The 48,105-nt window shown below is 31.5% G+C and carries 37 protein-coding genes and 1 other annotated feature; of the genes, 6 read left to right on the top strand and 31 right to left on the bottom strand.

Annotated features, from left to right (window positions below):
* Positions 1–31: 31 nt before the first annotated feature.
* The 21 genes from surE to KM800_RS07580 form a co-directional block, all read right to left on the bottom strand.
* Positions 32–787: a 5'/3'-nucleotidase SurE gene (surE, locus tag KM800_RS07480; protein WP_217812528.1), complete on the bottom strand. Its 756-nt coding sequence runs from the start codon at positions 785–787 to the stop codon at positions 32–34.
* Between the two features lie 22 nt (positions 788–809).
* Complete coding sequence (locus tag KM800_RS07485) at positions 810–1,469, bottom strand: MgtC/SapB family protein (RefSeq protein ID WP_217812529.1); 660 nt, start codon at positions 1,467–1,469, stop codon at positions 810–812.
* Between the two features lie 28 nt (positions 1,470–1,497).
* The gene (gene addB / locus KM800_RS07490; RefSeq protein WP_217812530.1) at positions 1,498–4,938 is read right to left on the bottom strand and encodes a helicase-exonuclease AddAB subunit AddB; all 3,441 of its coding nucleotides are present in this window, start codon (positions 4,936–4,938) and stop codon (positions 1,498–1,500) included.
* Positions 4,939–5,069: 131 nt separating this feature from the next.
* The gene (locus tag KM800_RS07495; protein ID WP_217812531.1) at positions 5,070–5,924 is read right to left on the bottom strand and encodes a polysaccharide deacetylase family protein; all 855 of its coding nucleotides are present in this window, start codon (positions 5,922–5,924) and stop codon (positions 5,070–5,072) included.
* Positions 5,925–6,047: 123 nt separating this feature from the next.
* The gene (locus KM800_RS07500; protein WP_017750430.1) at positions 6,048–6,416 is read right to left on the bottom strand and encodes a P-II family nitrogen regulator; all 369 of its coding nucleotides are present in this window, start codon (positions 6,414–6,416) and stop codon (positions 6,048–6,050) included.
* Positions 6,417–6,499: 83 nt separating this feature from the next.
* Entirely contained in the window at positions 6,500–7,729 is a 1,230-nt protein-coding gene (locus KM800_RS07505) for an ammonium transporter (protein WP_254906490.1), read from the bottom strand.
* A gap of 218 nt (positions 7,730–7,947) precedes the next feature.
* Entirely contained in the window at positions 7,948–9,381 is a 1,434-nt protein-coding gene (locus tag KM800_RS07510) for a hypothetical protein (RefSeq protein ID WP_419195461.1), read from the bottom strand.
* Positions 9,382–9,403: 22 nt separating this feature from the next.
* Positions 9,404–10,801, bottom strand: coding sequence for a sensor histidine kinase (locus tag KM800_RS07515; protein ID WP_217812533.1), 1,398 nt, complete (start codon positions 10,799–10,801; stop codon positions 9,404–9,406).
* Position 10,802: 1 nt separating this feature from the next.
* Entirely contained in the window at positions 10,803–11,489 is a 687-nt protein-coding gene (locus KM800_RS07520) for a response regulator transcription factor (protein WP_217812534.1), read from the bottom strand.
* A gap of 202 nt (positions 11,490–11,691) precedes the next feature.
* Entirely contained in the window at positions 11,692–13,521 is a 1,830-nt protein-coding gene (locus KM800_RS07525) for an ABC transporter ATP-binding protein (protein WP_217812535.1), read from the bottom strand.
* On the bottom strand, positions 13,518–15,743 hold the full coding sequence (locus tag KM800_RS07530; protein ID WP_217812536.1) for an ABC transporter ATP-binding protein: 2,226 nt from the start codon (positions 15,741–15,743) through the stop codon (positions 13,518–13,520). Before KM800_RS07530 ends, KM800_RS07525 begins: the two co-directional genes overlap by 4 nt.
* A gap of 8 nt (positions 15,744–15,751) precedes the next feature.
* Positions 15,752–16,207 carry a MarR family winged helix-turn-helix transcriptional regulator gene (locus KM800_RS07535; RefSeq protein ID WP_217812537.1) on the bottom strand — a complete coding sequence of 152 codons (456 nt, stop codon included), beginning with the start codon at positions 16,205–16,207 and terminating at the stop codon, positions 15,752–15,754.
* Between the two features lie 179 nt (positions 16,208–16,386).
* The gene (locus tag KM800_RS07540; RefSeq protein WP_217812538.1) at positions 16,387–17,352 is read right to left on the bottom strand and encodes an SPFH domain-containing protein; all 966 of its coding nucleotides are present in this window, start codon (positions 17,350–17,352) and stop codon (positions 16,387–16,389) included.
* A 12-nt stretch (positions 17,353–17,364) separates the two neighbouring features.
* Entirely contained in the window at positions 17,365–17,796 is a 432-nt protein-coding gene (locus tag KM800_RS07545; protein WP_217812539.1) for an NfeD family protein, read from the bottom strand.
* A 101-nt stretch (positions 17,797–17,897) separates the two neighbouring features.
* Positions 17,898–19,058, bottom strand: coding sequence for a cation:proton antiporter (locus KM800_RS07550; RefSeq protein ID WP_217812540.1), 1,161 nt, complete (start codon positions 19,056–19,058; stop codon positions 17,898–17,900).
* Positions 19,059–19,106: 48 nt separating this feature from the next.
* Positions 19,107–19,165 (bottom strand) — a sequence feature (sodium ion sensor (DUF1646 type); this cis-regulatory element may regulate processes involved in with the transportation of sodium ions).
* Positions 19,166–19,228: 63 nt separating this feature from the next.
* Positions 19,229–21,151: an NAD(+) synthase gene (locus KM800_RS07555; protein WP_217812541.1), complete on the bottom strand. Its 1,923-nt coding sequence runs from the start codon at positions 21,149–21,151 to the stop codon at positions 19,229–19,231.
* A gap of 81 nt (positions 21,152–21,232) precedes the next feature.
* Entirely contained in the window at positions 21,233–21,400 is a 168-nt protein-coding gene (locus tag KM800_RS07560) for a hypothetical protein (protein WP_217812542.1), read from the bottom strand.
* Positions 21,397–22,665: a Ger(x)C family spore germination protein gene (locus KM800_RS07565; RefSeq protein WP_217812543.1), complete on the bottom strand. Its 1,269-nt coding sequence runs from the start codon at positions 22,663–22,665 to the stop codon at positions 21,397–21,399. Before KM800_RS07565 ends, KM800_RS07560 begins: the two co-directional genes overlap by 4 nt.
* Positions 22,658–23,758, bottom strand: a complete 1,101-nt coding sequence (locus KM800_RS07570) for a GerAB/ArcD/ProY family transporter (RefSeq protein WP_217812544.1) — start codon at positions 23,756–23,758, stop codon at positions 22,658–22,660. Before KM800_RS07570 ends, KM800_RS07565 begins: the two co-directional genes overlap by 8 nt.
* Positions 23,759–23,772: 14 nt before the next feature.
* Positions 23,773–25,521 carry a spore germination protein gene (locus tag KM800_RS07575; RefSeq protein ID WP_217812545.1) on the bottom strand — a complete coding sequence of 583 codons (1,749 nt, stop codon included), beginning with the start codon at positions 25,519–25,521 and terminating at the stop codon, positions 23,773–23,775.
* A 66-nt stretch (positions 25,522–25,587) separates the two neighbouring features.
* The gene (locus tag KM800_RS07580) at positions 25,588–26,679 is read right to left on the bottom strand and encodes an endospore germination permease (protein ID WP_217812546.1); all 1,092 of its coding nucleotides are present in this window, start codon (positions 26,677–26,679) and stop codon (positions 25,588–25,590) included.
* 105 nt (positions 26,680–26,784) lie between these two features.
* Between KM800_RS07580 and KM800_RS07585 the strand changes: the two genes are divergently transcribed.
* From KM800_RS07585 to KM800_RS07600, 4 genes are all read left to right on the top strand, one after another.
* The gene (locus KM800_RS07585) at positions 26,785–28,188 is read left to right on the top strand and encodes a spore germination protein (protein ID WP_217812547.1); all 1,404 of its coding nucleotides are present in this window, start codon (positions 26,785–26,787) and stop codon (positions 28,186–28,188) included.
* On the top strand, positions 28,185–29,297 hold the full coding sequence (locus KM800_RS07590; RefSeq protein WP_217812548.1) for a Ger(x)C family spore germination protein: 1,113 nt from the start codon (positions 28,185–28,187) through the stop codon (positions 29,295–29,297). The genes KM800_RS07585 and KM800_RS07590 overlap by 4 nt, the downstream gene beginning before the upstream one ends.
* 78 nt (positions 29,298–29,375) lie before the next feature.
* Positions 29,376–30,245 (top strand): S1 RNA-binding domain-containing protein, encoded by an 870-nt coding sequence (locus KM800_RS07595; RefSeq protein WP_217812549.1) that lies wholly within the window; start codon positions 29,376–29,378, stop codon positions 30,243–30,245.
* Positions 30,246–30,320: 75 nt separating this feature from the next.
* Positions 30,321–31,169 carry a ComEC/Rec2 family competence protein gene (locus KM800_RS07600; RefSeq protein ID WP_017750408.1) on the top strand — a complete coding sequence of 283 codons (849 nt, stop codon included), beginning with the start codon at positions 30,321–30,323 and terminating at the stop codon, positions 31,167–31,169.
* On the opposite strand, the gene KM800_RS07605 is transcribed toward KM800_RS07600, so the two are convergent.
* Positions 31,156–33,783, bottom strand: a complete 2,628-nt coding sequence (locus KM800_RS07605) for a calcium-translocating P-type ATPase, PMCA-type (RefSeq protein ID WP_217812550.1) — start codon at positions 33,781–33,783, stop codon at positions 31,156–31,158. The two genes, KM800_RS07600 and KM800_RS07605, sit on opposite strands and share 14 nt — an antisense overlap.
* Positions 33,784–34,082: 299 nt before the next feature.
* Between KM800_RS07605 and KM800_RS07610 the strand changes: the two genes are divergently transcribed.
* The gene (locus KM800_RS07610) at positions 34,083–34,505 is read left to right on the top strand and encodes a YaaR family protein (RefSeq protein ID WP_217812551.1); all 423 of its coding nucleotides are present in this window, start codon (positions 34,083–34,085) and stop codon (positions 34,503–34,505) included.
* 58 nt (positions 34,506–34,563) lie between these two features.
* On the opposite strand, the gene KM800_RS07615 is transcribed toward KM800_RS07610, so the two are convergent.
* The 9 genes from KM800_RS07615 to KM800_RS07655 all read right to left on the bottom strand — a co-directional run bounded on the left by KM800_RS07615 (position 34,564) and on the right by KM800_RS07655 (position 44,662).
* Positions 34,564–35,835, bottom strand: coding sequence for a M14 family metallopeptidase (locus KM800_RS07615; protein WP_217812552.1), 1,272 nt, complete (start codon positions 35,833–35,835; stop codon positions 34,564–34,566).
* 65 nt (positions 35,836–35,900) lie between these two features.
* Positions 35,901–36,338, bottom strand: coding sequence for a Fur family transcriptional regulator (locus KM800_RS07620; RefSeq protein ID WP_017895956.1), 438 nt, complete (start codon positions 36,336–36,338; stop codon positions 35,901–35,903).
* Positions 36,339–36,357: 19 nt separating this feature from the next.
* The gene (locus KM800_RS07625) at positions 36,358–36,876 is read right to left on the bottom strand and encodes a gamma carbonic anhydrase family protein (protein WP_217812553.1); all 519 of its coding nucleotides are present in this window, start codon (positions 36,874–36,876) and stop codon (positions 36,358–36,360) included.
* Positions 36,877–37,008: 132 nt separating this feature from the next.
* Complete coding sequence (locus KM800_RS07630; protein WP_217812554.1) at positions 37,009–38,148, bottom strand: acyl-CoA dehydrogenase family protein; 1,140 nt, start codon at positions 38,146–38,148, stop codon at positions 37,009–37,011.
* 229 nt (positions 38,149–38,377) lie between these two features.
* A complete protein-coding gene (locus KM800_RS07635) occupies positions 38,378–39,508 on the bottom strand; it encodes a 2-hydroxyacyl-CoA dehydratase subunit D (RefSeq protein WP_254906491.1) in 1,131 nt (376 codons plus the stop codon).
* Positions 39,501–40,724, bottom strand: coding sequence for a 2-hydroxyacyl-CoA dehydratase subunit D (locus KM800_RS07640; protein WP_217812555.1), 1,224 nt, complete (start codon positions 40,722–40,724; stop codon positions 39,501–39,503). The genes KM800_RS07635 and KM800_RS07640 overlap by 8 nt, the downstream gene beginning before the upstream one ends.
* A 28-nt stretch (positions 40,725–40,752) precedes the next feature.
* Positions 40,753–41,523 carry an acyl-CoA dehydratase activase gene (locus tag KM800_RS07645; RefSeq protein ID WP_217812556.1) on the bottom strand — a complete coding sequence of 257 codons (771 nt, stop codon included), beginning with the start codon at positions 41,521–41,523 and terminating at the stop codon, positions 40,753–40,755.
* Positions 41,524–41,557: 34 nt separating this feature from the next.
* Positions 41,558–42,781, bottom strand: coding sequence for a CaiB/BaiF CoA transferase family protein (locus KM800_RS07650; RefSeq protein WP_217812557.1), 1,224 nt, complete (start codon positions 42,779–42,781; stop codon positions 41,558–41,560).
* A 252-nt stretch (positions 42,782–43,033) separates the two neighbouring features.
* On the bottom strand, positions 43,034–44,662 hold the full coding sequence (locus KM800_RS07655; RefSeq protein WP_217812558.1) for a sigma-54 interaction domain-containing protein: 1,629 nt from the start codon (positions 44,660–44,662) through the stop codon (positions 43,034–43,036).
* Between the two features lie 356 nt (positions 44,663–45,018).
* Between KM800_RS07655 and KM800_RS07660 the strand changes: the two genes are divergently transcribed.
* On the top strand, positions 45,019–48,060 hold the full coding sequence (locus tag KM800_RS07660) for a vitamin B12-dependent ribonucleotide reductase (protein ID WP_217812559.1): 3,042 nt from the start codon (positions 45,019–45,021) through the stop codon (positions 48,058–48,060).
* Positions 48,061–48,105 lie beyond the last annotated feature (45 nt).

Consider the following 48,105-nt stretch of genomic DNA (forward strand, 5'->3'; position numbering starts at 1 on the left):
TAATTTTTTAGTGCGACAGCCCCCCACTTTTTTATTCAAATATATTTTTCACTTTATTTAATATTTCATAGTTGGTTAAATCATAATGAAGTGGAGTTAAAGTTACAAATCCTCTTTTTACGTAGTATAGATCAGTTCCTTCTATATCATAACCAGTAAGTTTCCCTTTCTGATAAAAACCTTTATTATTATTTTCATCCTCTTTTTCTATAAAAAAGTCATCGTACATTTTAAAACCAGTTCTACATACTTTCATACCTTTGATTTCTTCTCTTTTTACATTTGGTATGTTTAAATTCAACACAACATCATCTTTCAAATACTTCTGTCCAGCTATATTCAAAACCTTGTTTGCATAATCTGCAGCGATGCTATAATCATAATCCTGATTCCTGGTATCCATTGAAACTGCCATAGATGGTATTTTACATATTGCAGCTTCAATTGCAGCAGATACTGTGCCAGAATAGACTACATCTATACCTATATTATATCCCTCATTTATACCGGATATAACCATATCCACTTTTCCATCCACAAGTTTATCTACTGCAATTCTCACACAATCTGCAGGTGTACCATCTATACTATAGGCTTTAGACTTCAGCCCATCTATCTTTTGTTCCTTAACTTCAATTCCTCTTCTGACTGTGATAGAATGACTGCTTGCACTTCTTTGTTCACTAGGTGCTGCAATTATTATTTCATTATCAGCTTCAAGGTGTCTAGCCAACGTATGGATGCCTTCAGCATTTATTCCATCGTCATTAGTTAATAATAATTTCATATTTTACCTCCGATGCTATCAATTATTCAATATTTACATTTCTAACATGCTCTGTTCTTAAAAGATTTACCATTATCTGCTTTACCTCGTCCTGTTCTCTAGTATATAATCTGAATATAATTCTAACTTCTGAGACATTATTGACTTTATGATTTCTATTTACTTGTATGTTTGACACCCTTACTTTTGAATTTTTAAGTACATCAAGTACAGGATTGATACCATCAACTGATACATCCGCTATACCTGTTGAGTACATAACGGACTTCTGCATTTTATTGAATATTTCAAGTCCTATAAGTATCAATGCAGTAGCACTTACTCCCGGTATATACATTCCTGCACCGATTGCAATACCTATTCCTGCCGTAGCCCACAATCCTGCAGCAGTAGTAAGCCCTCTGACATTTTGATGTTCTACTATTATTGTACCTGCTCCAAGAAAACCTATTCCACTTACTACCTGTGCTGCAACCCTGCTTGGATCCAATGAAACAGATTTGGTATTTATTAAATCCATGAATCCATATTTTGAAACTATCATAATAAGAGCGCTTCCAAGTGCAACTACAAAGTGAGTTCTTAATCCAGCTTCTTTATAATGGCTTCTTCTTTCAAAGCCTATTAAAGATCCTAATATTCCTGAAATCAGCAACCTTAGCATCAATTCCCATTGATCCATTATATCTCCCCCTTTGGTCAATTAACAGTTAACACTTATCAACTGATTGTTCTATTTCCTTCCATATTTCCACTGCACTTTTTTTCTCAAAATTATTATATCTACTTCCCTTGATTAAAGTATCAAATTGACATATTGATGAATAGAGACAGAAATCACATCCTTTTCTCACATTGTCTTTATAAGGACATACTTCTATATCACCTTCAAGTATTCTTTCACACAGTTCTGACATAAGCTTTCTAACATATTTTCTAAGCATGCTAAATTGGTTCATAGTCGCAACAGAGGATTTACCGGAAGAAATATTTCCATCCTTTTTTAAAGAGGCAGGTATTATATTGGATGGTCCACTTATCTCATTATCCATATCTTTTATTATATCCGAATCATCTAAAAGCAATCCATTCATCCTGAGACTCTTCATTATGTTCTTTTCTATTTCATTATAGGTAATATTGCCTTTTCCATTTACTATAGGATCATCCAGTTTAAAGTATAATATGCCGCCTGGAATAGCTGCCTTATTCATTTTAGGTTCAAGTTCTTCCAGTATTACATCCAAATATACCAGAAGTTGTATTTGAAGTCCATAGTATAAATCCGAAATATTGAATTCTTTTACCCCTGATTTATAATCTATTACCCTAAGATAGTTTATTCCATCCTTTTCCATCATGTCTATTCTATCAACTCTTCCTACAAGTTCAATATCTTCTCCTGAATGCAGCTGTACAGAAATCGGAGGAAAATCTCCAGAATTTCCAAACGATACTTCATAACCTGCAGGATTAAATTTACTCTTCTTTATATGTTCTGTTATAAGCCATACTGCTCTTGTAATCACCCTATTTATTCTTCTTGTAACATGTCTGTATCTACTTGAACTATTTAATATGGATTCGCTTCTGTTATCCAAAGTAGTCTTGATAATTTCAGATACTTTTTCGCTGCACCATTTTTTATCTATATCCCTCCAGGTTAAATTTTCTTCCCTCAATTTCTTGGAAAATATCTCAATCATGCTGTGCATAAAACTTCCAAGATCAGGAGGACTCAGGTTATATATTTTTCTCTGTTTGGCCTTCAATCCATATTGTACAAAATATGCAAAAGGACACTGTACAAACTGCTCAAGTTTTGACACACTCATGTTCATATGTCTTCCATAGAGTTTTCTAACCTTTGATGTATCTGCAATTTCAACTTCATTTGTATAATAAAATCCCTGCAATACATTATTTAATTTTTCATGCCAATTTTCATTAGTGCTGTACCACCTGTATACATCCATCCAAATAGAATTTTCTAATTTTTCGCTTGAAGTATGTTTGGTAATGCTTTCTATAAGTCCGTTAAAGGTGGCATCTGGCACACTTATATTGTTTATGTCATTAAATATTTCCTGATCCATTACATCGCTTTGTTCTATTAGATATGGAAATAATTTTTTTATTCTGGAAATTATAATAGAAGGTCTTTTGGTCTTTCCATTATCATCACCCATGGAATAACTAAGCCTAAGATATCTATCCATTATAGTTAAAGTTGTATACAGCAAAAATTGTTCTTCAAAAGCTTTAGTCCTTGCGTTTTCAGCAATCTCTATACCTCTCTCTTTTAATTCTTCTCTGTCTGCATCTGTAATTACCCCATTTGATGGTATTGGAGATGGAAAAACTCCATCATTAACACCTATTATATAAAGTGCTCTAACATCATGACTTCTAATTCTTGTTACATTTCCAACCAAAACTTGGTCAAGTGCAGGTGGTATTACACCTATTTCATACTCTTTAAATCCTGAAGTCAAGACCTGTGCAAATGTATTCAAACTAAAGCTGTCCTTCCCTATTGTATCTACTATTTGATCAAGTGTATCCACAACTATATCCCATATCTGGCTGTATTCATTTGCTGTATCAAGTTTGGATTCCTGCTGAAATTTTCCTATAATATTTTCAACTTTTTCCGGTATTTTAATATCACATAAAAATTCATAGAGCCCTCTGCACTTATCCTCTCCATTTTTTCTTCCCTTGATTGACTGTGACAGTCTTATAATGGGTTCTCTTACCCTATCTCTTATTGAATTTATTTTTTCCATAAACTCTTCCATGGAAGAATTCTCTTTATCTTCATTTATACTATATATGGTTTTGAATTGCCATGGCTCCTCCCTAAGCCACACAGAGCCCTTTATTCCATTTTGGAGAATATAGTTTTCAAGTATATCTATATCCGACAGTTCTATATCAATAAGCCCGGTTTTCAAGTATCTAAACACAGATTCATAAGACCAGTTTTTTGATATTATTTCTACAACAGAAATTATTAGAACTATAATTGGATTACTGTCAATACTTCTTCTCTTATCTATAAAGTAGGGTATGTTGTACTGATTAAATACCGCCTTTACTATACTTTCATATCCATCAAGATCGCCAGTTACTACTGCAACATCCTTAAATCTAAACTTTTTGTCCCTGCATATTCTAATTATATCACTGGCAGTGTTGCTTACTTCCGTATACTTGTTCAATGCCTTAAGTATATTTATATTATTGGTATTATATTTATATTCAACATAAGGATAAGAAAATAAATAATGCTCTAAATGTTGAAGTTCTTTGTTGTCTTTGAATTTATAACATGGACTGCTATTTAGCACAACTGGTTTTTCATAAGATATATTATTTTTTTCACACAATTCAAGAAGCTTTTTTTCTGTAAGTTCGGTAGGAAGGAAAAGATCTGTGCCTGCAATCTCATTGAAATCCATACACAATGTGAAATTGACTTTACTGGACTTTCTCATAATCTTTTCTAAGATTCTATACTCTTGGGGTGTAAAACTTGAGAATTCATCTACCCATACTTCTGCTCCAGAAAACATTTTGGATTCATCCAATTTTTCAGCAAGCATGCTCAACATATCCTCTTCATCTATATATGCACTGCTCAATCTATCCTGAAATTCTGAAAGTATTACTATTATATCTTCCATTTTACTTCTTAAACTAACATTTTCTATTCCATCTAAACTTTCTCTCAATATATCCGCAGTTATATTATATTTTTTCAGTTCCTTTATAGTATTGGACATATTTGATACCAAGCCCTGATTTCGAGAAGTTTTTTTGAATACCTTAAGATTCTCTTTATTTTCTTCTATTATCTTATATATGAGAATATTCTTTCCTGAATCATTTATATGTCTGTTTATACCTCCGCCTACTTCATCTAGAACATGATCTGCCATTCTTCTGAAACTCAATACTTGTGCCTTAAGTATTGAGCTCCCACCTGCAAATTCTATTAAATTTTTTTCTGATTGAAATGAAAACTGCTCTGGTACCAAAAGTATAAGAGAATTAGTAGAATTATATTCGATCCTTTTCTTTATACTTTGAAGACAATAATGGCTTTTTCCACTTCCCGATTTGCCATATATGAATTTTATACTCATGGAAACACCACCTCTATTCAATTCAAAATTATTCGATATACAGATTGCAATTACTAATTTTACATTATATATACATATATTAAATAAAGCCCTGCAAATATGCAAGGCTTTATTTAATATATGTTAAAATTTTAATTATTAAATAATTTTTTCATTACTTCATAATCATCTGTAGTTATAGGTCTAAATTGATATCCCTGATTCTTTAATATCTTAATTACTATAGGAAGTGCTTCCACTGTAGCCTGTTTAGTTGATGCATCATGCATCAGTATAACCATTCTTTTTTGTCCCACATCATATTTTTTAAAATTATTTACTAAGACATCTACCTGTGGATGCTGATATTCACCATCACCAGTTTCTTCATTCCAATCTATATATTTATATCCTGAATTTTCTGCTGCCTTCTGATAAGATAATCTATTAAAAGATCCACCTGGAAATCTTATAAGCTTTTTATCATGGTCTCCTATTACCGAAGCTATTATATTTTCATTTTTCTTTAAATCATTTAAAAAATTATCCTGGCTTGAATACAAATATCCATAATCATGGGAATAAGTATGATTTCCAATAGTATGTCCTTCTGCTTTTTCACGCTTTAACATTTCAGGATTTTGTTTAACCATACTTCCTATTACAAAAAAAGTAGCTTTAATATTATTCTCCTTCAATATATCCAATATTTTTGGAGTATTATTGGCACTCGGTCCATCATCAAAAGTTAAATATGCTATTTTAGCATCTGGTGATAATTTTGGTAAATCAGTCTTCTTTACAACATTACTTTGTCCACTTTTGTTATTGTTATGTTTCCCCTGAGCTTTATCAGGAGCATCCTTACTTGCCGCTATCTCTTTATTATCCGCAGTATTATTGTATTCCGCCAGTTTAACTCCTGCAAAAGATGACATACAAAACAATACAACAAATAACAAACCAATAGTAAATATAAAGCTATGCTTTCTTCTTTTTTTCTTCATAATATATGTTTGTTCCCCCTTGTGCTTGTACATTATATATCCATTTTATCACAATAAACTCTATCAAAATGTACAAACCTACAACAAAGGGTTACAATTTAGTTACAATTTAGTTACACTTTTTTAAGATTCTTTTTTGTATTGGAGAGCTGCCTTGCCTTCGTCACCACTGCTTATTCTTATAATGTTCTCCACATTATATATAAATATTTTACCATCTCCCATATTCCCTGAATACAATATCTTCTTAGCTGTTTCTACAACAGTTTCTACAGGTATTTCACAAACTACAACTTCAACTTTAACTTTAGGGAGTAAGTTTATATCCATAGTCACTCCACGATAATATTCCTTGTGACCTTTTTGCATTCCGCAGCCTAATACATTTGTTACAGTCATACCTGTTATTCCAATATCACCTAGAGCATTTTTCAATTCCTCAAATTTACCCTGTGAAGTAATAATGTCTATCTTAGTAAACTTTTCAGCCATTTGATTTTCCTCCTCAAATAAACATATTCAATATATAATATATTATGCAGTTATATAAAATTTAATCCAAGTAAAAAATATTTTTAGCCGTTCATTCCTCCGTAAGCTTCTTCACTATGCTGAGTAACATCCAAACCTGTCTGTTCATCAATTTCTGATACTCTTATACCACTTACTGCTTTAATTATCTTGATTATTATAAATGTAACTACTGCAGAATATGCAATCGTTGCTAAAATAGCTGCTATCTGAATTAAAACCAATTTAGGATTTCCATGTATTAATCCATTTGCACCTCCTGAATTTATAGCCTTCCATGCAAATATTCCTGTAGCAATTCCTCCCCAGATTCCTCCAACGCCATGGCATCCAAAGGCATCTAGTGCATCATCGTATCCTAACTTTGCTTTCATAAATGTAACTGATGAATAACATATAATTCCACCTATAAATCCAATAAGTATTGAAGCCAATGGGCTTACAAATCCTGCTCCCGGTGTTATAGCTACAAGCCCTGCAACTATTCCACTTGCAACTCCAAGTGAAGTTATTTTCTTTCTATATATATATTCACTTGCACTCCAAGCTATAGCTGAAGCAGCCGCTGCTGTATTGGTAGTTATAAATGCATTTACAGCTATATCATTTACCCCAAGTGCACTTCCTGCATTAAATCCATACCATCCAAACCATAGTAATGCAGCTCCTAAACAAGTTAATGGAAGATTGCTAGGCTTGCCTATATTTTTTCGTTTTCCAAGTACAAGTGCTACAACAAGTGCAGATACACCGGAACTTATGTGAACTACATCTCCACCTGCAAAGTCAAGTGCTCCAAGATTTTTAATCCAACCACCTGCTCCCCATACCCAGTGAGCAAGAGGATCATAAACAAAAGTTGTCCAAAGTATAATGAAAACTATCCATGGGATAAACTTCATTCTCTCTGCAATAGCTCCTGATATAAGTGCTGGTGTTATTATTGCAAACATCATTTGAAACAGCATAAATACTTGCTGAGGTATAGTAGCTGAATAATCTCCATTTGGTAAAAATCCTACACCTTTTAGTCCTGCAAAATTAAATCCCCCAATAAATCCTCCAATATCTGTTCCAAAACTCAACGTATATCCTATGAGTATCCATTGGATAGATATTATTGCTAATGCTGAATAGCTGTGAAGAGTAGTGTTTAATGTATTTTTTCCCCTGACCATTCCTGAATAAAATAATGCCAATCCTGGTGTCATTATCATTACTAGTGCTGCACAAATAATTACAAATACTGTATCTACTCCGCTTATTGCGCTCATTAAAAATACCTCCCTTATAAAAATGTAAATATAAACTAATGCGTTTTCTAAAGTTTTGTTTATTTAAGTGTTTTTTTGTTTACTTTAGAAAACTTATTTATATAATACACATTTTTGAGGAATTTATCAATAGTTTTATGAAAACTATATCATTTTTTTAATTTTTGAATGTTTTTATTTGTAATTTAATGTTGTTGACTTTCATAATTCTTTTTGCTCTACTTTTTATTTTTAAATAGCTTATCCCAGTTATCTATATAATTTCCCATAGCCCACTGTGCCATAACTGAAGTTTCTCCATTTTTCAGTTTAAAAACAGTCTGAAGTTTTCCAATACCTCTATTATTTAAAGAAAATACTTTTATATTATTCTCAGTTAATATTACAATAAAGTCCCTATTTGGAGATGTATAAGCATCCAATACATCTGGAACCTTATTTTTTATAACATCAAAACCTGGGTATAAATCATCATAGGTTGCAATTTCTTTATTAGGTTCAGCATATACAATATCAAAATCCCCACAGCTTATCCTGCCTCTAAGTATCCATCTACCGCTTCTCCTGGCCACACCCCAATTAGTTCCAATATTATTCAAAGTAATATTTCTTCCTGATTTTCCAATTCTTTTAATGTATACTTCGGCACTTAACTTTAGCATCTCCCCGGATCTTTTATCAAATGCCTTGGAAAAATCAACTTTGTTTCCATCTAAGTTGTCTATTGGAAGAACACTAAAATATCTATTTTTCACTTCTGAATTATCCAATGAAATATATTCATTTCCTACAAACATTATTTCACTGCTTGTATTCTCAATATCCCTCACTACAACATTTGACTTATTCGATTTAGAATTGTCCTTAATAAGGGGTGAACCCCAGATTATATCTCTCTCATCATTTTCATCATACTTTTTATTTACACCAATTTCCCAAAAGCCACTTTTCCTTGGAACAATTATGTTTTTTCTCTGTTCAATATGATGTATTTGATTATAAGAACTACTTATCCAGAGAGTTCTATAATCATACCCTCCTGTATATAAATTTTTGCTTTTAAGCCCCAGCAATAATCCAGATTTGGAGGTAATATCTCTTTGGTTTTTCGGCACCTCTACTCTAAAATCCTTGCCTCTTATGTTATTCAGTACCGTTTTATTATTTGAACTGCCATCCCTTGTAAAGAAAAGCGCTAGTCCATCACTGAACTTCATAATTACATCGTTATTAATCTGTATGAAATCGTCAAAAAAATTATTATGTGAAGATACAGTAATTACTTTTACTTGTTTTTCATCTATGCCCAATAGATCAGGCTCAACTTTAAAATTTTTTTTAAAATACTTTTCACTGTCTACCACTTTTACTTTAAATTCAGGATCTTTACAAATTAAATTATAGTATTTAACTTCATTTCCATTAAAGCTTATCTTTTTATTTATACTTTTACTTATTTCATCTTGAGACACATCTGAATCCCCTATAACTAAATACCTGCTTGCAGTCCAAGTTCCTTTAATAGGTAGATCTATAGTTTTTCTAAGTGCTATATGAGGATTTAATGAAGAATTTATATTTTTATAAACTACTAGAATCAAAATTACTACCAAAATTGCCACTAAGATATTTATCTTTTTCAATAAGACCACCTTTTCCATTCTCTCTTATATATTAATCCTCATCTATAGGTATAGAAACTTTTACCTGTGTACCTTTTTTATATTCACTGTCTACATAAAGCTTTCCATTATGTAGTTCAACTATTTCCCTGCATATAGAAAGTCCTATTCCATTACTGGATTTATCAGTTTTTCCCTTGAAAAATTTTTCAGTGACTCTTGGAAGTTCATCTTTGGGTATACCAATGCCATTGTCTTTTACAATTATAATAAGGTTATTGTATTCCGTTTTAACTGACAATTCCACAATTCCATCTTGAGGTGTGAATTTAAAAGAATTATCAAGAAGGTTTGTCAAAACTTGTTTTATTCTGTTTTCATCTAACAGAATAGGAGGTATACTATGCTGAACTTTTACTTTAAAATTAAGTTTTTGACGTTTTGCTCTAAGTGATAGCTGTTTATACATATATTTTATAGTGCTTTTTATATCTATATAGTCCCTGTTCAAAGTTATCTTTCCAGATATGAATTTTGAAAAGTCCAAAAGTTCCTCCACCATCTTAGTCAACCTGTCACTTTCTTTTTCTATTATTTCAAGACCATCCATTATTTCCTCTTTATCATCCAGATTTCCTGTGCGCATAGTGGTTGCCCAGCCTTTTATAGATGTTAAAGGTGTTCTAAGTTCATGTGATACGGATGCTATAAACTCATTTTTCAATTTTTCATTCTGCAGTATTTTATCTGCCATAAAATTCAATGTATCTAAAAGAGTTCCTATCTCATCATCTCTTTCTTTTTTCACTCTCTCATTGAATCTTCCTTTTGCTATCTTGTTTGCCATATCTGTTAACTGCCTTATAGGTTTGGTTATAGTATTGGATATGGCAATACTTATAATACCAGTTATCAATATTACAATAAATCCTATAAGTATCAACATAACTGCTATCTTCTTTATTATATGATTTACACCTGACAGAGAAGTTACAAATCTTATAATACCTTCTGTATTTCCGGATGTTTTAAGAGGGCTGGATACACATAGTAATTTTTCTCCAGTATTTTTATCTGTTTCTATTGAAGAGCCCACATCTCCCTTTAATGCCTCATCTATGTCATCACCCTCCATTGTTCCAGGTATATAATTTCCTATGGAATCCATAAGCATTTTTCCAGACGGACTTATTATCTGAACTTCTGCAGAAGTATTTTTCCAGAATATATCTGCATTATCCATTATGTTCTTTTTTAAACTGGATGATGATAAATAACTATTATAAAAATCTACAGAGACTTTGATTTGATTTTTTACCATATTTTCCATATTTATATAATAATACCTGCTTATAGACATTATTAAAAATGTCTCAAGCACAAATACAGTCATGACAATTATAATAAGATAACTTCCTATCATTCTCTGTTTTATACCATTATTCAACATATTAATTCTTTCTCCATCTATATCCTACACCCCATACAGTTTCAATAGTTTTAGGATGTGACGACTCCTCCTCTACTTTCTCTCGAAGCCGTCTTATATTTACGTCCACTATTTTAGTATCCCCAATATAATCATAACCCCATACTAAATTCAAAAGTTCATTACGACTAAGGGCTTTTCCAGGATTATTCATAAATATTTTCATAAGCATGTACTCTTTTGGTGTCAAATCTATTTCCGCATCATCTTTGTAGGCTTTCATGGCTCTATCATCTATTTTATAATTTCCCAATACAATTAAATCACTTCTATTTTCCTGACTGCCTATCCTTCTCAAAAGGGAATTTACTCTAGCTATTAATTCCAGTGGATTAAATGGTTTTATCATATAATCGTCGGCACCAAATTCCAATCCCATTATTTTATCCATATCCTGACTTCTCGCCGTCAATATTATTATGCCCATTTGGGGAAATTCACGCCGTAAAATCTCACAGGTTTTAAAACCATCTATTCCTGGAAGCATTATATCCAGAATAGTTATTATAGGTTTATCTACCCTGGCCTTTTCTATGGCTCTCTCTCCAGATTCTGCTTCAATGACAATAAAGTTGTTTCTCTTAAAATTTATTTTCAGGAATCCTCTAATAGATCCTTCATCTTCTACTATAAGAACTTTCTTCTTCATAATTAATACTCTCCTTATTCCTGTTATAAACAATCGAATTTCTTTCATTGCTAATAATTATAACATTTTTTAATATTCAATTCATATACTCATATTTATACAAATATATGTTTATAGTAACTCTATAATGGCAATATCTTATAAAAACACATTAAAAAAGAACCAGATTAACTAAAAGTTATTTCTGATTCTTTATTATTAACTATGCAACTTCAAATTGGCTGTTATAAAGATTTGCATATATTCCATTTTTCTTGAGCAGTTCTTCATGATTTCCCTGTTCAACAATATCACCATGATCCATAACAAGTATCAAGTCGGCATCACGAATAGTAGATAAACGATGTGCTATTATAAAGCTTGTTCTGTCCTTCATAAGATTGTTCATAGCTTTCTGAATTTTTAACTCTGTACGAGTATCTACTGAACTTGTTGCTTCATCAAGAATAAGTATTTTAGGATTTGCAAGTATAGCCCTCGCAATAGTTAACAGTTGTTTTTGTCCTTGAGACACATTGGATGCTTCTTCGTTCAATATCATGTTGTATCCAGCAGGAAGTGTACGAACAAATCCATCTACATGTGCCGCTTTTGCAGCTTGAACTACTTCCTCATCAGCCGCATCAAGTCGTCCATATCTTATATTTTCCTTTATGCTTCCATTATAAAGCCATGTATCCTGAAGAACCATTCCAAATATAGAACGCAAATCTCCTCTAGTAAAATCTCTTATATCATGACCATCTATAAGTATTGATCCATCATTTATATCATAAAAACGCATAAGTAGTTTAATTATAGTTGTCTTGCCTGCTCCAGTTGGTCCAACAATTGCAATTCTCTGTCCTGGTTTAATAGATGCCGAAAAATCATTTATTATGATTTTATCTGTATTATATCCAAAATGAACATTTTTAAACTCCACACTTCCATTTACATTTTGAAGCTTTACAGGATTGCTGACTTCTGGAATTTCCTCTTCTTCTTCCAAAAATTCAAATATACGTTCCGCTGAAGCCGCAGTCTGTTGAAGTATGTTTGAAATATTGGCTATTTGTGAAATAGGCTGCGTAAATGAACGAACATATTGTATAAATGCCTGAATGTCACCAACTTCAATAGTTCGCTTTACTGCAAGCCATCCTCCAAGTATACATATTCCTACATAGCCAAGATTACCTACAAAATTTATCATAGGCATCATTATTCCTGATAAAAATTGTGATTTCCAGGCCGAACCAAACAACTGTCCATTCATTTTATTAAATTTATGAACACTTTTTTCTTCACCATTGAAAGCCTTCATTACAATATGACCGCCATACATTTCCTCAACATGTCCATTTAAATGTCCCAAATAATCCTGCTGCTGTTTGAAGTACTTTTGAGAGTACTTGACAATAACAGTTATAAGGCCTATGGATACGGGGATTACGCAAAGTGCCACAAGTGTCATCTGCCAACTTATACTAAACATCATAGCAAGTACACCTATAACCATTGTAACTGATGTAATAATCTGACCTAAGCTCTGATTTAGGGTTTGACTTAAAGTATCAACATCATTTGTAACACGTGACAATACTTCTCCATGATTTGTTCTATCAAAATATCCTAAAGGCATACGGTTAATTTTCTCAGAAATATCTTTTCTAAACTTATAGGTTACCTTCATGGATATTCCAGACATAATCCATCCCTGAATATATCCAAACAATGCACTTATTACATACAACACAACAAGTAATAAAATTATCTTTCCTATATAATTAAAATCTATATTTCCAGTTCCTGATATTTTTGCCATTACACCTTTAAACAACTTTGTAGTAGCATGGCCAAGTATTTTAGGCCCTACTATAGAAAATATGGTACTTACAACAGCAAATATCAATACAATAACAAGTGATAATTTATAATCACTTAGATAAGAAATAAGCTTTTTCATAGTAGGTTTGAAATTACGAGCTTTTTTACCTACATTTCCTACAGCTGCAGAAGATCCTACTTTACTTTTTCTATTTTCACTCACGCCAATTCCTCCTCAGACATCTGTGATAATGCAATTTCTCTATAAGTTGGACATATTTCCATAAGTTCTTCATGGTTTCCCATCCCAACCACTCTGCCTTCATCGAGTACTATTATTTGTTCCGCATTTTTAATAGTGGAGATACGCTGCCCAACTATAAAAATAGTACTTGATTGTATTTCAGAACTAAGTGCCTTTCTAAGTTTTGAATCTGTTTTAAAATCAAGAGCAGAAAAACTATCATCAAAAATATATATTTTCGCCTTTTTTACTAAAGCACGAGCAATTGATAATCTCTGTTTCTGTCCTCCTGAAACATTTGATCCTCCTTGAGAAATTTCACTTTCAAGCCTGTCTGGCTTTTCATTAATAAATTCTTCAGCCTGTGCAATTTTTATTGCCCTTTCCATATCTTCCTTATTTATATTTTCATCTGCATATTTTAAATTTGATTCAATAGTACCTTGAAAAAGTGATCCTTTTTGTGGTACATAACCTATTAGATTTCTGAGATCATGCTGGGTAATATCTCTTATATCCATTCCATCTATAAGTATTTGTCCATCAGTTACATCATAAAAACGTGGAATTAAATTAATAAGAGCAGACTTACCTGAACCCGTTGAGCCAATAAAGGCTGTTGTCTGGCCTGGAAGTGCTTTGAAATCTATATCTTTTAATGCATATTCCTCTGCTCCATCATACTTAAAAGAGACATTCCTAAATTCCACTAAACCTTTTACATCACCATCAAGTTTCTTAGGTTTTTTAGGATCTAAAATAGATAATTTAGTTTTCAACACTTCATCAATTCTCTGTGCTGATGCAGATGCTCTAGGTATCATGATAAACATAAACGACATCATGAGGAATGCAAACATAATCTGCATTGCATATTGCATAAATGCCATCATATCTCCAACCTGCATATTTGAATTTGCAATCTGATGGGATCCTACCCAAACTATCAACACTGTAATTCCATTCATTATAAACATCATAGCTGGAAACATAATTGACATTACACGATTTACAAAAAGGTTGGTATCTGTTAACTCTTTATTGGCATTATCAAATCTCTTCTCCTCAAATTTCTGTGTATTAAATGCTCTTATTACCATCATTCCTGAAAGATTTTCACGTGTAATAAGGTTTAACTTATCCAGCATCTTCTGAATGAGTTTAAATTTAGGAAATGCAATTGCAAACACGGTTATAATAAACCCTAAAAGCACTATGACTCCCAATGCTATAATCCATGTCATGGATGGACTTTTGCCAACAGCTTTTATAACTCCTCCAATTCCTAAAATAGGAGCATATATAATAAGCCTTATGGAAAGAAATAGGACTTGTTGTATCTGAGTTATATCATTGGTAGTTCGAGTTATCAATGAAGCTGTTGAAAATTCATCAAATTCTTTACTTGAAAAGCTTTCAACTTTCGTAAATATATTTCTACGCAGATTCCGTGATACACCAGCAGCAACTCTTGCAGCAATAAATCCCACTATTATTGTACAGGCTGCACTGAGCAAAGATATGAGAAGCATAATTATACCTGTATGGATAATATACTTATTTTGTATTTTATCCGTATTCATACCCAAAGAAGCATATTCAGATTTGACTGAACTTGCAGCTGCCTGAACAATCATACTATCTCCCATAGAAGTAAATTTTTCACTCATATATGAACTTATTTTTGCACGCTCAGGTTCTGGTAATTTTGAAAACATTGCAAATAAATCAGTATTTGCAGGTATCTTTTGCCCATTAAAATTAATGAATCCATTTTTCGCAGTACTTTTCAGGTTATCAACGCCAGACACTGAAAGAAAGGCCTTTCCAATTATAGGGTTTATTTTGTCAGTTTCAGATTTGTCAATATTTTTTAAAGCATATATAGGCTCATCTTTTAATTTAGGATACTTTTTAACATATTCATTATAATCTGAAGATGATTTATCTATCAATTTATAGTTTTTCATAATTTCAACTTTGTCATTTTTATTTACAAACAGTGTAAGTTTATTCATTTCACTTGATCTAATTGCCTGTGGAACTGAGTTTTCAATGCCACCCTGCTGTATTCCAACATTAACTATGTTAGACACGTAATCAGGTAGTGCCAAATCACTTCCTGCCTGTACAAAAAGTAAAATTATTGCACATATGATTGATGCAATAAATGGTTTAAGATGCTTTATCAATTTAAGCATTATGTCATTCACTCCTTATTTTTTCTATCTATTACCTTTTCAAGTGTTAGCAATCCTTTTTTTATTACATCCATTTCTTCAGGAGTTGCACTGCTAATTATAAATTGAACGGACTTCTCGATTCTATCTCTTTTGGCTTTGCCAACTTTCTTTAATTTAGAAGTTACTTCAACATAAACAACTCTTCTATCATCCTTACTTCTAATTCTCTGTACATAATCCTGTTTTTCCAACCTATCAACAATTCCGGACACAGTACTATTAGATAAACTCATTTTGGAACTTAAATCACTTATTTTCATCTTTCCATTATGAAATAAAATCATAATCAGCATTATCTGTGGTCCAGTTAAATTAAATTCTTTAAAATGTTCTTCCATATTCTTATGAATATTATCCATAACTTTTTTAAACACTCTAAATAAAGACAATGTGTCTTTCACCCGATTTATATTTGCATCCATTTCACCTCTCCTTTCCTATGAAAACATTTTACATGCTAATATTTCATACGCATATATTTCGTATGCAAAATATATTTTAATCCTTCACTACTTTTTAGTCAAGTATTTTTTTATTAAATAAATATGAATAAAAAATAAATAAGGAATGCCTCATGAAGACATTCCTTATTTATTGTATTCTATTTTTTAGGAACTCCTTTGGAAGACTTATCCTGCTGGAGTATATCTGCAATAGCAGCCATATTTCCAAGAGATGATATGGACTCATTTGGAAGTATGAGTTTGTTGGCAGGATTCTTTGCCATTTCTTTAAGTGCTTCTATCTGCTTTAATGCAATTACCTTTTCATCTGTTCCAGAATCAATTATAGACCTGTTGACAAGGTTTATAGCCTTTGCATCTGCTTTTGCAACCTCTTCAATTGCAACAGCTTTACCTTCTGCTTCTAAGACTTGAGATTGTCTAAGACCTTCCGCTCTTCTTATATTAGCTTCCTTTTCAGCTTCAGCTTGAAGTATTTTTGCCTGTTTCATACCCTCTGCTTTTGCTATTTCACTCTGCTTCTGGCCTTCAGCCTGAAGTATGACAGCTCTCTTGTCTCTCTCGGCTCTCATCTGCTTCTCCATTGCCTGTTGTATTTCAGCTGGAGGAATTATATTCTTGATTTCAACAGACAATATTTTTATACCATAAGCATCTGTTATATCATCTACTACTTTTAAAAGTTCTCCGTTTATCTTGTCTCTTCCAGACAATACCTCATCCAAACTCATATCTCCTACTATATTTCTCATATTGGTTATAGTTGAAAATATTATACCTGCCCTATAATCCTCTATATTGTATATAGCTTCCTTGGAATTCAATATTTTATAGAAAATTACATTGTCTATGGATATCCTTACATTATCCTTTGTTATAACTGATTGAGGTTCAATATCAAGAATTTGCTGCTTTGTAGAAACTTTTCTTCTTAAAAAATCAATAAATGGAATTATAAAATGCCATCCAGGCTGAAGTGTTCTATGATATTGTCCAAACCTTTCTATTAAACTTACATATCCTGTATTAACAACTTTTATAGAAGATACAACAGCAATTAATACAAGTACAATTATAATTATTAAAACAATAGTGCCTATCATATAAATCATCTCCTAACTCTCTAATTTTTTTATTATTACCTTGTTTCCATTCATTCCTAAGATTTTGAATTTTTGGCCTTCTTGAAGTTTTATACCAGCATCTTCAATCTTCCATAAAACTCCATCCAATTTTACTGCATTGTTTTCCTGCATTTCAGCATCTACAATTATTTCTCTGCCTTTATAAGTTTCTTCTCTAAGAGCTGTAGGCTTTATCTTGTTTTTTACATTTTTCTTTATAATTGGATAGCAGGCTAGTACCAATACTATACTCACAATTATGAAAACGATAAATTGAACTGCAACAGAATATCCCAAGGCATCTGATATAATTGCACAAACTGCACCAACTGTAAACCATACAAAGAGAAACGCACTTGTTAGTATGTCCAAAAATAAAGCGGCAATTCCAATTACAATCCATAAAATTAAATTGGGTGACATTTTATTCACTCCTCACTAATACAAAACTTATATTTTGCATATTAATATAAATCTCCTATATTAATATATTACACCAATTCATTATATTATTAAACATAATTTTATTTATTAGAAAATGCTATTTTAAGCAAAACGGGTGTTACAATTGTTGTCAATATTACAACTATCAATGTAGGAATAAATATTTCCTCTGATATTATACCTTTTTGCAATCCTATATTGGCAGTAATTATAGCAACCTCACCTCTTGAAATCATGCCACTACCTATCTGTAGGGATTCCCTTTTACTCATTTTAAGAAGTCTGGCAGCCCCTCCACATCCTATTAACTTTCCAAATACAGCAATAATAAACATAACTAAAGTAATTAATATAACTTCTTTGTTTAATCTTTTTAGATTAGCTTCAATACCAACACTTGCAAAAAATACAAGTGATAAAAATCCTGAGGAAATTGGTCGTACATTCTTTTCTAAATATTTTTTGCATTGAAGTGAAGAAAGTACAAGTCCTGCTATATATGCACCAGTTATAGCTGCTATCCCCAAATTTTCAGCTATAAATGCTATCAACATAGCAAACGCCAATGAAAATGTAAATAATGTTATATTAGATCTTGCAGATCCTATTAACTTATTTATGTGTTTTGGCAGATATATTACGGCTAATACTGAAAAGGCACAAAATAAAATTATCTTTATAAACACAAATATAATTGGAAGTATTTCAAATCCTGATGAAGAACCAGAAGCCTGAGATAATGCAAGAACTATGGATATAAGTATAAGTCCTAAAATATCATCTATTACTGCCGCTCCAAGGATATTAATTCCTGATCTTGTATTTAGTTTTCCAAGTTCCTTAAGAGTTTCTACAGTAATACTTACACTCGTAGCAGTTAAAATAACCCCGACAAATATATTTTCCCAAAAATTATTAAAAAATATATATGCACTTAGTGTTCCCAAGGCAAGTGGGACAATTATTCCGAATACTGCAATAATAAACGAAGACAATCCGGCCTTTTTAAACTCCTCAACATTAGTTTCCAAACCTGCGAGAAACATAAGCATAATCACCCCAAGATTTGAAAGCAATTTTATATCATTGTTGTATTGGACTAGATTCAATACCATAGGTCCAAGTAGGACACCAGCTATTAAGGCTCCCAAAACTTCCGGCATTTTTAGTTTTTTGCTGATTATACCTCCTATCTTTGTAAACATAAGAATTAACACAATACTCAATAAAGTTTTCTCCATATTCTCCCTCCTAAGTTAATAAAAAAGAGAGGTGGAAAGTCCAAAAAGGACTTTCCACCCCAAAAGCCATGCTACTCTTGAAATCAAATAAAATTATTTGTTCAACCGAAAGCAAATTTCATATTTAATTGTAATTAATCATATCATATTATTATCAATACCACAAGTTTTTATAGATCATTTATCCACAAGTTAAAACTTGAATCTGAAGGCATTCTCCAGTCTCCTCTTGGAGACAGACTTACTGTACCTACTTTAGGGCCATCTGGAATAGCAGATCTTTTAAATTGTTGGGTAAAAAATCTTCTTATAAATAGTTTGAGCCACTTTTTTATAGTCTCTTTATCGTAAGTATCATCAAAAGCATATTGTGCTAAAAATAATAATTTTTCCGGTGAAAAACTATTTCTTGCAAAATAATATAGAAAAAAGTCATGAAGTTCATAAGGTCCAACTATATCCTCGGTTTTTTGAGCTATCTTGCCATTATTGTCCTTGGGAAGCAATTCAGGACTTACAGGTGTATCAAGTATGTCCATTAATATTGCTGATATATAATCAGATGACTCTTTCTGAGCTACATATCTTACCAAATATCTTACCAGAGTCTTTGGTACGGAACAATTTACCCCATACATTGACATATGATCCCCGTTATATGTACACCAACCAAGAGCCAGTTCGGAAAGATCACCTGTTCCTATGGAAAGTCCCCCCTCTTTATTTGCAATATCCATAAGTATCTGCGTTCTTTCCCGTGCCTGAACATTTTCATAAGTTACATCATGTTTGGATTTATCATGTCCTATATCTTTAAAATGCTGCAAACATGCATCCACAATATTTATCTCTCTAAAATCCGTATGAAGTTTCTTACATAAATCCACCGCATTATTGTAAGTTCTATCCGTAGTTCCAAATCCAGGGAGTGTAACGGTTATTATGTCTTTCCTGGAAATATCAAGCATGTCAAATGTCTTCACGACAACCAGAAGTGCCAGTGTAGAGTCCAATCCTCCTGAAATGCCTATAACTGCTTTTTTGAGTTCCGTATGTTCAATTCTTTTTGCCAGTGCCGCAGTTTGTATATTGAATATTTCCCTACATCGTACTTCTCTCTGATTTTCATCTGAAGGTACAAAGGGATACTTTGGAACTGTTTTGTCAAATTTTCCATACTCCAGATTTTTGAAGTTAAATTCAATATATTGAGCTTTCCATGGTACAATATTCGTTCCATCCCTAAAACTTATATTTTTCAATCTCTGCATATTCAATCTTTCGATGTCAATAATGGATGTTATAATTTCGTTTTCTCTTTTGAATCTATTGTTGTATTTTAGAAGATTGCCATTTTCAGAAATTATCATATCACCGCTAAATACCAGATCCGTAGATGATTCATACACACCAGATGAAGCATATATATAGGAAGACATGCACCTTGCACTTTGAGATTCTACTAAACTCTTTCTATAATCCGACTTGCTTACTATTTCATTTGATGCAGAAAGATTGCCGATAATATTAGCACCTGCAAGGCTCAAATAACTGCTTGGTGGAACCACGCTCCACAGATCTTCACATATTTCAAACCCAAATTTAAAATCACCGCTGTTAAATATAATATTTATTCCAAATGGTATGTTTTTTTGAAAATTTAAATCCACTTTTTCATCTACAATATTAATACCAGAAGTAAACCATCTTCTTTCATAAAATTCCTCATAATTAGGTATATAACTTTTAGGTACAATCCCCAATATTTTGCCGTCAAATATTATATAAGCACAGTTATACACACAGGAATTAAAAACAAGAGGTGATCCAACTGCAATTAAAATATCCTTGTCTATAGAATATCTACATATATCTTCAAGTGCATTTTCAGATTTCTTCAAAAGCACTCCTTGCAAAAACAAATCTCCACAAGTATAGGAAGTTATGCATAATTCAGGAAAAACTACAAGTTTTGAATGTTCATCCAGGGATTTATCCACACAATATTTTATATTTTTCACATTAAACTCTACATCAGCTACATTGGTTACAGGACATGCAGCTGATACTTTTATGAAACCCATCGAGCACATAAAATTCCTCCTAAGTATTGTTATTAAATTAATCTATATACTCTATTATAAAGAATTATTTACAAATATGAAATTGTTTATTTAAAATCTTGTAAACACAACAGAAATTGAAACTACTGCTGTGAATATAGCAAGAAGGTATGCTCCAAAAGCACCGAGTCTGTTATTTTGTTTTTTTTTCAAAAATACTCCATAACTTATGGTGTAATAGCATAAACATAAAATTAAAAATGAAGTTATATATTTCATCGTTTAATCCTTCCTTTTGAACCCCATTTATCTGCAGAACCTAACTTAGTACCCATTCTCTTAATATTCAAATCAAGATTTACATTTATCTTTGCTTCCTTGTAATGCTTAAGCCAGTTATAATCTTCCCATTCCTGAATAGTTTTGAAATTTTTGGCGGCTGATTTTCCAAATCCAAAAATATCAGTATTATATTGAGTTTGAGTCTTTTTTATAGTATTAAGCATTCCCTGAAGTACAAATTGTTTAATTTTATTTTCCAAATCACCTATATTCCTTAATTTTTCATAATTTATTCTACTCTGTATTCCTTCAATATCAGCTTCTATTTTTATATTTACATTTATTACTGGTTTTCCATCCTTAAATACAGTATTTACTTTAGGAGCTTTTATTAATTTTAGATATATTACAACAGGATATCCTGATTGTCTTGGATCATCAATAGTTACAATACCAGTCTTAAATTCGCCTTTTACCATAAGATAATATCTAGTCTCATAAGTATCCAAATATCCAACCATTTTATCTCCATCAAATATTGCAGCACCACCAAGTTGTCTTCCAGCCCTGCTTTTTATTGGAATGTCCCCAGGTTTAAAGCCTTTCCCCGGCATTAAATTATCCATACCAGTTTGATTGGACTCATTTTTGGCATTATGCAGATCGTTTACTGATGCATATGCTGCTACTGGCTGTTGATATGTTGAAAGCATTTCCTTGTAAAATTTAAAAAATGACCCTTCGGAGAAATAACTTATACGATTAGCTTGAGATAATTGAAGCTCTGTCATTTTTGAAATACTAGGCCCTATAACGGATTTATTGTTTTTTATAAAATCTTCAGCCCTTCCTCTTGAAACTATTATATTTACAGTGCTTCTGACTTCTCTGTATCTTTTAATTGCTGAAATATACTGGCCTATACCCATAGCCGCAACGTTTTCTGAAAATACAAATGCCTTTACATGTTGAAGTGTAATCTTTCTGGAAACTTCAGTATTAAGCATTTCACAAGCTTCTATAATACTTGGGGCTTCTATTGAATTTATATTTCCAGCTCCCTGTACTTGATTATTATTGTTTTCTCCACTGCGATATGTTGGATATTGTACAGTTACAATAATTTTATTATTTATACCTTTATCAATTCCAATCAGTATTGGATAAACCTGGTCATCTATTTCTATAGAATCATAGCACCCAGTTAGAACAATACCTGCAATAAATATAGATAATATAATAAAACAAATTTTTTTATGCATTTGATTTTTTTTCTCCCCTTCTGAATACGACGGAAATTATAAAAATGAATATAGGAATAAGATAATTTAATATTAAACTATATTGTTTTATAAATATAAGATAGTTTTCCAAAAGTTCTGCAAAATTTTTAGGAAATATAGCACATATGAAGCATAATATAGTAAATGGAATTACAAGTGGATTGATATTTTTTATAGTAAATACATGGCAGTATGTACTGATAGATATATACATGGATATGGTTATATTCATTATAGTAGGTATGATAATTATGAGCAAAAATATGGATTCCACCCTCTCAACAAATCTATTGATATATATTATTCTTAGCAATTCATATATACCTGATATGTTTTCTCCACCTTCTAAGTAATTAAATGCCATTAAATGACAAATAGTTGAAATGCTAACCAGTGTACCGGCAAATATCAATGATATAATACCTGCCTTTTTTGCCTCCTTTAAACCATGAATAGAATTTATCATAAAAAGAACTGCTATTACCTCACTATAAGCTGAACTTCTTAGAAATCCAAATTTCAATGTATTAAATATTCCGTATCCCCAAAATGGATATATATTACCAAAATAATAATTGGGATAAGCAAGTAAAAACATACAAATTAATCCCAGTACTACAGGTAAGATAATAGTTAAACTTATTCTTCCAATACATTCTAATCCAAAGTGTATAATTATAACTGCTGTAATAAGTATACTTATAATTAAAATAGTATTTGGAGCTTTTGGAAAAACATAACTTTGAAGCATATCTACAAATTCTCTTAAATTATAAGCTGAATATAATAAAAAATATATTGAAAAAATCAGCGATACGATTTTTCCAAAAAATTTTCCAAGTACTATTTCAAATATACTCAATAAATTATGTCCGGGAAATTTTTTCATAAACGAGCATATGACTAAGAAAAATAAAATGCTTATAATACAGGATATAATTGTACCATACCATGCAGCTGTACCAACCTTATATATTAATATAGAAGTAGATGAATAGCACATTTTGTTTGTTATAAGGATCATAATAATACTTAGGGTTTCAAATAATCCCATGTTTCCTTCTCTAATCATATAATCCTCCTAAATTATTTGGATTCATCGCTGTCTTTGTTATAATCCGCATCTTCATTTTCCCATTTTTTTGATATCTTGGGCTGTTTTCTTAAATTAATAGGGTTTATAGGATCTGGCCTTAATTCCTGTTTCCATACTGGTTTATTTAAAGCAGCATCATTACTTGTTCTGATTTTAGGAGAAATAATTGAAAAAAACGGTACTCCAAAAGATTTTAAATTTGACAATATCATTATCATTAAAATTATTCCTATTGATATTCCTAAAAATCCCAACAAAGCTCCCAGCATTATAAACAACAATCTAAATATTCTAGTGCCATAACCTAAGTTGAAATCCGGTATGGAATAATTTCCAAGTGATGTAAATCCTATTATTATAATAAGAACAGGGCTTATTATACTTGCCTGTACCGCAGCCTGCCCAATAATAAGACCTCCAACTATTCCAATGGTGTTCCCTATTATCCCAGGTATTCTTATTCCAGCTTCACGTATGAGATCAAATGCTATCTCCATAAAAATTATTTCAACTATAGTTGGAAAAGGAACATTTTCCCTGGCGGTTGCAATAGCAATCAAAAGAGAAGTTGGAATCATTTCCTGGTGATAATTTGCTAGAGATATATAAATTCCAGGCAGCATTATTGCTACCAGCAATCCAAACATTCTAGTAATTCTCAATATCAAAGTGTGCTGCCATTTCAATGAATTATCCTCTGCAGTATGAAAGAGCAGGAAAAATGTTATGGGAACAATTATGGCATAGGGGGTACCAAAAGTTATTATTGCTACTTTCCCATCCATAATATAGTTTGCTGTTCTATCAGGTCTTTCTGTGGAAAGTAGTGTAGGTATTACAGACCATGAGTCATCCTGTATATATTGTTCCAGCATACCACTTCCATTTATGAAATCCGTATCTATACTATTTATTCTTCTTTTTACTTCATCTACTATTGCAGGATTTACTATTCCATCCATGTACATTACTGCACAATCATTATTATTGCTATTGCCTATTCTCAATTTCTCCGTTACAAGATCCTTATTTTTTATGATTTTTCTTATCAATGATACATTTGTATCAAGATCTTCATTAAAGCCTTCCTGTGAACCTTTTATAGATCCCTCTATCTGCGGCTTACCTAAAGCTCTTTTTTTAAATCCTTTAGTATAACAGAGTAAATAATAATCTGATCCATCTATATACATAGCTGTATTTCCATCTAATATTTCATTTGTAATATCTTTTATGTGTTCATATTTTTGAGTCCTGCTTATTTCAATTATTTGGTCTTGTATAAAATCTATCTCTTGTTTTTGAGTAACTTCTTTATCATTATTTTCATTTTTTTTGTCATTTATCTTATATTCCAATAAAGGTTTTATCATGTATTGGTCTATTATTTTAAGATCGGTCATTCCTCTCAAATATACAATTATTCCATTATATTTATCGGCTATTCTAATTCTTTTGATATTTATATCCTTATTTTGGGGAAAATGGAATAGTTTTTGTATCATATCTATATTTTTTTCCAATCCTGAGGGTATCTTTTTGGATGTGTCAATTTTATAATATTTAAAATTCTTGAATCTATTCGTGTCTGCACTTGAATCAGGACCCTCACAATTATTTTCTGCTGTATCCTCATCCTTTTCATCTACCTCGGGTATACTAAATTGCTTGACTTTCTTTTTTTCTTTATAGGTAAACAGTGACATTGCCTTTTTAAATATATTTTGATTTTTCTTCATATTATCATCCTTGAAAATTATTAATTATTTGTATTATTATTTACCAAAGAAATTTTTTTATTTAATCTATTTGTTATCAATAGATTTATTTTTTATATTAAATACAGTAAATGTCAAAATAGGAAGTATGAAAAATACGCCAACACATATAAATACATATATATTTAAAAGATTAAACAACACAAGTAATTTTCTAGCTGAAAAATAACAGGCCACGTATACAGCAGCAGTCAAAATAATTTCAATTATATTAAAACTCGACATATTCTTGACCTTTGATTCTCTCAACAATATAATAATTGCAAAAAAAGTGGCTATGTATTTTGCAAACCAGGAAGCTATTGTCTGAAATATTACATAAAATTCACCATTAGCTATAAATCCAAAATAAGATACAAGTTGAGTTTGTATTAATTTGGCATATGCCATTGTATTAGCCCTTTCAACATTAAAAGTTGCAAGCATGCCAACTGTAGATACTACAATCATCTGAGATACAAATATATTTCCAATAAGTGAATATTTTCTAAGTTTTTTATTAGGTTTCAAATAAGTTAAATATGGCAAAACTATACATATGGAAGAATACATTCCTATTGTTTTTATTATTGATACAAAGAAATTAATATTCAGTCCATTTTCAAAAACAGGAAACAATCTTTTATACTCTTTGAACTTTGCAGTCAATATACCTAAATTAATTCCATTGAATATTGATATGGCCATACATATGATAACTACAATCAAGACTGAATGTTTTCCATTTTTTACAACATATAACCCGGGCAATACTACAAATAATGCTATATACCATATCGGACTTTCTATAAACATATTCGTATGTATGACACTGGATTCTACAGATGCCGACTCAACCAAAGACAAAAAAATCACAAATATGAATATGTTCAAAAATAATTTGCCTAAAAATCTTCCAAAAGCTGCATTGAATATTTTAACTATACTATAGCAATTATTTTTAACACATATTTTTATTATATAATCAAAAAATATAATCATTATTACACAAGCTATTACATTGGCAATCCAACTGTCCCTTCCTGAAAGGTTCATAAATATTTCAGGATAAGTTTTCTGAGAGGCTATGCTAACTGCACATATCAGAAAAAATATATGTCTGAAACTAAACTTATCCATAAAATCTCTCCATTCCAAATGTTATCTAGTATTTACAATAATATTATTAACTAAAAAATGAATGTTATCCAAATTAAATACAGATAATATAGCAGGTGATTAATTATGAATGATTATTTAAGTTATATATATGATAAATTACAAAATACCGCTGATTTTAAAAAACGTGACATAAGTTCCATATGCGGAGATATATATCTATTGTTTATTGACAATCTATGTGACTCGAAATTTATAAGCGAGTATTTAATTGCTCCACTAATGCAGATGACCAAAAAAACAATAAATTCAAAAATAATAAAGGACAAGGTACTTTTTGGCAATTCCATAGACGATGTAAAATCAAAAGATGATGCAATTCTACACATACTATCTGGTGACGTGGTAATTGTATTTGAAAATATGGAAAATATACTATACTGCGAAGCCAAAGGTTTTTCAAAAAGAGCTATCCAGATTCCAATAACCGAGGCTGTATTGAAAGGACCAAAAGAGGGCTTTAATGAATCCATAATGGACAATATTTCACTTATAAGACGTAGAATAAAAAGTCCCAAACTCAAAGTTGAGCTATATCATTTGGGAAAAGAATCAAATACAACAACTGCATTAATCTATATACAAGACAAGGCTCCTAAATCCCTTGTATCCAAATTGAAAACTACTATTAAAAATATAGATACGGATTTTATACTTGACACAAATTATATAGAGGAAAAATTAAAGAAAAAGATGACACCATTTGATACTATAGATTACACTGAAAAAGCGGATGTGGCATCTTCAAAGATATTTCAGGGAAGAGCAGCCATAATTGTAGATGGAACACCTTTTGTCATAACTGCTCCATATTTTTTTATAGAAAATTTTCAGGTACCTGATGATTACTATCTGAATAAAATATACTCAAACATGATAAGGATAATCAGATTCATAGCTTTTGGAATTTCCACATTGCTGCCTGGAATATACGTGGCACTTACTACTTACCATTTTTCCCTTATACCAATGGAATTTATATTTAGGCTTGCCTCTTCCAGGGCTTATGTACCCTTTCCTACAATACTGGAAGTATTACTAATGCTGTTTTTCTTTCAACTTTTGAGAGAGGCTGGCATAAGACTTCCCCAACCTATAGGACAGTCAATGAGTATAGTAGGTGCATTGATTCTAGGACAATCAGCTGTAAGTGCAGGTCTTACATCTCAAAGTACTGTAATAATAATAGCTCTTTCCTCCATATGTTCATTTTTAGTTCCTAAATTATATGGAGGAATAATAATATGGAGTACTGCTATATTAATTCTATCATCATTAATAGGAATAATAGGGTTTTTTATGGGTTTTTTTATGATGATATCCCATATTGCTTCTCTTGATACATGTGGATATCCTTTTCTGCTTCCTTTAGGTACAGGTAAAAAGTTAAAATACAAAGATCTCATATATAGAAGCAATCTGGATTCCATTTCTAAAAATACTTTAAAGAACGAGGATGATAAAGAATGAAAAAAATATTCTGTATCTTTATTATATTTTGTAGTTGCTTTTTAAGCGGATGTTTCAATTATAATGATATAGACAAAGTAATATTTGTAACATCAATTATAATAGATGTAGACAATTGTGGAAATCCAATATTGTATGTAGAATCCTTCAAGCCTGAAAGAACTCTAAATGAAACAGCTGGAAGCAGCCAAAGAATACTATTTAAAGGTTCAAGAAAAACACTATTTGAAACTATAAGAGATATAAATATGTCCTCCAGTTATAAATTGAATTATACACAGTTACGTGGAATAATCTTTACAGAAAAAGCAGCTGAAAGTAATCTATATGACTATATAGATTACTTTGAAAGAGATCAGGAATCCGTAATAAGAAGTAATTTGCTTGTATTAAACGGTGATCCGGATACATTTATAAAAACAGTTTTAAAGGAGCAGGAATATATAGGCATATTCATAAATGATTTAATAAAAAACATACCAGCATCTTCAAGGTCCATAGTAAATTCATTAAATGGTTTTTTAAATGAAATATATTCACGACAAAGTATTTCTATAATACCCATGATAGAATTAAAATTAGATCAACCGGAACCTAAAATACAATTAACCGATGGTGCCATAATAGAAAATTATAAAATGGTAGATACTCTTAGATTGGGGGATGAACTTGGATATAATTTTCTTACAGACAATATAAAAAGCGGATCTTTGGAAGTAACAAATCCAAGCTCTTGTAACAATTATGTAAGTTTGGAAATATTGAAAAACAAGACAAAATGCAGTATATATATGGATGGGAAAAATATAATAGTAAGGAAAAAAATAAAACTAAAAGCTACTGTGGCAGAAGCTCAAAATCGTATTAATCTAAATCAGGATACCATAGAAAAACTGGAACAGGAGGCAGAAAAGAATATTAAGGATGCATGTAATAATGTTTTTGAAAAATACAAATTCAAAAAATTGGATATATTTGATATAGGAGAAGATTTGCAAAGAAAATATCCAAAATCAAATATAGATAATCCAATTGAACAAAGTCAGCTCCAATTAGATGTAAATGTAAATTTAGAAGGCTCTTCTGATAAAACAAACTTTAGAAATTAATTAAATATTTTATTTGACATTATTTAAACTACAATTGATAATTAGTTGTATAAATATAGTTTAAAAGGAGATTTACAATTGATAAACTTAGGAGAAATCAATCATTTAAAAATAATAAGGAAACCGGATTTTGGATATTATCTAGATGCCCAAACTGGAAATACCGATGACGATGTGCTGTTGCCAAATGGAAATGCCTTAAAAAGTGATATGAATATTGGAGATGAAGTGGATGTATTCATATATAGGGACTCAAAGGACAGATTAGTGGCTACAATGAAAACACCTCTTGCAAAATCAGGGGATATTGCCTATTTGAAGGTAGTATCCAATGCGGATTTTGGAAGTTTCATAGACATAGGTCTTGAAAGAGATGTTTTTGTTCCTATGGCAGAGCAAAAATATAAATTAATTCCAGAAGCTTCATACTTATTTTATATTTATGCAGACAGAAGCAATAGATTGGCTGCAACTACAAATATTGATAAATACTTGATAAATATAGATATAGATAACGAAGATGAAATTATAAACAACAACTACAGGATTGGTGACGAATTATATGGAATAGTTTATGGTTTCCAGACTAATGGAAGCGCAATGATTGCAATAGATAAAAAATACAGGGGTATTATATTAAAAAATGAATACTTTACACGTATTGAGCCTGGGCAGAAATTAAAACTCAGGATTAAAAAAATATATGATGATGGGAAATTAGTACTTACTCCGAGAAAAAGACCTGGCCAGGAAAGATTATCGCTGGAAGATACAATTCTTAAATACTTAAAAGACCATAAGGGATTCATGCCTTATAACGACAAGAGTTCACCAGAGGAAATTCGAAAGGTATTCCATGAAAGTAAGAATTATTTTAAAAATGCATTAGGTGGACTTATGAAGAAAAAACTAATAGACCAGGACAAATCCGGAACAAAGTTACTATAAAAACAATTAACCTGAATATTAAAATATATATTACAGAAAATAAATATATATTTTGATATTCAGGAGGTATGTTATATGAAAAAGAAGCTGACGTTTGTGGTTATTTCAATATTGGTTTTATGTACGGGCACTATTACTTATGCTAATTTTGGCAGCAGAGGTTCTGAAGTTCATTTTTTTTCTGTAGGGCAAAGTGACTGCATACTTATAAAATCAAACAATAAAAATTATCTCATAGATACTGGAGCATCATACTATACTGGAAAAATTCTGACCTATCTTGCTTTTAATAATGTAAAAAGAATAAACGGAATTATAATAACTCATTATCATGACGATCATTATGAGGGTCTTGTTAAAATAGTTAAACTTATAAAAACAGACAAGGTATATCTTCCTGATAATAAAAACAATATGAAACATGTCCTATCCAAATCACTTTCAAGATTTGACACTTCAGTAAAATATATAGATAGAGGATGGACCCTAAAAGCCAATAAAATAAACCTTAAAGCTATTGGTCCTGTGGAAAAAGATGAGAAATCCAACAACAATAATTCAGATGAAAACAATAATTCAATAGTTCTTCAAGGCAAAATAGGAAATGTCAGTTATTTATTTGCAGGTGATTGTGAGAAGAAATCAGAAGATGCCATGCTGAAATTGAATATTTTAAAAAAATGCGATGTATTGAAAGTTCCTCATCATGGCATAAATACAAGCACCAGTGATGAATTTCTAAACAAATTAAAACCAAAAGCAGCCATCATAACCAGTAATGGAAAGACTCCAAACAAAATGGTTATAAAAAGACTGCTTAATCATAATATAATAGTTTTAAGAACTGATCATCAGGGCAATATTGTAATTAAAAACAATTACCTTTTCTGTGATAAAAGCAATATACATATTAAGTTGTTTTAGGTTTCGAATATCTTTTAAAAATCTTGAATATCTCATTTAAAACAAGTGGTATAAGCGAAATCAGTATTACAAATACCCAATCATTTAATGTAAGCCTGTAAACTTTAAATACACCGGCAAACAATGGCACTGTAATTACTATATTTTGAAGCACTATACCTAGTAATATTGAACCTAGCAAATACTTGTTAGTTAAAATTCCAGTCTTAAACATGGAATTTTCGGAATGCCTCACACTTAGAGTATAAAACAGCTGTGATACACTCAATACTACAAATGCCATGGTTTGAGCATGCATAAGTGAATTTGGGTATATCCTGGTTCCTATATAAAAAGCCACAAGAGTTGTAATTCCTATAATCACACCATTCAATACCAGGAAAAATCCTCCTTTTCCTGCAAACAATCCAACTTTAGGATCTCTAGGTTTTTCCTTCATTATATCTGGATCATCAGGATCAACTCCAAGGGCTAATGCAGGAAAGCTGTCTGTTATGAGATTAACCCACAAAAGGTGTATAGGACGTAAAACTGCAGGCCAGCCCAAAAGTATTCCTATAAAAAGTGCAACTATCTCACCAATATTACAGGATAGAAGAAAAATTATTGACTTTTTTATATTGTTGTATATATTTCTTCCCTCTTTTACTGCTGCTACAATAGTTGAAAAATTGTCATCTGTAAGTATCATATCTGATGCACCCTTAGCTACATCTGTACCTGTAATACCCATTGCAACTCCTATATCCGCAGTTTTCAAAGAAGGTGCATCATTTACTCCGTCACCAGTCATTGAAACTATATTTCCCTTTTCTTTAAGTGCCCTTACTATTTTGACCTTGTGTTCGGGTGACACTCTTGCAAACACTTTTAAATTGTCAATTCTCTCTGTCACATCATCTTCAGTCATATTTTCAAATTCCGATCCAAGAATAACCTGTGATTCATCATCTGCAATGCCAAGTTCCTTTGCTATGGCAAACGCTGTATTTTTGTGATCTCCAGTAATCATAACAGTTCTTATTCCTGACATCTTGCACTCTTCTATAGATGATTTTACAGTTTCTCTAGGTGGATCTATCATTCCATATAGTCCCACAAATATCAGATCCATCTCCATTGAACTCTTTTCCGTATCAGGAGATTCAACTATCTTAAATGCCGATGCCAGAACTCTTAAAGCTTCATCTGACATGGCATTTGAGGCTGCAAGTATATCCGATTTTATTTGCTCTGTAATCTCAACTATCTTTCCATCTATAAATGCACTACTGCAAAGCTTAATTAAATTATCTACTGCTCCTTTTGTAACTATATGATATTCATCTTTGTATTTGTTTAGGGTTGTCATTAATTTTCTGTCAGAATCAAAGGGTATTTCATCTAACCTTTCATGGGAATTATTGATATCATTTTTGAATATATTGAATTTTGATCCAACTTCCAAAAGTGCAATTTCAGTAGGATCACCTGTTTTAGAACTTTCTGAATATGTAGCATCATTGCAGAGCATCATATTTTCTACAAGAAGCTTCTGTGATGGATTTTGCAGATCCAAAGCAGATACATCCTGGAGCCTGTTGTCACAGTAAAACTTTGTAACTGTCATTTTATTTTGAGTAAGAGTTCCTGTTTTGTCTGAGCATATTATATTTACTGCACCAAGTGTCTCAACGGCCGGGAGTTTTCTAACTATGGCATTTTGTTTTATCATCCTCTGAACACCCATAGCTAAAACTATAGTAACTATTGCAGGAAGTCCTTCTGGAATAGCAGCTACTGCCAAGCTTATTGCAGTTAAAAACATTTCAAACAGATCTCTTCTCTGAATTACACCTACTAAAAACATAACCAGACATATACCAAGTGCGGCGAATCCAAGTACTTTTCCAAGCTGTGCAAGTTTTTTCTGAAGAGGAGTAAGATTCTTTTCATCGTTGTCAAGCATACTGGCTATCTTTCCTATTTCAGTATTCATTCCAGTCCCAACAGCTATTCCTGTAGCTCTTCCATTAGTAACCATAGTCGACATAAATGCCATATTCTTTTGGTCTCCAAGAGCAATATTTTTATCATCTGAAATGAGTTCATGCAATTTATCAGAAGGAACGGATTCTCCAGTAAGTGCAGATTCCTCTATTTTAAGATTTGCAGATTCAATAAGTCTCATATCACAAGGTACATATCTACCTGCATCCAGTATGACTATATCACCTATTACCAGATTTTCTGAAGGAATCTCTACTACTTCTCCATCTCTTTTAACCAAAGCTTTGGGTGTGGAAAGTTTTTGAAGAGACTCAAGTGCCTTTTCCGCTTTTGATTCTTGAATTAATCCGATAACGGCATTTAGTACTATTACAACTCCTATTATTATTGCATCGCTTGTTTCCTTTAAAGAAGCTGAAATCACGGCAGCCGCAATAAGTATATATATGAGTGGATCATTTATCTGTTCAAATAGAAGAAATAAAATTGATTTTTTCTTCTTTTCCTTTAGTTGATTTGGTCCATATTTTGATAACCTGGAACCAACTTCATCTGAAGTAAGTCCATTTTGTATGTCTGTTTTCACCTCTTTTATTATTTCTTCAGTGCCTTTATTAAACCACATAATATCATCACCCGACTTTCTTTTTATTTATAGCCATATACTTATTTTTAGAATTTAACTCAATCTTATACATTAATTAATTATTCCATCTTTTATAAGATTATACTATATAGGATTATAAATCTCAATATGCAATTATTTGTTTTATATAAACTAGTATTATAAACTATATCTATGGATAAAGAACCATAATTTATGAATATGTTGTTATTTAAATAATAATTACTATATTTTTATCTAAATATCCTATATAATATATTTGTATATTGCTATTTATTATAATAAGTTGGAGGTATATTATGGAAATATCTAGGATAGGACGATCCTCTTCACCTACTTCAAAAACCAGGAGCATAAAAGTAAAAAAAGACTTTTCTGAAAGTTTTAATTCTCAAATGGAGAAAAAATCACATGAACAACTTAAGGATATGTTCAACAATATCAAGAAAAAGGGAAACAGACTATCTATTACTAAATGTTATTCCGATGTAAAAGAATATAAAAATATGATAAAAGAATATCTTAAATCAGTTTTAAATTATATGTACAGTGTAAAAAAGGATATAAGTTTCTGGCAGACCCAATACTTCATTACAGTAGAGACAATTGACGACAAGCTTGAAGAACTGACAAACATGCTTATTACTGAGCAAAAGGACAATTTAAATGTAGCTTCTACTATAGATGACATAAGCGGCCTGCTGGTAGATATATATAAATAAGTTCAAAAACACTATCAAAATATACAATTGATATAAGTTCAATAGTGTTTTTTATAGATTATATGACAGATGCCAATATAAGAAGCTCCTCATTGTCATTATATATAGTATCAAACTGACTTATAGGCAGAGGATTTACACCTCTTCCAACCTCTATCGTAAATCCCGGCCTTCTATACTCCTGTATGAACCAATCCTTGTAACCAGAATAAGATGTTATTCCGGTAGTCTCTTCCAGTGTATATCCACTTACTCTTGAAAATTCATTTCCTATTGTCCTGGATTCAGGCGGTGTAAGTCCATCATACTGCCAATATATAACTTCACCCTGACTATGATATGCCACCACCAATCTAAAATTGTGACTTTTAGTGAAATCTACCACAGCTTTTGTTTCAGGCTCTGAAACTGGTGATGGTCCAGAATACCTGGTTGGTCCAGGTCCATATACACCATATGAAGCTTCAGCATCTTTTGAAAGCTGCCATCCTGCATCATAATTGTGGTTGATATCAACACCTCTGTTGTTTGCCTGCCAATCACTTGAAAAATCAGTACTTCCTCTATTCCACTGTATCAAATCATTGTAATATGGATTGGATCTTTTCAACCCATTCAAAACCAGATCTACTCCATCAGGATTTACCATTGGAATTATATATATACTGCTTCTGCTCCATATATCACTTATATTGTAACCTCTTATACTTCTGTTCTCTGTATAAGCCTTTATAATATTTTCTGAAAATTTCATGAGAAGAGGACTCGTTATCCATTCTAAAGAATGATGTGATCCATTATAGAAAACTTCATTTGGTCCCGTTCCAAGTTTTATATAGTAAAGTTCTCTTCCAAGTACACTTTTTCCTGCAGTTCCTATATTTATAAATGGATATCTGGCTTTTAATGCATAAAGATTGCTTTCAAGTATCTCATAAGTATAATTTATATTTGTATCTACTATATCCATACTGTATGGGACTTTAATAGTTGTACCTGGAATAAGTCCATATGGCTGAATTTGTGGATTTGCCAGTATGATCTTATAAACCTGGGTGCCATATCTACGAGCTATATTATAAAGTGTATCACCTGATTTTATAGTATAATCATCATATCCCCTTATAAAACTTTCCAATACCCTATATGTTTCAGCTCCTATTATTCCATCAACCCCCAGTCCATTTGCCCTTTGAAAATTTTTTACTGCAATTTCTGTTTGAATTCCCAATATACCATCTACAGGCCCAGGATCATATCCCATTTTTTTCAACAGTGCCTGTATTCTCATAACATCATTTCCTCTACTACCCACTCTTAAAACTGGCATATAAAATCTCCTAAAATTAATGCTATATTATTGTATTCAGAATTCAAACATATGTGATTAAAATTCTATTTTTCCCTGCAGTTTTTACATATACCATAAAAATCCAATATACTTGACTCCAGTTTAAAACCATATTGTTTCTTTATACGTTCTTCCAGACAATCAAACATACTTTTATCTATATCTATTACAGAATTGCATTTTATGCATATCATATGACATTTTTTGCCCTTTTCTATTTGATCTGAATATTCATATAGTGCTGGTCCGTCTTCTATTTCAAGTTTTCCTATTATTCCCATTTTTTCTAATAAACTGAGAGTTCTGTATATAGTAGCAAAACCTATTTTGTACTGTTTTTCTTTTACATAATTATAAACTTGTTCTACTTTTAAGTGCTTACCTTTATTTTCTTTAAAAACTTCTATTACTACTTCTCGTTGAGATGTAAATTTATATCCTTTATCTTCAAGTTTTTTCTTAAGTTCATCTTTATGTTCCATAGACATCTCCTTTCAAATTTTACTTGTCTATATTACTGCTGCTGTAGATCTTTGATATTTCAACATAGTGTTTTGCAGAATTTTTGATATTTTGTTTTTCCTCCGCTGTAAGTTTCCTTATAACCCTTGCAGGTGAACCCATGCATAGAACTCCAGGTGGTATTTGTTTATGTTCCGTTACAAGGCTTCCTGCTCCTATTATAGTTTCACTTCCTATAACTGCATTATTCATTATTATGGATCCCATTCCAATCAAGGAATAATCCTCAATTTTGCATCCATGTATTATTGCATTATGTCCAATTGTAACATATTTTCCTATGGATGCAGGACTATTTCCTTCAACATGTATAACACAATTATCCTGAATATTAGTTTTTTCATCTACGGATATATTATTTAAATCTCCTCTAATCACCGCTCCAAACCATACATTCACATCCTGTGCTAATTTAACTTTTCCAATAATATCCGAACTTTCTGCTATAAAACAACTACTGTGTATATCTGGATTTTCAGAATTGAATTTTCTTATCATATAAAAGGCCTCTCTTTAAAACTTATTTTATCTATATATTAATAACGTATATTATGTTGATAAAAAAATCAATAGCTAACATAAAAAACCGTGGAATAAAAATATCCACGGTTTTTTATGTTAGCTGTAAAATTATCTGAAAAGTTTTCCACTTAATATCAGTTTCTGTATTTCATTTGTACCTTCATATATCTGAGTTATCTTTGCATCTCTCATCATTCTTTCAATTTCATATTCCTTCATGTATCCATTTCCACCAAGCATCTGAACTGCTTCTGTAGTTACATGCATGGCTGCATCTGTACAAGCTATTTTAGCTTTTGCAGCTGACAATCCATATGGTCTTCCCTCTTGTTTGTCTATGGCTGCCTTATACAATACATATTTAGCCTGTTCTATTTCAAGATCCAATTCAGCCATTTTGAATGCCAAATACTGCTGTTTGAATAATGGCTTGCCAAATTGTATTCTCTCTTTCATATACTGTTTCGCACGTTCAAATGCTCCTTCGGCTATTCCAAGTCCCTGAGCTGCTACGCCGATTCTTCCTCCATCCAATGTACTTAATGCTATCTTTAGTCCTTTTCCTTCTTCAGAAACTAAATTTTCTGCAGGAACTTTACAATTTTCAAATACAAGTTCTGACACCTGAGCTGCTTTTATTCCACACTTGTCCTCTATTTTTCCTATTGAAAAACCAGGGTATCCCTTTTCAACTATAAATGCTGATACTCCCTTAGGTCCTTTACTCTTATCTGTTATTCCAAATACCAAAAATGTTTCTGAAAGAGGTCCATTTGTAATAAAGCATTTAGTACCATTTAATATATAATAGTCTCCCTTTTTTTCTGCTGTAGTTGTGGCTGCTGATGCATCTGAACCTGCATTAGGTTCTGTCATTCCAAATGATCCGAATTTTTTTCCGGATAATATGTCTGGAAGATATTTTTTCTTCTGTTCTTCTGATGCATTGTTGAATATACCACCTGCACACAGGGATGTAGTTACGGAATATGATATTCCTACAGATGCATGTACCTTTGAAACTTCCTCTACAGCTAATACATAAGAGAGATAATCGGCTCCGGATCCACCATATTCCTTAGGATATGGCAGCCCTATAAGTCCCATTTCCCCCATTTTTTTATATTTGTCTATAGGGAATTCGCTTTTTTCATCATTTTCAATTGCTATAGGTTTTAACTCCTTTTCTGCAAAGTCCCTTGCTGTTTTTTGTACAAGTTCCTGTTCTTTTGATAATTCAAAATTCATAATCTTTTCCTCCCTATTTTTATTTAGAATGTAAATTTCATTTCTGATTCTCATTCATTTATTAAAAGCAATAATCATGCCATACATTTTTTAATTTATATTGTGCTTTAATATCCTCCTATAGTAGGGCTTATTAATCACAATTAAAAAGTTGTACTTTACAAATTCTTGCACATTGCAAAGAATTTATTGCATGCTGCAATGGATTTTCTTATATAAATATATTCAATTAATTGAGAATTTCTTTAAATGCCTGAATACGAGTACGTGCCTGTTCACTATTTAATTGCTGCTGATCTATTTCAAGGTAAAGCATAGGAATATCCTTATCTTCAAGTTGAGCTTTATATACAGGATAATCAAATTCTTCAGGATCACAGAATTTCAACATAGACACTACAACACCATCTGCATTGTTTCTCTTTACAAGATCTATTAAAATATCTCCTCTCTTTTTTTGTGGATCATAAGCCAATGAAAATCCCTCAATATTTGCCCAGGCCTTGGCAAGTCTGTTTATAGGATCTCCTTTCCCTGGTACATCAGTACTAAATTGTAATGTTTCTTGAGCTAAATTGTCTCCAACTACATATAAGTTATTGTCTTCCATTATTGTTAGAAGTTCATCTGGTTCAGCCATTATACCAGTTAGAATAACTTTTTTGCCATTACATTTGAATTTATCCATCTTATTAAGTTCTGTTATTAATTCTTCAACCAGCTTTGTGTGTTTAGCTTTATCCATGAAATAAGAACTCTTTATAATCCTATGTCTCTTTAAAGGCGTAATTATATCAAGATGTTTATTTGCCACTTCAGTAAATTTTCTCATAATCTTTCTGTGTTTGTTATAAATATCTATACTCTTTGAAATGTCTTCATCACTGATTTTATGTCCACCTATTTCCTCAAGTTTTATTTTTATTTTTATATACTCACTTTCAAGAAGCCTTATACCAGCTTCAATTTTCCTATTATGTGGATATACAATTTGTATTAATGGAATATTAGGCACAGATACTTTCCAATCCTGACCTATACATTTTAAAGTATCACAAAGTGAAGGAATTATAACTCCTGAAATATCATTATAATCTCCCTTAATTCCAAGTTCCAAAGAAGCTTGTATTAATGAACAGGCAAATGCAGGAAGATATGATTTAGCTCTATCAATTTCAACTTGTCCACCCCAAAGTCCAACAGGAAGCATATTTGCAGCATATACTATTTCCTCAGGACAATATTCTGGAAAACATCCTATTACTTTATGGCCGGTCTCATTTATATAATCTTTTACAGCTTTTATGGGATCTTTAACAACTTTATCCATCTGTGATAAAATATCTTCTATTTTACTCATTTTCATTACCTCCCTGTTTTTTATTACTTTCCATTATTTCTGCCAGTCCTTGTATTCTAGTCTCAAATTGTGCTTTAGTGAAATTTCTTGGGTCAGACTGATCTCCATCAAATCTGGTATATGGTACACCAGTATTTTCTTCTACTTTTCTTGCAAGTTCATATTGAAGAAAATCCATTATTTTACAGCTTCTATTCATATGATATACTGCACCATCACATTTAAATTTCTTTATTACATCTGTTCTGCTATCTATCAGTCTATTGATATTTATGTTGTTAAGAAGTGCACTATAAGCTTTTGCCATTCCATCTAAATCTCCTGATTCATACTGAATAGCCCATGTATCAAGATAAGCACTTCCAACCATATTTATTCCATATTTAGTAAAAAGCTTCAATTTATAACTTAAATAATTCCAGCATGGTATTCCATCATACATTATTCTGTATTTCTCTTCTCCTCTAAATGTAGTTTCACCATTGGCAGTATTTTCTTTAAGTTCTTTTACAAGTTGAGTAAATGTGTCCACAGTTTCCTGTTTTCCACGAGCACAAACTATAATAGCCATATAGTTAAATAAGTCAAAACCGCCCATTGGTGAAGGAACATTTTTAGCCAGACTCATTGATTCCTTCCAAAGACTTCCTGCCTTTGATGAGATATCCATAATCTTTTTAAATTTATTTTCATCAAATTTCTTATCTGTTATTTTTTCCAGCTGCTTTATTGCCTCTTCAAACTGACCTTTTATATAGTCAATTTTTTCCTGAGTTACTTCATAGTCCACATTATATGGAGTATCAATCATAATTAAAGGTATATTATAGTGTTTTGCAAGATTTTCATACCATTTTTCAACAGTATTACACAAGTTGGTGCAACATAAAATATAATCAGGTTCAGGTATATTCAAAGCCTCGCACTGCTTCTCATACATATATCCCAGATTTACTCTTGCATAAGAACATATATCATTTGAATACCCCTTACTTTCTGCGGCTTCACAAAGATCAAGAGATCCATGTTTTGCAGATACTGCAGCTGCATGATTTTCAGGATAAACAACATTAAGGCCAAATGTTTCTGGAATTTCCTGTGGAAATATGGATGTAGCCCATCCCACAAGTTCTCCATTCTTTTTAGCTTTTGACGCTTGTTCATATCCATCGCTAATTATTTTTCTACACATTTGCATTGCTTTAGATTTTCCCATTATAAACATTCCTTTCTTATTTTATTCATTAAAGCTCTTCCCAGGCATATATAGCAGCCCCAAGAGCCCCAATTATCTGTGCATGTTCAGATACATTTATAGGTAGTCCTATTTCTTTTTCCATAAACCCAACTACACTGCTATTTTGGGCAACTCCACCAGTCATAGCTACATCTTTTTCTATTCCAATTCTCTTGGCAAGACTGGATACTCGTCTTGCAATAGACCTATGAATTCCTGCAGCAATATCTTCAGGCTTTTTTCCTTCAGACAAATGTGAAATAACTTCTGATTCAGCAAAGACTGTACATGTACTGCTTATATCTACTTGTGTTTCTGACAAATCAGCAAGTTTTGATAAATCAGAAATTTTAACTTCTAGAACATTGGCCATTACATCTAAAAAACGCCCTGTTCCAGCAGCACATTTATCATTCATTACAAAGTCCATAAGTCTTCCTCTGGAATTCAACTTTAATACTTTGGCATCCTGACCTCCAATGTCTATTATTGTTTTAACATTTGGGAATATACTGTATGCACCTTTAGCGTGGCAACTCAGTTCACTTATCTGCTTGTCAGCATAATCAAAGTTCATTCTTCCATAACCTGTTGCAACTATTCTCTTTATATCCTCTTTAACTAATTGTGATTTTTCAAACAACTCTTTGATGACTCGAACAGGTCCGCTGGTACCTGTCCCAACTGGAATAGTACTGCTAGATACTATATCTTTACCATCTCTTAGAATAACCCCTTTAGATGCGGTAGAGCCTATATCTACACCCATAGTATACATATAACAACCACCTTACTTTCTACAATTTTTATAATTATGCAATGGCCTCATCCTCTTTGAATTTTTCAATTTGTTCTAATGAATATCCTAGCTTTGACATTATTATATTGGTATTTTCTCCAAGTTTTGGAGCCGGATCTGGATTCTGTTGTTCTATAGTATTAAATTTAACTGGTGAATTGACAAGAATACCTGTATTTCCATTTTCATATTTTATTTTTCGCAAATAATCATTGTCCCAGGCTTGAGGATCTTTTACGATATCTTCCCATGATTGAATTTTTTCAAATGCCAGATCTGCTTTTCTGAATTTCTCTGACCATTCAGATAGATCCTTTTTTTGAATTTCCTCTTGTATTATCTGAGACATTTCCCGAGAATTTTTTACAGCATTTTCAACTGTACTGAACTTTTTATTTACTGCTAGATCTTCACGTCCAATTGCTGTACAAAAAGCATTTATATATCTTCCATATTCCTGTACACATATTTCCAGCCATTTTCCATCTTTACATTTATATGAATTTATAAGAGGACTTGGAGGATCTTTTCTGCTTATAGGCCATCTATCCTTTTCGTCCCTTTTATATTGAGTTGCTGCAATCATTACATTCATATCATATATAGCTGTATTGTATAGTCCTACCGTAACCTTTTCACCTTTTCCAGTCTTACTTTTTCTATAAAGTGCAGCACATATTCCTGCACCTAGAAACACTCCAGCCTGATTGTCACCAAAACCTACAACCGGATTTATTGGTGAAGTACCTTTTTCCATCATAGGACCCATTACTCCACCTCTTGCAAAATAAGCTGTATAATCAAATCCTGCTTTGGATCTATCAGGTCCTTTTTCACCATATCCCAATATCTGAGCAAAAATAAGTCCAGGGAATTTTTCCTTAAGGGCTTCATAGTCCAGTCCTCTTTTTTTCAACGATACACTTCTTATATTAGTAATAAATACATCCGACTGTCCTAATATTTTATAGAGTATATCCATTCCATTTTTATTTTTTATATTTATGCATATTCCTTTTTTACTAGAATTCATAGTCTCAAATAGTGGATTTTCCTCTTCAGTTATAGGCATCTTATAATTTTGTCCTATTCTTCTTCCAGCATCTCCAGAAAGTGACTCAATCTTAATTACTTCTGCACCCCAGTCACCTAAAACTCTTGCACAACCAGGTGCTGCTATAAAAGTAGACAATTCAGCAATTTTAACTCCAGCTAAAGGTTTCTCACAATTACTCATATACACCATCCTCTCCTTTACCTTTCATATTCTTGTAGTTTTTTATTTGATAAAGTTTATGAAATTAATAACAAACTTCATTAATAGTACACAGCAACAACCATGCCAAATATATTTAGAAGTTGTTTTATTCTTTATATTGGCTAAAATACATACCTTTTCAAATTACATGAGAAGAGATTTTAAATAATATATTGCAAAATGCAAAAGATCCATTGCAAAATGCAATGAATCTTTTTTTAAATACTTTTTCTATTTAACTTTTTTGAGCCTTCTATATATAGTAGATGGATCTATCCCGATAGCTCTAGCGGCACCAGTTACTGTACTGTATTTATCCAATGCTTTTTGTATCATTGTTTCATCAATAATATCATGTGCTTCATTTAAATTCATCAATCCATTTACAACAATTTTATCGTCAGTATTATTATTTTTTATGCTTATGTCTTTACTTCCCAATTGAAGTATATACCAAAATTGTTTTTCACTTAATGAATCATTTTCACTTAATATTACAATCCTTTCTACAACGTTTTTTAGCTCTCTTATATTACCGGGCCAATTATAATCATGTAAAAATTCCATCATCTTTTTATCAAGTTTTACCTTCCTATTATATTTTCTATTATACCTATTAAGAAACACATGTACTAATGAAAAAATAGCTTCTCTTCTCTCTCTCAAAGGAGGTATATTAATAGGAATTACACTTAACCTGTAATATAGATCCTGTCTGAATTTCAAATTATTTGACAATTGTTTTTTTGACAGATTGGTAGCACAAATATATCTTACACTAATCTTTATGGATTTATTTCCACCTACCCGTTTTATTTCATTTTCTTGAAGTACCCTTAAAAGCTTGGTTTGCATGGATAAGCTCATTTCTCCAATCTCATCTAAAAAAATGGTGCCATCATTTGCCTCTTCAAAAAGTCCTTTTCTTCCCCCTTTTTTAGCACCTGTAAACGCACCATCTTCATAACCAAATAATTCAGATTCAAAAAGCTCAGACGGTATTGCTGCACAATTTACAGTAATAAAATTCTTATCATGCCGTTCACTATTTTCATGTATGAATTTAGCTATTTCTTCCTTTCCTACACCAGATTCACCTGTAATAAATATTGGAGAATCCGTTTTGGCAGCTCTTATAGACATTTTTATAACTTGTTTCATTTTATCACTTGAATATACTATATTTTCTCCTAAGCTTTTTTCCAAATTTTTAAGTCTATCAATATATTTATTTTTTTGTTTTTCTACTTCTGCAAGTCTATCCTGAAGTTGTACTAAATTTGTTATATTTCTACCTGTAGCTATAACTTTCTGTATAACTCCATTTTTTGCAATGATAGGTATTGCAGTATAAGTAACAATCCGACCACTTTTATATTTTACATTCATACTCAATGGTTTTTTGCTTTGAAAAACTTTAAGTATTATGGATTCTTCCATAAATTCATCTTTTTTTAATTGATCTATGCTTTTACCTTCAAAAAATTTTCTATGAATTCCTGTAAGTTTGTAAAATGCAGAATTAACCTTTTCTATTACTCTGTTTCTATTTACTACCATTACTATTCCATCTATACAATTAAATATAATATCCATTTCATCAATTTTATATTTTGTATTGTCTATTGTATACAAGTGATAAGATTTATTATCACTTGTTATTCTATAATGTTGTACATTTACTTTAAATCCATTATCTTCATACAATCTTTCTATTTCGTTTTTATTGCATATATTACATATATTATTTTTATTAATAATATTATTAGATAAATTTTTAACTTTCAATATTTTACCACTTAAGTCTGTAATAATACTACTAATGGGTAAACTTTCTAAAAAATCATCATTGATTTCCATAACAATTATTCCCCCTATTAATAATTTTAATTTAAACAACTATTTATAATATTATTTATAAAAAGTATAACACAAGTTTAATTAATATTGATAAAAAAATAACTAATGTAAATGTTAAAAATTTCCTAAATAATCAATTTTATCAAAATGCTGTAATCAATAATAAATATAGTTTTTTAATAATTTGTATTTGAATATTATTATCTAATAATTTATAATTAGATGAGTACATATTGTTCTAGATATAGTATATATTGTTGAATTTTGATACAATATGTAGTAAATATATAGTTAAAGACAATATCTTTAGCCATATATTTTTAAAACATGATAATACAGTTGAAAGGAATGATATATTGAATTCTATAAAGGATATATTTAAAAGATATTACACCAAATCATTGGAAAAAGATACGTCCAAAACAGTTTACGACTTATTTAAGTGGAAAAAAGTGGATGTATTTTTAAAAGACCACAAGACAAATAAAGTGCTTGTGGATATGAAAGACCTGGAATTTCCTGAGCATTATTCTCAAAATGCCTGCGATATAATAGCTTCAAAATATTTTAGAAAAGCAGGGATTCCAGGAAAACCAGGCTGTGAAAATAGTATGAAATCTGTAGCAAACAGACTGGTAAATTTTTGGTGTCAAGCTTTGAAGGAAGAGAACTTAATAACCACACAAAAAGATGCACAAATATTTTATGATGAATGTGTATATTCACTTTTAAGCCAAATGTATGCTCCAAATTCTCCTCAATGGTTCAATACCGGTCTTAAATTATCATATGGAATAAAAGGAAATAAACAAGGAAATTATTATTTTGATGAAAAAGAGAATAAAGTAGTCATGTGCAATGACAATTACAGCAGAACCCAGGCATCAGCCTGCTTTATACTTTCCATACAAGATAAACTTCTTGGTCCTCATTCCATATCAGAACAATTTGTCACGGAAACCAAACTTTTTAAAGGCGGTTCTGGTACAGGAAGCAATTTTTCATCTATAAGAGCCAAGGGAGAAAAGCTTTCAGGTGGAGGCGCTTCCTCCGGCCTTATGAGTTTCTTGAAAGCCCTTGATAGAAATGCAGGTGCTATAAAATCCGGAGGTACTACAAGAAGAGCTGCCAAAATGGTATGTCTTGATGTAAATCATCCTGAGATTATGGATTATATAACATGGAAATCAAAAGAAGAAGATAAAGTACGAGCTCTTGGTAAAATGGGCTATGACATGGATATGGACGGAGAAGCTTATGAGACAGTGTCAGGTCAAAATAGCAATAATTCAGTGCGTTTTTCCAATGAATTCATGAAAAAAGTAGATACTTTGGATAAAAACCCTGAAGTGACTATTGAACTTACAGGCAGGGTTGACTCTAAAGCTACTAAAAAGGCAAAAGTAAAAACCATATGGGAAGCATTTAATTCTTCTGCATGGAAATGTGCCGATCCTGCTCCTCAGTTTGATAATACATTCAATGCCTGGCATACTTGCCCTGCAGGGGAAGATGGCAATATAAATACACACTATAATAGAATAAATTCTACAAATCCTTGTGGTGAATATGCCTTTTTAGATGATACTTCATGTAATCTTGCATCAATAAATATATATAAATTTTATAATGCTGATACAGATCATTTTGATATTGAAGGCTATCTTCACATAATACATCTTGTTCAATTGATTTTAGAATCATCTATACAGTGGGGACAATTTCCTACAGAAGACATAGCAAGAAAGACCTATATGTTTAGAACTACAGGTCTTGGTATATCAAATATAGCTTCCCTTTTCATGGTAATGGGATATCCCTATGATTCAGATGAAGCCAGAGCACTTGGAGCTTCTCTTGTAGGAATACTTACAGGTGAATCCTATTATACTTCATCACTTATTGCCAAAGAAGTAGGACCTTTTGAAAAATTCAACATAAATAAACCATATATGATGAAGGTAATCAGAAATCATGCTAGAGCTGCGGGAGTAGCTCTTGAAAAACTTACCATGGATAACAAAGTGAAACACAGTAATGATTTTGAAAATTTAAATTACATCCCATTAAAGGTAGACCATGACATTTTGAAAAAACAAAATCTATACTACATAGGCAAACAACTTAAGGAAAGTTTTTCGAATGCACTAGTATCAGGAGAAAATTTCGGCTATAGAAATGCCCAGGTTTCAGTACTTGCACCTACAGGCACCATATCATTTGCCATGGACTGCGGTGCTACTTCCATAGAACCATTTTTCAGTCACATTGTATATAAGAAACTATCCGGCGGCGGATTCATGACTATAATGAATCCTGTTATAACAACCTCACTAGAAAAACTAGGCTACACTAAAGACCAAATAGAAGACATACTTGCATATGTACTTGAAAAACAGAAAGTAACTGACAATGGATTTACCTATGAAAAAATATTGGATGGTAAAATAGAAGGTTCACCTCATCTGAAAGATAGTCATATAGCTATATTTGATACTTCCAACAAGTGTGGAAGTGGTGAAAGGTATATAGCACCAATGGGACATGTAAAAATGGTTGCAGCCCTTACTCCTCTTATATCCGGAGCCATATCAAAAACTGTAAACTTGCCAAAAACCGCTTCGGTGCAGGATTTCAAGGACGTTATCCTGTCATCATGGAAATTAGGTGTAAAGGGAATAACTTTGTATAGAGATTCATCAAAAGCAGCTCAACCTTTAAATACAAGTCTTTCAAATGATGACGATATAAACTTGGAGGATTTAACTTATAAACAGCTGCTGAACAAGGTAAAAGAAATTCAAAAGGGCATTAAATACTCAAAACGTGAAAAACCAATAGGAATAAGGAAGGGAACCACACATCCTGCACAAATAGATGATGTAAAAATATACACTACTGTAAACAGGCATTCAAACGGAGAAATATCGGAAATATATATAACTACCGACAGAGAAGGTACTATAATAACAGGACTTTTAAATTCACTTTCAAAATCAATATCGGTAATGCTTCAATACCATGTACCGCCTCAGGATATTTCAAGAATGCTTAGAGGACAGAAATATGAACCCTATGGGTTTGTACAAAAACACCCTTATATAAAATATGTTTCTTCTATTTCAGATTTAGTCAGCAAAGTAATAGATATAGAACTTGGAGACTTTTCAAGATGCCAGGTAAAACCTGAAAATTATGATAAAAATACTATAATTTCAAATGACAGCAAAGATGAACTAGACAACTCCAATACTGATTACCCTGAAATAGCTCCTCAGAAAGTACAGGGAGAAAGAGTTTATGGATCTGTATGTCCTAACTGTTCAAGTACTAGAATGGTGAGGAATGGGACTTGTATGGTCTGCCTGGACTGCGGCTCCACCACAGGATGCAGCTAAGCAGACACACAAAATCTACGATTTTGATGTGGTCGCTTACTCATT

It is taken from the genome of Clostridium tyrobutyricum (assembly GCF_019144085.1).
In the GTDB taxonomy this organism is placed as follows: Bacteria; Bacillota; Clostridia; order Clostridiales; family Clostridiaceae; genus Clostridium_B; species Clostridium_B tyrobutyricum_A.

Excerpts from the sequence above, each read along its gene's own strand:
- KM800_RS07615 (WP_217812552.1), bottom strand. The coding sequence starts at position 35,835 with ATGCCAGTTTTAAGAGTGGGTAGTAGAGGAAATGATGTTATGAGAATA.
- KM800_RS07565 (WP_217812543.1), bottom strand. The coding sequence starts at position 22,665 with ATGCATAAAAAAATTTGTTTTATTATATTATCTATATTTATTGCAGGT.
- KM800_RS07625 (WP_217812553.1), bottom strand. The coding sequence starts at position 36,876 with ATGATAAGAAAATTCAATTCTGAAAATCCAGATATACACAGTAGTTGT.
- KM800_RS07610 (WP_217812551.1), top strand. The coding sequence starts at position 34,083 with ATGGAAATATCTAGGATAGGACGATCCTCTTCACCTACTTCAAAAACC.
- KM800_RS07650 (WP_217812557.1), bottom strand. The coding sequence starts at position 42,781 with ATGAGTAATTGTGAGAAACCTTTAGCTGGAGTTAAAATTGCTGAATTG.
- KM800_RS07635 (WP_254906491.1), bottom strand. The coding sequence starts at position 39,508 with ATGAGTAAAATAGAAGATATTTTATCACAGATGGATAAAGTTGTTAAA.
- KM800_RS07600 (WP_017750408.1), top strand. The coding sequence starts at position 30,321 with ATGAAAAAGAAGCTGACGTTTGTGGTTATTTCAATATTGGTTTTATGT.
- KM800_RS07555 (WP_217812541.1), bottom strand. The coding sequence starts at position 21,151 with ATGTGCTCGATGGGTTTCATAAAAGTATCAGCTGCATGTCCTGTAACC.
- KM800_RS07630 (WP_217812554.1), bottom strand. The coding sequence starts at position 38,148 with ATGAATTTTGAATTATCAAAAGAACAGGAACTTGTACAAAAAACAGCA.
- KM800_RS07645 (WP_217812556.1), bottom strand. The coding sequence starts at position 41,523 with ATGTATACTATGGGTGTAGATATAGGCTCTACCGCATCTAAAGGGGTT.
- KM800_RS07560 (WP_217812542.1), bottom strand. The coding sequence starts at position 21,400 with ATGAAATATATAACTTCATTTTTAATTTTATGTTTATGCTATTACACC.
- KM800_RS07495 (WP_217812531.1), bottom strand. The coding sequence starts at position 5,924 with ATGAAGAAAAAAAGAAGAAAGCATAGCTTTATATTTACTATTGGTTTG.
- KM800_RS07640 (WP_217812555.1), bottom strand. The coding sequence starts at position 40,724 with ATGGGAAAATCTAAAGCAATGCAAATGTGTAGAAAAATAATTAGCGAT.
- KM800_RS07515 (WP_217812533.1), bottom strand. The coding sequence starts at position 10,801 with ATGTTGAATAATGGTATAAAACAGAGAATGATAGGAAGTTATCTTATT.
- KM800_RS07535 (WP_217812537.1), bottom strand. The coding sequence starts at position 16,207 with ATGGATGCAAATATAAATCGGGTGAAAGACACATTGTCTTTATTTAGA.
- KM800_RS07530 (WP_217812536.1), bottom strand. The coding sequence starts at position 15,743 with ATGCTTAAATTGATAAAGCATCTTAAACCATTTATTGCATCAATCATA.
- KM800_RS07580 (WP_217812546.1), bottom strand. The coding sequence starts at position 26,679 with ATGGATAAGTTTAGTTTCAGACATATATTTTTTCTGATATGTGCAGTT.
- KM800_RS07620 (WP_017895956.1), bottom strand. The coding sequence starts at position 36,338 with ATGGAACATAAAGATGAACTTAAGAAAAAACTTGAAGATAAAGGATAT.
- KM800_RS07520 (WP_217812534.1), bottom strand. The coding sequence starts at position 11,489 with ATGAAGAAGAAAGTTCTTATAGTAGAAGATGAAGGATCTATTAGAGGA.
- addB (WP_217812530.1), bottom strand. The coding sequence starts at position 4,938 with ATGAGTATAAAATTCATATATGGCAAATCGGGAAGTGGAAAAAGCCAT.
- KM800_RS07655 (WP_217812558.1), bottom strand. The coding sequence starts at position 44,662 with ATGGAAATCAATGATGATTTTTTAGAAAGTTTACCCATTAGTAGTATT.
- KM800_RS07540 (WP_217812538.1), bottom strand. The coding sequence starts at position 17,352 with ATGATAGGCACTATTGTTTTAATAATTATAATTGTACTTGTATTAATT.
- KM800_RS07485 (WP_217812529.1), bottom strand. The coding sequence starts at position 1,469 with ATGGATCAATGGGAATTGATGCTAAGGTTGCTGATTTCAGGAATATTA.
- KM800_RS07500 (WP_017750430.1), bottom strand. The coding sequence starts at position 6,416 with ATGGCTGAAAAGTTTACTAAGATAGACATTATTACTTCACAGGGTAAA.
- KM800_RS07545 (WP_217812539.1), bottom strand. The coding sequence starts at position 17,796 with ATGTCACCCAATTTAATTTTATGGATTGTAATTGGAATTGCCGCTTTA.
- KM800_RS07505 (WP_254906490.1), bottom strand. The coding sequence starts at position 7,729 with ATGAGCGCAATAAGCGGAGTAGATACAGTATTTGTAATTATTTGTGCA.
- KM800_RS07585 (WP_217812547.1), top strand. The coding sequence starts at position 26,785 with ATGAATGATTATTTAAGTTATATATATGATAAATTACAAAATACCGCT.
- KM800_RS07550 (WP_217812540.1), bottom strand. The coding sequence starts at position 19,058 with ATGGAGAAAACTTTATTGAGTATTGTGTTAATTCTTATGTTTACAAAG.
- KM800_RS07575 (WP_217812545.1), bottom strand. The coding sequence starts at position 25,521 with ATGAAGAAAAATCAAAATATATTTAAAAAGGCAATGTCACTGTTTACC.
- KM800_RS07570 (WP_217812544.1), bottom strand. The coding sequence starts at position 23,758 with ATGATTAGAGAAGGAAACATGGGATTATTTGAAACCCTAAGTATTATT.
- surE (WP_217812528.1), bottom strand. The coding sequence starts at position 787 with ATGAAATTATTATTAACTAATGACGATGGAATAAATGCTGAAGGCATC.
- KM800_RS07605 (WP_217812550.1), bottom strand. The coding sequence starts at position 33,783 with ATGTGGTTTAATAAAGGCACTGAAGAAATAATAAAAGAGGTGAAAACA.
- KM800_RS07590 (WP_217812548.1), top strand. The coding sequence starts at position 28,185 with ATGAAAAAAATATTCTGTATCTTTATTATATTTTGTAGTTGCTTTTTA.